The organism is Sphingomonas faeni, assembly GCF_003053745.1.
In the GTDB taxonomy this organism is placed as follows: Bacteria; Pseudomonadota; Alphaproteobacteria; order Sphingomonadales; family Sphingomonadaceae; genus Sphingomonas; species Sphingomonas faeni.
On the sequence record NZ_QAYE01000002.1, the window covers coordinates 1 to 56,738 of the forward strand.

Annotated in this window: 54 protein-coding genes (1 of these 54 running past the window's edge); 20 read left to right on the forward strand and 34 right to left on the reverse strand. The window is 62.3% G+C overall.

Features of this window, described 5'->3' with window-relative positions; translation table 11 throughout:
- Positions 1-511: 511 nt before the first annotated feature.
- The 4 genes from C8J25_RS20640 to C8J25_RS04860 all read right to left on the reverse strand — a co-directional run bounded on the left by C8J25_RS20640 (position 512) and on the right by C8J25_RS04860 (position 4,826).
- Entirely contained in the window at positions 512-1,087 is a 576-nt protein-coding gene (locus C8J25_RS20640) for a GGDEF domain-containing protein (RefSeq protein ID WP_167397659.1), read from the reverse strand.
- Between the two features lie 400 nt (positions 1,088-1,487).
- Positions 1,488-2,297 carry a Crp/Fnr family transcriptional regulator gene (locus tag C8J25_RS04850; protein ID WP_146173294.1) on the reverse strand — a complete coding sequence of 270 codons (810 nt, stop codon included), beginning with the start codon at positions 2,295-2,297 and terminating at the stop codon, positions 1,488-1,490.
- Between the two features lie 189 nt (positions 2,298-2,486).
- On the reverse strand, positions 2,487-2,918 hold the full coding sequence (locus C8J25_RS04855; protein WP_146173295.1) for a hypothetical protein: 432 nt from the start codon (positions 2,916-2,918) through the stop codon (positions 2,487-2,489).
- Between the two features lie 1,005 nt (positions 2,919-3,923).
- Entirely contained in the window at positions 3,924-4,826 is a 903-nt protein-coding gene (locus tag C8J25_RS04860) for an arginase family protein (RefSeq protein ID WP_107952747.1), read from the reverse strand.
- 58 nt (positions 4,827-4,884) lie between these two features.
- Here C8J25_RS04860 and C8J25_RS04865 point away from each other — a divergent pair, with 58 nt between their 5' ends.
- Positions 4,885-5,856: a LysR family transcriptional regulator gene (locus tag C8J25_RS04865; RefSeq protein ID WP_208622513.1), complete on the forward strand. Its 972-nt coding sequence runs from the start codon at positions 4,885-4,887 to the stop codon at positions 5,854-5,856.
- Between the two features lie 218 nt (positions 5,857-6,074).
- Here the strand turns inward: C8J25_RS04865 and C8J25_RS04870 are convergent, their stop codons facing one another.
- The 4 genes from C8J25_RS04870 to C8J25_RS04885 all read right to left on the reverse strand — a co-directional run bounded on the left by C8J25_RS04870 (position 6,075) and on the right by C8J25_RS04885 (position 8,182).
- Entirely contained in the window at positions 6,075-6,512 is a 438-nt protein-coding gene (locus C8J25_RS04870; protein WP_107952749.1) for a copper uptake system-associated protein, read from the reverse strand.
- Complete coding sequence (locus tag C8J25_RS04875) at positions 6,505-7,122, reverse strand: SCO family protein (protein ID WP_208622514.1); 618 nt, start codon at positions 7,120-7,122, stop codon at positions 6,505-6,507. Before C8J25_RS04875 ends, C8J25_RS04870 begins: the two co-directional genes overlap by 8 nt.
- Positions 7,122-7,598, reverse strand: a complete 477-nt coding sequence (locus tag C8J25_RS04880; RefSeq protein WP_107952753.1) for a copper chaperone PCu(A)C — start codon at positions 7,596-7,598, stop codon at positions 7,122-7,124. The genes C8J25_RS04875 and C8J25_RS04880 overlap by 1 nt, the downstream gene beginning before the upstream one ends.
- A 188-nt stretch (positions 7,599-7,786) precedes the next feature.
- Entirely contained in the window at positions 7,787-8,182 is a 396-nt protein-coding gene (locus C8J25_RS04885) for a DUF2946 family protein (protein WP_244186779.1), read from the reverse strand.
- A 270-nt stretch (positions 8,183-8,452) separates the two neighbouring features.
- Here C8J25_RS04885 and C8J25_RS04890 point away from each other — a divergent pair, with 270 nt between their 5' ends.
- The gene (locus C8J25_RS04890; protein ID WP_107952757.1) at positions 8,453-9,589 is read left to right on the forward strand and encodes a DJ-1/PfpI family protein; all 1,137 of its coding nucleotides are present in this window, start codon (positions 8,453-8,455) and stop codon (positions 9,587-9,589) included.
- Between the two features lie 100 nt (positions 9,590-9,689).
- Here C8J25_RS04890 and C8J25_RS04895 read toward each other — a convergent pair whose 3' ends face one another.
- Positions 9,690-10,286, reverse strand: coding sequence for a cytochrome b (locus C8J25_RS04895; RefSeq protein WP_341871518.1), 597 nt, complete (start codon positions 10,284-10,286; stop codon positions 9,690-9,692).
- Between the two features lies 1 nt (position 10,287).
- Positions 10,288-10,623 (reverse strand): hypothetical protein, encoded by a 336-nt coding sequence (locus C8J25_RS04900; RefSeq protein WP_107953337.1) that lies wholly within the window; start codon positions 10,621-10,623, stop codon positions 10,288-10,290.
- Between the two features lie 225 nt (positions 10,624-10,848).
- Between C8J25_RS04900 and C8J25_RS04905 the strand changes: the two genes are divergently transcribed.
- The 6 genes from C8J25_RS04905 (at position 10,849) to C8J25_RS04930 (ending at position 15,788) form a co-directional block, all read left to right on the forward strand.
- Entirely contained in the window at positions 10,849-11,829 is a 981-nt protein-coding gene (locus C8J25_RS04905; RefSeq protein WP_107952762.1) for a GlxA family transcriptional regulator, read from the forward strand.
- Between the two features lie 107 nt (positions 11,830-11,936).
- Positions 11,937-12,455: a LuxR C-terminal-related transcriptional regulator gene (locus C8J25_RS21365; RefSeq protein ID WP_107952765.1), complete on the forward strand. Its 519-nt coding sequence runs from the start codon at positions 11,937-11,939 to the stop codon at positions 12,453-12,455.
- A gap of 772 nt (positions 12,456-13,227) precedes the next feature.
- Positions 13,228-13,437, forward strand: a complete 210-nt coding sequence (locus C8J25_RS04915; RefSeq protein ID WP_107952767.1) for a hypothetical protein — start codon at positions 13,228-13,230, stop codon at positions 13,435-13,437.
- A 170-nt stretch (positions 13,438-13,607) separates the two neighbouring features.
- A complete protein-coding gene (locus tag C8J25_RS04920) occupies positions 13,608-13,922 on the forward strand; it encodes a hypothetical protein (protein ID WP_107952769.1) in 315 nt (104 codons plus the stop codon).
- A 975-nt stretch (positions 13,923-14,897) separates the two neighbouring features.
- Complete coding sequence (locus tag C8J25_RS04925; protein WP_146173296.1) at positions 14,898-15,146, forward strand: hypothetical protein; 249 nt, start codon at positions 14,898-14,900, stop codon at positions 15,144-15,146.
- A 102-nt stretch (positions 15,147-15,248) separates the two neighbouring features.
- Positions 15,249-15,788 carry a hypothetical protein gene (locus C8J25_RS04930; protein WP_107952774.1) on the forward strand — a complete coding sequence of 180 codons (540 nt, stop codon included), beginning with the start codon at positions 15,249-15,251 and terminating at the stop codon, positions 15,786-15,788.
- A gap of 241 nt (positions 15,789-16,029) precedes the next feature.
- On the opposite strand, the gene C8J25_RS04935 is transcribed toward C8J25_RS04930, so the two are convergent.
- Complete coding sequence (locus tag C8J25_RS04935) at positions 16,030-16,665, reverse strand: hypothetical protein (RefSeq protein ID WP_107952776.1); 636 nt, start codon at positions 16,663-16,665, stop codon at positions 16,030-16,032.
- 263 nt (positions 16,666-16,928) lie between these two features.
- Here C8J25_RS04935 and C8J25_RS04940 point away from each other — a divergent pair, with 263 nt between their 5' ends.
- The gene (locus C8J25_RS04940) at positions 16,929-17,207 is read left to right on the forward strand and encodes a hypothetical protein (protein ID WP_107952779.1); all 279 of its coding nucleotides are present in this window, start codon (positions 16,929-16,931) and stop codon (positions 17,205-17,207) included.
- Between the two features lie 168 nt (positions 17,208-17,375).
- Here C8J25_RS04940 and C8J25_RS04945 read toward each other — a convergent pair whose 3' ends face one another.
- The 3 genes from C8J25_RS04945 to C8J25_RS04955 form a co-directional block, all read right to left on the reverse strand.
- Positions 17,376-19,151 carry a recombinase family protein gene (locus tag C8J25_RS04945; protein ID WP_107952781.1) on the reverse strand — a complete coding sequence of 592 codons (1,776 nt, stop codon included), beginning with the start codon at positions 19,149-19,151 and terminating at the stop codon, positions 17,376-17,378.
- Between the two features lie 414 nt (positions 19,152-19,565).
- Positions 19,566-19,877 (reverse strand): 2Fe-2S iron-sulfur cluster-binding protein, encoded by a 312-nt coding sequence (locus C8J25_RS04950; RefSeq protein WP_107952783.1) that lies wholly within the window; start codon positions 19,875-19,877, stop codon positions 19,566-19,568.
- A 197-nt stretch (positions 19,878-20,074) separates the two neighbouring features.
- Complete coding sequence (locus tag C8J25_RS04955) at positions 20,075-22,468, reverse strand: TonB-dependent receptor (RefSeq protein WP_341871520.1); 2,394 nt, start codon at positions 22,466-22,468, stop codon at positions 20,075-20,077.
- A 278-nt stretch (positions 22,469-22,746) separates the two neighbouring features.
- Here C8J25_RS04955 and C8J25_RS04960 point away from each other — a divergent pair, with 278 nt between their 5' ends.
- The 3 genes from C8J25_RS04960 to C8J25_RS04970 all read left to right on the forward strand — a co-directional run bounded on the left by C8J25_RS04960 (position 22,747) and on the right by C8J25_RS04970 (position 24,606).
- Entirely contained in the window at positions 22,747-23,142 is a 396-nt protein-coding gene (locus C8J25_RS04960) for a hypothetical protein (RefSeq protein ID WP_146173297.1), read from the forward strand.
- Between the two features lie 110 nt (positions 23,143-23,252).
- Positions 23,253-23,582 carry a UrcA family protein gene (locus C8J25_RS04965; RefSeq protein WP_208622515.1) on the forward strand — a complete coding sequence of 110 codons (330 nt, stop codon included), beginning with the start codon at positions 23,253-23,255 and terminating at the stop codon, positions 23,580-23,582.
- A 97-nt stretch (positions 23,583-23,679) separates the two neighbouring features.
- Positions 23,680-24,606 carry an MBL fold metallo-hydrolase gene (locus tag C8J25_RS04970; RefSeq protein ID WP_107953341.1) on the forward strand — a complete coding sequence of 309 codons (927 nt, stop codon included), beginning with the start codon at positions 23,680-23,682 and terminating at the stop codon, positions 24,604-24,606.
- Between the two features lie 40 nt (positions 24,607-24,646).
- On the opposite strand, the gene C8J25_RS04975 is transcribed toward C8J25_RS04970, so the two are convergent.
- From C8J25_RS04975 to C8J25_RS05045, 15 genes are all read right to left on the reverse strand, one after another.
- Positions 24,647-25,549 carry a Vgb family protein gene (locus C8J25_RS04975; RefSeq protein WP_107953343.1) on the reverse strand — a complete coding sequence of 301 codons (903 nt, stop codon included), beginning with the start codon at positions 25,547-25,549 and terminating at the stop codon, positions 24,647-24,649.
- Positions 25,550-25,622: 73 nt separating this feature from the next.
- On the reverse strand, positions 25,623-26,507 hold the full coding sequence (locus C8J25_RS04980; protein WP_107953345.1) for a sterol desaturase family protein: 885 nt from the start codon (positions 26,505-26,507) through the stop codon (positions 25,623-25,625).
- A 103-nt stretch (positions 26,508-26,610) separates the two neighbouring features.
- Positions 26,611-28,194, reverse strand: coding sequence for a tetratricopeptide repeat-containing sulfotransferase family protein (locus C8J25_RS04985; protein ID WP_107952790.1), 1,584 nt, complete (start codon positions 28,192-28,194; stop codon positions 26,611-26,613).
- Between the two features lie 11 nt (positions 28,195-28,205).
- On the reverse strand, positions 28,206-29,132 hold the full coding sequence (locus C8J25_RS04990) for a response regulator transcription factor (RefSeq protein ID WP_107952792.1): 927 nt from the start codon (positions 29,130-29,132) through the stop codon (positions 28,206-28,208).
- Entirely contained in the window at positions 29,122-30,546 is a 1,425-nt protein-coding gene (locus tag C8J25_RS04995; protein ID WP_107952794.1) for an ATP-binding response regulator, read from the reverse strand. The genes C8J25_RS04990 and C8J25_RS04995 overlap by 11 nt, the downstream gene beginning before the upstream one ends.
- On the reverse strand, positions 30,543-32,330 hold the full coding sequence (gene atzF, locus C8J25_RS05000; RefSeq protein ID WP_107952797.1) for an allophanate hydrolase: 1,788 nt from the start codon (positions 32,328-32,330) through the stop codon (positions 30,543-30,545). The genes C8J25_RS04995 and atzF overlap by 4 nt, the downstream gene beginning before the upstream one ends.
- The gene (gene uca, locus C8J25_RS05005; RefSeq protein ID WP_107952799.1) at positions 32,330-35,941 is read right to left on the reverse strand and encodes an urea carboxylase; all 3,612 of its coding nucleotides are present in this window, start codon (positions 35,939-35,941) and stop codon (positions 32,330-32,332) included. The genes atzF and uca overlap by 1 nt, the downstream gene beginning before the upstream one ends.
- Positions 35,941-36,564, reverse strand: a complete 624-nt coding sequence (locus C8J25_RS05010) for an urea amidolyase associated protein UAAP2 (protein WP_107952801.1) — start codon at positions 36,562-36,564, stop codon at positions 35,941-35,943. Before C8J25_RS05010 ends, uca begins: the two co-directional genes overlap by 1 nt.
- 9 nt (positions 36,565-36,573) lie before the next feature.
- Entirely contained in the window at positions 36,574-37,383 is an 810-nt protein-coding gene (locus tag C8J25_RS05015; protein ID WP_107952803.1) for an urea amidolyase associated protein UAAP1, read from the reverse strand.
- Positions 37,380-38,186, reverse strand: a complete 807-nt coding sequence (locus tag C8J25_RS05020) for an ABC transporter ATP-binding protein (protein ID WP_107952805.1) — start codon at positions 38,184-38,186, stop codon at positions 37,380-37,382. Before C8J25_RS05020 ends, C8J25_RS05015 begins: the two co-directional genes overlap by 4 nt.
- Positions 38,183-39,001 carry an ABC transporter permease gene (locus C8J25_RS05025; protein ID WP_107952808.1) on the reverse strand — a complete coding sequence of 273 codons (819 nt, stop codon included), beginning with the start codon at positions 38,999-39,001 and terminating at the stop codon, positions 38,183-38,185. Before C8J25_RS05025 ends, C8J25_RS05020 begins: the two co-directional genes overlap by 4 nt.
- Positions 39,002-39,165: 164 nt before the next feature.
- The gene (locus C8J25_RS05030) at positions 39,166-40,260 is read right to left on the reverse strand and encodes a putative urea ABC transporter substrate-binding protein (protein ID WP_107952810.1); all 1,095 of its coding nucleotides are present in this window, start codon (positions 40,258-40,260) and stop codon (positions 39,166-39,168) included.
- Positions 40,261-40,421: 161 nt separating this feature from the next.
- Complete coding sequence (locus tag C8J25_RS05035) at positions 40,422-41,366, reverse strand: LysR family transcriptional regulator (protein ID WP_208622517.1); 945 nt, start codon at positions 41,364-41,366, stop codon at positions 40,422-40,424.
- Positions 41,367-41,469: 103 nt separating this feature from the next.
- Entirely contained in the window at positions 41,470-42,150 is a 681-nt protein-coding gene (locus C8J25_RS05040) for a hypothetical protein (protein WP_244186781.1), read from the reverse strand.
- Entirely contained in the window at positions 42,147-43,151 is a 1,005-nt protein-coding gene (locus C8J25_RS05045; RefSeq protein ID WP_107952815.1) for a sterol desaturase family protein, read from the reverse strand. Before C8J25_RS05045 ends, C8J25_RS05040 begins: the two co-directional genes overlap by 4 nt.
- A gap of 1,238 nt (positions 43,152-44,389) precedes the next feature.
- Between C8J25_RS05045 and C8J25_RS05050 the strand changes: the two genes are divergently transcribed.
- From C8J25_RS05050 to C8J25_RS05060, 3 genes are all read left to right on the forward strand, one after another.
- The gene (locus tag C8J25_RS05050) at positions 44,390-45,238 is read left to right on the forward strand and encodes a MipA/OmpV family protein (RefSeq protein ID WP_107952817.1); all 849 of its coding nucleotides are present in this window, start codon (positions 44,390-44,392) and stop codon (positions 45,236-45,238) included.
- Between the two features lie 186 nt (positions 45,239-45,424).
- Positions 45,425-47,293 carry an efflux transporter outer membrane subunit gene (locus C8J25_RS05055; RefSeq protein WP_167397660.1) on the forward strand — a complete coding sequence of 623 codons (1,869 nt, stop codon included), beginning with the start codon at positions 45,425-45,427 and terminating at the stop codon, positions 47,291-47,293.
- A 44-nt stretch (positions 47,294-47,337) separates the two neighbouring features.
- Positions 47,338-48,489 carry an LLM class flavin-dependent oxidoreductase gene (locus tag C8J25_RS05060; protein ID WP_107952821.1) on the forward strand — a complete coding sequence of 384 codons (1,152 nt, stop codon included), beginning with the start codon at positions 47,338-47,340 and terminating at the stop codon, positions 48,487-48,489.
- Here C8J25_RS05060 and C8J25_RS05065 read toward each other — a convergent pair.
- Together C8J25_RS05065 and C8J25_RS05070 are read right to left on the reverse strand one after the other, a co-directional pair.
- Entirely contained in the window at positions 48,378-49,022 is a 645-nt protein-coding gene (locus C8J25_RS05065; RefSeq protein WP_107952823.1) for a cupin domain-containing protein, read from the reverse strand. The genes C8J25_RS05060 and C8J25_RS05065 overlap by 112 nt on opposite strands.
- 62 nt (positions 49,023-49,084) lie before the next feature.
- Positions 49,085-49,537, reverse strand: coding sequence for a DoxX family protein (locus C8J25_RS05070; protein ID WP_167397661.1), 453 nt, complete (start codon positions 49,535-49,537; stop codon positions 49,085-49,087).
- 297 nt (positions 49,538-49,834) lie between these two features.
- Between C8J25_RS05070 and C8J25_RS05075 the strand changes: the two genes are divergently transcribed.
- Positions 49,835-51,364 (forward strand): bifunctional AfsR/SARP family transcriptional regulator/alpha/beta hydrolase, encoded by a 1,530-nt coding sequence (locus C8J25_RS05075; RefSeq protein ID WP_107952825.1) that lies wholly within the window; start codon positions 49,835-49,837, stop codon positions 51,362-51,364.
- Here C8J25_RS05075 and C8J25_RS20645 read toward each other — a convergent pair.
- Entirely contained in the window at positions 51,361-51,660 is a 300-nt protein-coding gene (locus C8J25_RS20645; RefSeq protein WP_167397662.1) for a hypothetical protein, read from the reverse strand. The two genes, C8J25_RS05075 and C8J25_RS20645, sit on opposite strands and share 4 nt — an antisense overlap.
- Positions 51,661-51,739: 79 nt before the next feature.
- Positions 51,740-52,003, reverse strand: a complete 264-nt coding sequence (locus C8J25_RS20260) for a hypothetical protein (RefSeq protein WP_146173298.1) — start codon at positions 52,001-52,003, stop codon at positions 51,740-51,742.
- Positions 52,004-52,152: 149 nt separating this feature from the next.
- Between C8J25_RS20260 and C8J25_RS05080 the strand changes: the two genes are divergently transcribed.
- Both C8J25_RS05080 and C8J25_RS05085 read left to right on the forward strand, forming a co-directional pair.
- A complete protein-coding gene (locus tag C8J25_RS05080; RefSeq protein WP_107952827.1) occupies positions 52,153-52,374 on the forward strand; it encodes a hypothetical protein in 222 nt (73 codons plus the stop codon).
- A 217-nt stretch (positions 52,375-52,591) separates the two neighbouring features.
- Positions 52,592-53,608: an LLM class flavin-dependent oxidoreductase gene (locus C8J25_RS05085; RefSeq protein ID WP_107952830.1), complete on the forward strand. Its 1,017-nt coding sequence runs from the start codon at positions 52,592-52,594 to the stop codon at positions 53,606-53,608.
- 1,174 nt (positions 53,609-54,782) lie between these two features.
- Here the strand turns inward: C8J25_RS05085 and C8J25_RS05095 are convergent.
- Positions 54,783-56,054, reverse strand: a complete 1,272-nt coding sequence (locus C8J25_RS05095) for a hypothetical protein (RefSeq protein WP_107952834.1) — start codon at positions 56,052-56,054, stop codon at positions 54,783-54,785.
- Between the two features lie 169 nt (positions 56,055-56,223).
- On the opposite strand from C8J25_RS05095, the gene C8J25_RS21270 reads away from it, so the two are divergent.
- Together C8J25_RS21270 and C8J25_RS05105 are read left to right on the forward strand one after the other, a co-directional pair.
- Positions 56,224-56,355, forward strand: coding sequence for a hypothetical protein (locus C8J25_RS21270; protein ID WP_279628724.1), 132 nt, complete (start codon positions 56,224-56,226; stop codon positions 56,353-56,355).
- 225 nt (positions 56,356-56,580) lie between these two features.
- A protein-coding gene (locus C8J25_RS05105; RefSeq protein ID WP_146173299.1) for a retropepsin-like aspartic protease family protein crosses the window boundary here: on the forward strand, positions 56,581-56,738 show its 5' end (the start). 1,246 nt of this gene lie beyond the right edge of the window; only the first 158 of its 1,404 coding nucleotides appear in the window; its start codon is at positions 56,581-56,583; its stop codon lies off the right edge, out of view.

Below are 56,738 nucleotides of genomic sequence, written 5' to 3' on the forward strand. Positions count from 1 at the left end.
CCGACCTCGTGATGCTCGACCGCCGCCCGGACCGACCCATCCGGCCCAAACGCATCGCGCAGGATCGCCAGCTTCTCCTCGACCGTCCAGCGGCGTCGACCCGACACCCGCCCGACAATCTCGATACGACCACTCATACGACCGGTCGTATGACTACTCGCTACATCTGCAGCTGGTTCGATAGTCTCGTCCGACATTACGGCCCCGTTCAAAGAGCTGCCATCAACCCGTTGAACGCTCCGCCTACAAGGCGGCCCTCAGACCGCGCTTACGGCTGATAGGCATCGTCAGTCATAAAGAACTCCGTTTAATCGGCGAGCCAGTATGAGCTTACAATCATTTGCACAAGTAGCCGGATGGAAATGTCATGTCACACGGCGTCCTCGTTAAAAAAGCTGCGGCACATTATCCGCGCTACGATTTCTCATCTGCACCGACAGAGCAACGACATATGTCTGTCAGGAAATGTATGCCGGTAGAACATTACCACTGAGCCAAATTCGTTTGCCTATTAGCGTTCCCGCTTTTCAAGTGGACCAGAGCGCGAGAATATCCAGGCGCTTTTTCCAGCGCGCTTAGCCTCGAACATCATATTGTCAGCCAGATTGAGCGTCTCGTTGAGGGTGCTTCCTGTCGCCGCCCCCAAGCTGCAAGTTGCTCTCCATTCAGACGCTTCTAGCGCAGTAATCAGTTCGCGATGGATCTTCTCGGTTTTCCGCTCTGCCGAGGCATCATCTCGCACAGCGAGACAAAACGCGAATTCGTCGCCACCCAGGCGAGCGGTAACGTCATATGGCCGGACAGCTGCGGCAAGCGCCTCTGCTACAATCCGTAATACATCGTCCCCCGCGGAATGGCCGTGGAGGTCGTTCACCGCTTTGAAGTTGTCGAGATCGATCATGCCGCACAGGAGGATACGACCATCGCGAGGAGCCGACAGCTCCAGGCGCTTGCACTCGCGATTGAACGACCGCCGGTTGCCCAGGCCAGTGAGTGGGTCGATCTGCGCGTTGGCACGCTCGCGATCGAAGGTTCTGCGGAACGCTCCCACGAGGAAGATGATAAAAACCACGGCAAACGTTCTCATGCCCGCGTTCCAGGCCGCGGTCCCCGTTGGAATGGAGGAGGCTTGCGCCGAGAGTCCGTCGCCAAATCCGTTGAGGTATAGCGTCGCAAGAACCGCTACCGCTCCAAGGCCCAACCCCACCAGCCTACCTAGGCACCAAGTCGTAAGACAGAGCGGCAGGAGATAGAGGGCGCTGAGGGAATAGTGCGGTCCCGTCGCGCCATCGAGAGCTATGAGGCCTGCCCATAAGGCCGTGACCCGTTTGGCGGCGGTCCAGGGAGCAATGTCAGCAGATCTGCGCAGCATCGCTTCAAGCGGGCTCCACCTTTCTGCTGGCTTGCGGAATCGGCGCGTTATCAAACGCATGGCACCAGCTCGTCGCCAAAGGAGCAACGCATTTGCGCTAACACCAGGAATTTCGTCAGCCCGGCTCCCCTGATTGGCTCATGTGAAGGTAGCGCGTATTGAAGCCAGCTTCGTCCTTCAGGCGATCCCAATCCGGAAATGTAACCCCACGTCCGCTTTGAGTAATGAGACCGTCATTAGACAGGGATTTCAAGGTACGATTAACATGCACAGCCGTCAGGCCGACAGCGTCGCCTATCTGCTCTTGAGTCATGGGCAAGTTGTAGATTCCTCCATGATTAATACCAAGAGCGTCCGACCGGACGGCAAACTCGCACAGTAGATGGGCAATTCGTGCTCGGGCGTCTCGCCGCCCGTTATTCAGTATCCATTCCCTGTAAATGGATGCTTCCACCATACTGCTTGTAATGAATGCCGCATATATTGGTGGTCTCTCGAATATCAGAGACCGTAAAGCTAATATTGGAATTAGGACTACACTGCATCTGGTAAGCGCTTGCAGGTTGTGATCCATTGCCTCGAGGAAAAGGCTTTGTAGGTTAATAACCTCCCCTGCAAGGTGAATGGATACTATCTGGCGCTTACCATCCTTGCTGATTTTGTGGCGGAAGGCGAAGCCGGAAATAAGAACGATGCATTGCGTCGAATGATCGTTGTCACGGTTCATATAGCTGCCGGGTTCGAACGATCGCACCTTGCTTGGCAGGTTCAACAAGACGGCACGATCATCATCGGTCAGCCTCGAGTGCGTCGCCAGCTTTTGTACCATTCGCGCTAGCGACACCGAATTATCATCTGGCATTAACGCCCCCTGCAAAATGCAGGGCAAAATTGCGCGCACTTCAAAGGATACTGTTTCAAGCACCTACAGCTAAGATATAGTGCGCGCCGATACGATAACAACTATCATAGGATATGGTTTAGTATTACGTTTTATATCAAGCGCTTACAAATATGTCTCTGCATGTGAAATACATAACAGACAACCAAGCGCCTGAAATAAACACTTAATGCCTGTTGAAAAGGTGCGGTTCTCTACATCAGCATACGTGACCTATTTGTCATCGCCAATAATATTGCACGATTCATCAAGAAATGTTCGTAAATTCGTCAGGGCATCATTCGACAGAGCTACAACGTCGTTAGTCTGTCTTGGCTCAATTTGTCCTTCTTCAACTAGATGCGCTATCCATCTACTGCCCGATGCAGTGCTGACCTCAGCGCGGGTCATCAACGTTTGCTCTGAAATTATCTCGTTTTTGACGTAGCCGACGAACAAGATGAGCAGCATGCTCCACGCATGCTCGTCGAATATGTCGCTTGGGAATAGGCGTTTGCGTAGAGCGCGAACCGCCAAAATGTCTTCAGCGGCCAAGCCGCGGTCCTGATCGTTTTTCATGCCGATAGTACCGCATAAAACAACGCGGTTGGACCAAACATATGTTTCCAGATTCAGTGTTTCGTATAGAGCGAGATTGTTGCGCAAGAAAAAGATAGCGCGTCTTTAGCGTAATGGAAAAACCCGAAGATCAAGACGCGCTATCACTCTACGCAGCGATAGCGTGGGCGCTGCATCTGGCAGATGTGCGTGGAGAGAGCCTAATCGGTGCTTTTTTAGCCGACGCTCTTCATCTTGCTCAGCAGATAACTGGAAAATAGCAGGCGGTACCAAGCCCCCGCGGTCCGCGAACAGTCGACCAGCCGCTTTTATGTGAGTAACCTAAATTAGGTTCCGGGTGTCCGATTGGCCAAAACGTAGTATTGTCGAGATAGCGCCAGCGGGCCGCCAGCTCTCCGTGTGCAGAAAAGTTACGGAACGCTCAAGTTAGCGCGAATGCGGCAGCGGTGGTGCCGTTCCGCTGGCGCGGCGGATCAGGAAGCGGCATGCGGATCAGTCATTCCGCAGCCGGTGCAAGCGCTTCCCGACGCATGGAGGCCCCGTCGATCAGACGCTCGATGGAAGGCTCCAATGCCAGTCCCATGTCGCTCAGCGCGTATTTTACCCGCTTCCTCAGGAGCAGGTGGTCCGCATCCTTCCCAGTATCGCCATTCCGCAGTCCGATGTGCGTAAAACCCGGTCGTGATCACAGCTGTACGACAAACAGGTGATTCCGGACGGTAGCCTCTCGAGCGTTGCAAAACGCCGTCGCCAACGCCGATTGGCGACTATCGTGTGTTTTCCGTTGCCCAAGGAGTGTACCCGTCATTCCCACAACTCGGTCGAGACGCCATTTCGGGAAAAACGTTTTGGGAACGGTTTTTGAGAAAGGGGCGTGCAGCGGGAGAAATTACTCCTGGCTTTTGCCCGCCGTTCCCGTGGCGGGTTCCTGTCAGGGAGAGCTTCTAGCTGTGTCAGTTACAATATAATCGGTCGCGATGTAACGTCGCTAAGGCGTTTTCCCCATGAAAGGCGCATTGTATGTGCGCTGCCCCATGCCCCCGCACCATGGCGACGGCCGGTCTGGTCCGACCGTCGCTCTGGCACGTTTCATCAGCCGGGTGTGCCGATCAACGGTAGCTGGGCTAACATCCGGTGTAGTGCCAGGCTGTCCCACGGCAGGTGTTCGGTGATTCCAAGTCCGACGATATCAACGACCCCGCTGACATCCGCCAATAAGCGGACGATCTGCTGCATAGTCATTCGGCCCGATGGGTACGTGTCGACCGACGGCACAGCCGGATCGGGGTTCGAGAAAAGTAATGAGCGGAAGAGCGTCGGATCGAGCGCATCGAGGTCGAAGTGAATCGCGAGGTGCTTGGCCCCGGTGGACTGGAGCCAGTCGAGCACGGGCGCGCTTGTGCTGGCCAACGCTTCGGGCCCAGCAGTCCGCAAGCCGAGACGATCGATTAGTTCGTTCTCTTTGGCCTTGATGGCAGGGAAATCGTCCGACGTCTCTCGGCGACCGGCGAACATGACATTGCCGGGCTTCACGGGGCGGGACACCTCTGCGGTGAACTGCGCATCGCCCTCACCGAGCAAGTTGCCCAGCACCATCGTGTGGCCATGCTCGGCTTCGCTGGGTGTAATCACGTCGGGGTGGGTATCGACCCAGAGGATCGCCAGTTCGCCGTCGTACCGCTCATTTAAATAGGCAAACGGCGCTAGATCGACGAGGCAATCTCCGCCAAGCACAACCAGTCGATCCGGTCGATGCTTGTCGATTAGACGCCGAGCGTTCCGCGCTTGGCTGAGTAGCGCGCTTCGGGCTACGATGCCGTTCTCAGACGATAGCAGCACGTCGTCGGGCCGGGCGACCGGAACGTGCTCCACGGGGCCGGTCGCCGTTGGCGCGAGCCAGTTCAGTAACTCCGAACCGAAATGATAGGCCGGATTATTACCTCCCTGCCATTGCGGAAAAAGCAGGCGCAGGGTTGTCGAAGCGGAGCTGGTCATAGGGGTCCTGTTCAATGATATCGTCTAGTAAGGATCGATATAGTCACATGATTGTCGAATGGGCTTCGACACTGCGGAGACAAACGCTCATATTAGCGCTCCTGTGACGCAAATGGGAAAGCGGCGAGAGGCGAAGATGGCGGGCACGAACCTCAACGAAATCCTGGTGTTCGTCGCGATAGTCGATGCCGGAAGCTTTGTCGGAGGAGGTCTAGCGATGGGGCTGACCCGGTCGGCCGCGGCCAAATCGATCGGACGTTTAGAAGACCGGCTGGGCACCCGCCTTCTGAACCGGACGACACGAACAATCAGCCTGACGGACGAGGGACGCAACTTTTACGATCGGGGACTCGCTGTGTTGCGCGCCGTTGAGGATGCGGAAGCGAGCGTAGGAGGACGTGCTGGAACGCCGCGTGGTCTCCTCCGGCTGACCGTTCCCGACGCTTACGGCCGGCTTGTGATCCTGCCGCTAATTGCACCATATCTCGCTGCGTGGCCCGAGCTTCAAATGGAGGTCAGCTTTACTGATCGACAAGCCGATATCGTGGAGGAAGGCTTCGATCTCGCCATCCGTATTGGCGAGGCGCCGTCCGATACACGGCTCGTGTCACGGGTCGTCGCTCGGTATCGTTGGGCGTTGGTAGCGGCGCCGTCCTACATCGCTGCTCGTGGGGAGCCCAAGGAAGTAGCGGAGATCGCAGACTTTGATCGTCTTGTTTTCAGCAGTCGCGGTAGAAGACAGGGCTGGCGGTTTCGCGCGCCAGATGGTTCGTGGATCATGGCACAGGGACGTAGCCGGCTCAGGTTGGACAGCGGCGAGGCTATTCGCGACGCTGCTGTTGCTGGCCTTGGTCTCGCCTTCCTACCCGAATTCGTCGTTGCCGAAGACTTAGCTGCTGGTCGTCTCGGTCGCGTACTCGCTAACTACGACGGTGGAGACGCGGTGATCACAGCAATATACCCGAGCCGCCGTTTGCTCGAACCGCGGGTTAGAAGGTTCATCGATCTCCTATCAGAGCATCTGGGTTGACGGCGCCTATCAAGCGATGAGCCTTAAGACTGCCTTATATGGCCTCGCATTGTTGACCTTGGCCACTTCATTCCACCTTGGCATTTAACCGGTGTGCGCCGCCAAGCGAACAGCAGGTCTGACGCTTTCGCGCCAGCGCGGCTCCCAGGATTAGTGCTTTGGGCTAGTGCTGGCGAGCCCGCCGCGGCGCCGGCGAGCGCGACAGCAGAATAAGGTTTTCATTTCCCCCCCAGGGTCTTGAGATATCTCTCATGATCCGCGGCCGTCCCAACGAAGCGCTTCATGCGGGCGAGCCGTTCGGGCGGCAGCGTGGCCTCTGCGGCGGCAAGCCGATCGGCGATCCATCCCGCGTTGAAGTCTGGCACTCCGGCCCGCCTCAGGTTCTCGGCTCGACGGATGGAATCGCCGCTGCACAGCACCAGCGACCAGCCGTAGGTGCCGCGCTCGAACAGTGCCCGGCCACCGAAGTCGCCCTGGGTCCAGTCGGCAATCGCGTGATCGCCACTGATGACGATAGGTCCGATCTCGATTGGAAAGCGGGGGCTGCCAAAGTGCGCCTCGGTCACCTCGCGGATACGGCCTTTTTCAACGACGGTGTTCTGAATGCCGCAGCCAGCGAGCGCGATTGCGCCCGCCAGTGCCAGCCACCTATGCATTGATAAGCCGGCTCAGGCGTCTGACTGCCTGATCTTCCGGTTCCTTCGCGTCCATCGTATCTGCGAATTGCCCGTCGCGATCGAAGAGCAGAATGCGGGCTGTATGATCGATCGTGTAATCGCCATTGGGTAGCGGCACACGTTCGACATAGATCTTGAAGCTTTTCTCCATACGCTTCAGCTCTGCCGGATCGCCCGTGAGGCCGATGACCGGCGCATCGAACATGGACAGGAAGCTCGCAATGTCCTCGCGCTTGTCGTGCTCGGGATCGACTGAGACAAAAACGACGTTCATCTTGCCTGCTTGCGTGCCAAGCTTCTTATGGAGCAACGCCATGCGTGCCATCGTGGTGGGGCATACGTCGGGGCAGCGGGTAAAGCCGAAAAAGATCGCATACGGCTTTCCCTTCAGCGTCTGATCGGTGACGGTCTGGCCCTTAGTATCAACGAGCTTGAAGCCCCCCCCGGGGCCGGCGTGCTCTGCCGCTGAGGTCCGATTGTTGGTATCTGGACTTGCAGAACAGCCGGCGATGCCGACTGCCAGTCCGGATGCCAGCAAAGCCCTGATTGCTACTCCACGCGGCTGCGTGCGTGCGTTGGATACGCTCATCATTGGCGCCCCCCCTGGCGAACGCCAGCGACGGTCGAGCCTGCACCGACGACCTTGAAAGCGATCCTAACATCTCCGGCGCGCGCGAAGCGCAGCGTTGCAGGAATGCGTTCTCCCGCCTTGAGCGGTGACTTAAGCCCGATTAGCATGATGTGATTACCACCGGGTGCAAGCGATGCCTCGCCACCCGCCGGTATCTCAAGGCCATTGGGAAGGGGTCTCATTCGCATGATGCTGTCGTCGAGCGACATGGTGTGGATCTCGACCTTCGCAGCACGAGGTGATGTGGCGGAGACGAGCTGATCCGGCTGCGTGCTTGTGTTCCGTACCGTCACATAGCCCGCACCGATGTTTGCGCGGGGCGACGTGGCACGAGACCAGGGATCAGCAGCGGTGATCGAACCTTTACGTGCGATCTGCGCAGACAAAGGCGAAGCAAGCGCGGCGATAAGCGCCAACGCGATACGAGGTGTCATGGGAATTCCTAGAGCGACACGGCGCACCCCCTCGATCGAAATCCATTATCGCAAGGAGGGGCGGGCGCCCGAAAGGCTGCACTGCACGCTCGACGAAGTCAGGATGCGACTGCGAGGCACGTCGGAAGACGGGCTTTGCCCGTCGGGAGAACATACCTGAGTTGGTTCAGGCAGTCGGCGTACTCGGATCAGACGCCCTGAGGTGGTCCGCGTAGGTGTGGGCGCAGGTAGGACGCCGAGCGGATGATCGTTGGAGACAAACCGTACAGCGCGAGCGCGGCGACAAAGGCGAGCGCTGCAACGAGTAGAGATGGGTCGACGGCACTTAGCGCCTGGGCAGACAGGCTGGAGAACGCACACGGTATCTCTGCCTTGCCATGCTCCTTCGATTTCTCATGCTCCGGCATGGTGTGATCCATGCCGGCCATGTCCATCGCCATCGATGGCTGCTGTTGTTCAACGCCGGAGCACAGGGTCACGGCGATCCGTCCATGATTGACGGAGATCATGTACCCGGTGGGAATCAGAATGCGCAGCGCCAACACAGCGACGCAAATCAGCGCGGCTAATAGGGTATGAGCCAAGACGAGACGGCGGATTGCTTGCACGCAATGGCACTACGTAGGACGCTCCACACTGTCACTGGGGCATTTCGTCTCACGTCCCTTCATCGATCAAGCCATTAGCCGCGGATTCCTGGGACCAACTCAGTCGCGCAGAGACACATTGTTGGCGATGGCAAAATTATGCCTGCCAGCGGCAATTGGTATGGCCGAAAGCCAGTGATCCACGTCCTTTACGCCATGATGCTACTCTCAGACAGGTGTCCAACACATCAAGACACAGGGGTGCCAATGCGTACTATCAATCGAAGGACGGCCATCGTCTCTGCAGCAGTAACCCTTGGCGGAGCGGCATTAGGTAGCAGAGCTATCGCCGGGCAGGCCGAGACGGTCTCCGGGGTCTTTGACGCATCCAAGAACGCCAGCGTGGAGAAGATCGCGCCTTACCAGGCACGCTATGGCCGCACCAAGCCTCTCGTTGCTATCGTCGGCCTGAATGAGGGCACGATTATCAGTGACTTCTGCATCCCGTTCGGTGTGATGGCACGCTCCGGCGTCGCCGATGTCATGGCGGTTTCGATCAAGCCCGGTCCTGTGAAGATGCAGCCGCTCACCTTCCAGCTCCAAGCCACGGTCGACGAGTTTGACAAGCGACATCCAGAAGGTGCCGACTACATCTTCGTGCCAGCGGTCGAAAACGATAGCGATCCTGAACTGCTAGGCTGGATCAAGGCGCAGGCCGCCAAGGGCTGCACCGTAATCAGCATCTGCTACGGCGCAATGGCTGTTGCCAATACGGGCTTGTTCGATGGCCACCGGGCCACATCCCACTACAGCAATGAAGGGTTCCGGGCTAAGCGGTTCCCCAAGGTCAAGTGGCAGAAGAACATACGCTACGTCGCTGACGGTAAAGTCGCTTCCAGCGCCGGGGTCAGTGCATCAATGCCGACGTCGATCGCATTGGTCGAAGCGATCGCAGGTCCGGCAAAAGCCGCTCAGGTTGCTCGCGACGTGGGCATCGATAACTGGAGCTCGAGGCACAACAGCGATGCATTCCAGTCTGACCCTGGCAATGCAAACATGCCTGCCCGCGATGCCCGGCCGGACGTCACGCTGGGCATCCCAGTGAAAGCCGGCGACGATGAGATCGCACTCGCGCTGACGGCAGAGGCTTACAGCCGGACGGGTAATACGTTTGGCTATGCCGTTGCATCGAGCAAGGCACCGGTGCGGCTGGCTCACGGCCTTATCGTGCTGCCTGACATGGTTGCCGGCAGCGCGAAGGTCAGCCGCATGCTAGCCCCGCTCGAGGCGCGTGAGGCGACATTCGCCCTGGATATCGCGCTGACTGACATCGCAAAAACGTATGGCCCGAAAGCCGCACGCAACGTTGCCCTGTTCATGGAGTATCCGGGCAAGATTGGGTAATTGCGGTAGCGATCTGCCCCTGGCCCACACCAGAGCCTGGCCAGTAATCGGCGGTACACGCGAGAGCGCTGACAAATCAGCGCTCTCAAGGCGTGCGTGCCTACAGCATTCGCGGCAGAACGTCGCTACCGGGGCGCTTGTCGAAATACCGGTGCTTCACCACGCCAGCGACGTGAAGGACGATCATCGCCAATAAGGTGTAGGCCATGATTTTGTGAAGGAGCTGGAATGCCGCGAAACGCGCGTCATCCTTGGGAAGGAGTTCGGCAACGGGGAAGCCGAAAAAGGTAACCCCATCGCTGTGGCTGTAGCTGCTCGACATCGCATACCCCATCAGCGGCACCGCCACGAGCAACATGTACATGGCTGCGTGGACCAGCTTCGACAGCCGCGCTTCCCATACACCCATGCCGGGGGCGGAAGGCGGAAGCGTCGCTCGCAACCGGATCACGATCTGGATCACAACCAGTCCGAAAATCAGTAGCCCAAACGATTTGTGAGTTGGATAAAGCGTGCCGTACTTCCACGGTGTCGCGTCATCGAGGCTCGTCATCAACGACCCCGCCGCAATCATCCTGATGACTAGCACGGCACGAGTCCAGTGTAGCATTCGCAAGGAAAGCGGATAGCGCAGGCCGTCCCACCCAGTCACCGGAAGCGCTGAGGGTTGCTGTTGTGCAGGCGGGACGGTGGCCACCTTACTTGCTCACCGAGAAGCCGCCATGGATAGGCGTGCTTTTCAGCGGCGTGCCCCGCAACATGCGCGCGAGTGCCTGCCCAGGCGTCAGGCGTCCTTTGGTCAATGCGGTCTTGATGGTTCGGGTAGGTCGGCTCCTTACCTGATCCAGATCGATAGACACCGGACAGCGCGTGATGCTGGTGAACTTTGCGAGAGCCTTGTCGAGCTCCATTGGCGCGATCGCGATTCGAATGCGATCATTTTGACAGTCGTAAAAGCTGGCATCTTGCGCGGTGGCGGGATGTGGCAGGAGGGCAGCGATGGAAAAGGTAGCTGAGAGCAGGAACGTGCGCATGAAATCTCCGTGTTTGGGGGGCGGCTGGTGCGGCTTAGAATGGTTCGGGTGGACGGCCGAGGATATCATCAGCCGTACTGAACGATCGCTCGGCCGATCTACGCCGCCCCCGGCACTTGGCTGTAGGGCATTAATCCCTCGATTTCGGCCATAGGCTGCTTTTGCCGATGCGTCCGGAAGCAACTTGCTTAGGAGGTGGTTTGGCTTGGTTCATTAGGAGGTACGATGTCAGCGCCGTTCGCTTTCTACCTTTGCGAAGGCTTTCAACTTCTGGATCTGGCCGGGCCAACGGCCGCTTTGACTGCGGCAAACCGTCTGCTTGGCGCAGAGTATTACCGAATCGAACTCATCTCCAAAGACGGCGATACTGTGTTGGGTGATGCGGGGCTGAGCCTGACGGCACGCCTTGCGGGGGCGTCCCCCGCCGAGACGGTTGTGGTGGTGGGCGGCATGATCGAACCGATGCTGGAACCTGACAACATTGCAGGTATCCAGCGTGCATCTGCCGAAGCCTCGAGCATCGCAAGCATTTGCACCGGTGCGTTCCTGCTTGCCGCTGCGGGCTATCTGGACGGCAAACGAGCGACAACCCACTGGCAGTTCGCACAAAGACTGCAGGATCGATATCCTAGAGTGACGGTCGATGCAGACCGGATTTTCATCAACGATGGTGCGATCTGGACGTCAGCGGGCATGACCGCTGGTATTGACCTGATGCTGGCACGAATTGAAGTTGATCATGGCGCAGAAATGGCCAAATCGGTATCACGCGAGCTCGTCGTGTATCACCGGCGACCAGGTGGACAATCGCAGTACGCGGCAATCTCACAGATGGAGCCGCGGACCGACCGCATCCGCAAGGCGCTAACCTACGCACGCGACCACCTCTCAGAACCGTTATCAATCGATCGGCTTGCTGAGGCTGCCTGCCTGAGCGTTCGTCAATTCACTCGCCTGTTTCGGAAGGAAACGGGTGAAACGCCAGCACGTGCGATCGAACGTCTGCGCTGCGAAGCCGCACGCATCCGCCTCCGCGACGGGAATGAACCTGTCGGGACGGTCGCGCTGCTTGTCGGGTTCGCAGATGCAGAGCGCATGCGGTGTGCGTTCCTGCGCAGCTTTGGTCATCCCCCACAGACCCAGCGTCGGCTCGATCAGCCGCTTTCAGTAAACACTAGCGGCCTTTCCTGCTGGCCTCCGGGGTAACGGCGCCGACGCACCGGATCCGGAAATTCTTCCCAATCGGGAATGGCGATAGATGATGCAGCGCCGTACTGATCCGTCACCATTAATCCGGACCTGATAGGATCGTCGTGTCAGAAGCGCCGTTCGGTTTGAGCGAAAAAGAGCGTGAGGTACTGCGGCTGCTAACTCAGGGGCACGACGCGAAAAGTGTAGCCACCTCCTTGGGCCTGGCAGTTCATACCGTTAACGAGCGCCTTCGGGAGGCTCGCGCTAAAACGCAATCGAGCAGCAGCAGAGGAGCTGCACGCCTCTTGGCTGAGATCGAAAAGGCCAAAAATCTTGGACCCATAAAAACTGTGGTTTCGCCAACGCCCGCCGCCCCGCAACAGTCGGGGCCGCCCCACGTCGGGGCAACGGAGAGCTCGCCATTTTCGAGCCGCTGGAGATTCCTCACCATGCTGACAGCATTCGTAGCCGCAGCCGCGATCGGGGGCATTCACCTCATTTCAGGTGAGGCGCCCAAGCCCGCGGCCCCGAAGGTAATCTCCACCTTTCCGACGCAAGGCGCTACCGTAGAACCCGGCCCAACAGACCTAAGCGTCACGTTTGACCGACCTATGCGGCCAAGGAGCTATTCCTTCGTTTAAAGAAGTGCTGAGACTTACCCCAATTGCGGTACGAACCAGCCAACGCAATCGGCCGATGGGAGAACCTTCACGCTAACATGCGAGGCCGAACCTGATCGCCGCTACGAAGTCTGGTTCAACAATCCGCCGTACACGAACTTCACTGATCAGAATGGCGCGCCCGCAGTTCCGTTCAGACTGAATTTCCAAACAAAGCCAAATGCGAACCCCGCCCAATAGCGAGCACTGGCGCTACGGCCGCCTCAACCCATGCGGGGCCGGGAGCGGCCACTTGCCACACATACGGTCGTTAGCGATCGGTTCCGAGTTTCCCATTTCACCATCCAGACTGTGAGAAAACTCGCTGGGCACGCCGCACCTGGCGTTTTCCTCCTGGAGGGGGGATGAGGGCGCTAAATCCGGGTTTGCTTCTGTACCGGCGGTGGAATGGCTCGATGAGAGCATGTCTGACGCTGTGCCGGCGTAGTTGGCGGCGCGGATCAGGCCCTCACCGCCCGTATCATGCCCGGGATGCCGATGACGGTGTTGGCTCGCGTAACATTATAGGCGAGCGCGGTTAGGCTGAACTCGGCGCCCGCATTCTCCAATCGGGCAGCGAGTTTTCGAACAGTCTGCCATCTTTTTTCGGAAAGGCCGCAGCGTCGGGCGACGGCCGCCAACGCTATCCGCCTTCCCGATAGCGGACGGTCCGCATTCCTTCCCATTTAGGCCATTCCGCTTCCGCTCAATGGCGAACATAGCGATTGCGCCGCCATAAAGTAGGAAGTGCACCATGACCGATGACGAACGTCAGCTGCTGACCGCACTTGCTTGGATGTGCGAGCAGTATCTCGGCAGTGGGAAGGCCGATTGGCTGGATCACGAGGCTATGGGAGCCGGTGAAGACGCCGTTGCTCTCCTTGCGAAGTATGGGCTTGTTTCACCATCCGGACGAGGTGGTGCTTGGACTGATGCCGGCAAAGCGGTGTTGACGGCGGCTTAGCGAACGGCAGCTAACCAACTTCCTCGTCGCAAAGCAGCCAGTCCGCTTTCCTTCCCATCCCGGCCATTCGTGATGCAAAAACCAAAAGTTTTGCATCAAAATCAGTAGGGCAAAACCGCCGTGGGCTGACCCCACTTGCAAGCATTCAATAGCCCTTGCATGACGAGCAAATGCTGATTTTACCGCTCGTCATCGTTGGCATCATTTTGGGTGTTGCCCTGATTGCGGGCGCAGTAGCCGCTGTTTGCCGTCTGCTCACCAAGAGCAATGCGTTGTCCCTGACATTAGGGACTCTCAGTATGCCAGTTCTAATCGGCGCTTCATTTGTTGATTGGATAATGACGATGGAAGCGGACGACACCGCGCCCGGTAATGTCATAATCGGGAGCTTGGTCGCGCTTGTGGTAGTCACGCCTATCGCGCTGCTTGCCAGTCGCCTCACAATCAGATTCCTGTCTAAACGCGCTTCGCGGAACGGCAGCTAACCACTCGCTCTCCCGCAGGCGTGATGCAAAACTCACAAGTTTTGCATCAATTTAAAAATGGCGAGAATTCAAGCACTTCCGGTGCATAAATCCAATGCGCAATCCGCGCATGATTTACGGCTATGCACCCGCCTCACCCAATCAAGCGACGATATTGCGGCTGCATCGGAGTATGATTGAATAGCTGGGTTGGATGTAAAATCAGACGAAAGGCTTTGGGCGTAGGAATGCCTTTAGGGGCACTATCTCGGCGTAAGAACGAAATCATATGGCCCACTGTAATCCGCCCCCCACATGGAAATACGATTGGGCCGTTCCCGCCTGGCGTCATAAGCATTTGTTATATTTGTTCGATACGGATAACGCCAAAAGCTAAGACGGTTTCTCTGAGCTTTAGGAAGAACCTCGACCTGATGATCCACCGTAATAACCGGATCGCCATCAACATCAGCGTCTAAGTCAGTCTTTATTACATAAAGGCGATAACTGGCAGATTTCCTGTTAAACATCATATGACCGTCCTGTAGCATAACACTGCCACAGCAAATGCTTATGTATAATACATTTGCCAACGATGATGAAATGGGAGGCGTAGGTTTTAAAAGACCTACTATAGCCAAAATAAATATTGCGAGACCCAGCGCGGCTGAGATCCACCTTGCCCTTGCGAAAAAATCTTCTACGCCTTCCATAATCTCTATTTCCAACGCTAGGGTCCGTGTCGCATCGTTTGCAAAGGAGACGACTTGCCACCGGAGGTTTCTGCGAATGATACGATACGCATCGGATCTGTGCATCAAGAAAACCTGAGAACTCCGCCGTTCTCAGCCTGATCTAAAATTTGTGAGTTTTTCATCGCGTCGGGGCTGAGGGCTAAATCGTTACGTAGGGGTATTTGTCAGCAGTCCAGGTGGATACTCGACGGATTGGCAACGGGGAGACGCGGTGATGATGGCAACGATAATCACGTTCGGAATGACCCTGATCGCATCCTTGCAGACACAGAATATGTCAAAGGCGAATTCATCGTTTCAACATGCAGCGCCTGCCGTGCCCGAGAGCAAAAAGCCTGTTTTTCCATATCCTATGTACGTGTTGCCCGTTCAACAAAGGGACGATCGCACGCCGAAGCAGCGTTGCTGGGATAATGAAACCGCTAGGATTGGGGAAACCCTCAGCGACCTCGATCGGCGTGCGATCGATCTAAAATGCAGCCAGCGCTAACGATCAAGCTTCATGCAAAACTCGTGAGTTTTGCATCAGGAGCGTGGAAATGTGATCCGAAGCGGATATTGACGAGCAGTTGAACCGCGATACCCTGCAACGATGCGGATGTTGGCACTTCTCACGATGTTCTTTGCTGCCGCAGCGTGCGGTGTCGCAACCCAGCCGGTCAGCAACGAAACTGTTGCTGCCTTCGAGGTCCCGCTCCCGCAGGCCAAGGATCGCGCAGAATTTCTAGCTATCCTACGTGATACGGCGCGGACGGAAGGAGCGCACGTCGATGCTGCGAGCGACGACGATTTACGGGACACCGGGACTGCAATGCCGCAAGCCAAAATGAGTATCCACGCTGCGGTATGGCGAGGATCGGACGACAAAGAATCTTGGGCCACCATTATGGATCAGGCTGATCATCTTGGTCAGGTCTGGATCATGTTCGCGCGAGGTGAGGACGAGAAACTAGCCCTTCGTTTTCAAGAAAAAGCGATGCGCGAAGTCAAAGCACGATGGCCCGGTACATTATCACTATCGATCGTCAATCGCTCGACCATCCCCCTACATAGCGATCTTGTGAGGACGCCCGATGGCTATCGCATCGATCCATCCGCTGCTTCGAAATACAGTAGCAGGCCAGCGACGTGAGGTCAGGTCGGCTCGTGGGTTAGTTGATGCAAAACTTTTGATTTTTGCATCAGGATGGCCGGAATGGGAAGGAAAGCGGCCCGTCCGCTATTGGGAAGGCAGATGGGGTTAGCGGACGTTGGCTGATGCCGCGGCCTTTTCTCAAAAAGGGATGCTATTTTGAGAAACAGCCGCCCCCCGATCTGTCTGATCCGAAAACAAATTGCCATCTGTACGCGGTGTCACACCCTTCGGTCTGACCTTAGCTGGGAACGCAAGCTTCTACCGGGATAACGTTAGGCGCGGCACCCGAAGGGCGAAAAACGCGAACGGCGCTTCCGACCTGCTGACGTTGTAGGTTGAGACAGTAACGGGACGAGTGGGCCGTGGCCTCCAGCAATTGATAGTCGGCTAGTGAGATCGGGATCGGGCGTTCCTCCCCCTGCCTGTCGATCAAAACAACAGGCTGCGATTTGCGCATACGATATGAGACGATCGGAAAGTGCGCCCAGGTAATCGGGGAGCTACTATCCGCAAAGGCTCGCATGTTGGCTGCACGCCACGCGACATGGTCGAAAATGACCGCGTAGAACGTCCCGAACGTAACAAGCACCAGCGAGGCCATGATAACCTTTCGTCGGAATGACGCCTCCGCTCGCGTTCGCGTAGAGTAGCGGACGACGAACCAGCCGAGCATGACTCCAAGGAACGCGCCAAGCCAAGTCACCCCGCCAAGGAAGCGCCCGTTGATCGGCGTGACCAGAGCAGTATCAGCCGCATTGATGTCGAACACCCACAGACAGAATACCGCTGCATAGAGCCCGAACACGATGCGTTCGGTTAGTGTAAGACGCTGGCGGCTCGGCAACCCGACACCGGGGAGGTTGGTGGGTGACATGATCCCGATTTAGTGCCGAATGCTAAATGAGCCGTAAGCGCTTAGGCGCTGTACCGTCTCCTTCATTCGCAAATCCGAGGCCGCCCTGACAGACTGCCTTTTCCATTTGGAACGGCAATCGAGAAGGCCGTCGCGTTCTCGATTAAGATCCCTCGCGAGAACGCCGGCTCGGGCATGAACGCCCAATTGTTGCCGTTCGAAGTGCAGGTAGCGCGTCCCGAAAGCCGACGTTACGGTTGGCCCTAAATCGAGATAGGAGCAGCATGAAAGCGGCATTTTGGCGTTTTGCACACCAGCACTATCAAAATAGGACGCCGCTGCTCATCGTTGATGCTGCGGCATTTACATGGTTCGGGTTCTTTGTGCTGATCTATGCAGCGGCTCTGCTGGCTGGCTGGTTACCGAATTTCATAGAGGCGCTGGTCGGTCTGATGCTAGTAGGCGGTCCGTTGATGGTGGGGGTGCTTCATCGCCGTATCAGGATCGAAGCGGCTAAGGCCCCGGACGCGCTGTATAGGAAGCGGTTGCTCACAAATCGGTAATCCACGGTGTAAACTTCCCGGCGCATCGGCCCGAAAGCCGCAGATCCGCTTTCCTCACCATTCCCGAAATTCGATCCTATTTCGAGAATTGAAGCTGCCAAGGGCTGCGTCGTAAAAGGGGTCGCTTAATGTGATGATGGTGTACAGTATACGTGCGTCAAAAGGGCGTCAGCAACGACAGTGGGTCAACAAATCAAAGTGGCTGCACGTCCCCGCAACCAAACTCACTTGCAACACCTCCAAGGGCTCACCCGCGGAGGGTTTTCGCGTTTCTGGCTCAGCGCACAGCGACAGCATCGATGCCAGTTCGCCGTACCGCTCGAACGCGAGATCGCCGCCTTCCGGCGTCCGCACCACAGCCTCAATAAGCGCGCGCAACCGTTCGAACGCCTGCGCCTTCAGCGCTTCGTCCTTGAAGGCCGCGGTCAACTGTTCGACCTTCTCGCGATAAGCGCGGCTCAGTTCCGGGGTAAACAGCCCGGGCTCCGGGAAGCTGTCTGTGGTTTCCTGTTCGGTAAGTTCCTGTTTGGCGAGCAGGACCATGCGCCGCTCTGTCCAGATTTTCATCTCCTCTACGAACACCATCGCATCCACGCCTTCGAGGATGGCCGCCTTGGCGCGCGAGAGCTGCTGATCGGGATTGGCCAGTTCGGCTTCGCGCTCGGGGCGGGCGCTAACTGTTTCCGCCGTCAAGCGCCGGGTCTCTGCCTCGTATTCTAGAAGGAACGCTGCAACGACATCGTCACGCAGCATCTCACCCGACAAGCCTGCCAGCACGCGTATGTCGAGTTCGTCCTGGCGGATCGTCAGCCGGTCGCACCAAGTGGGTCCTTTCTTGGCGGCGGCCTGGCAGCCGAACCGGGTCTTGCCCGATTTCGTATAGCTCCCGCCGCAGCTGCCGCAGATCATCGTGCCGCTCAGCAGATATTTCGGGCGCTGCTGAGCGAAGAACGGCAGCGTGCCTATCTCGGTGCGCGGTTTCGCTGCACGCGGCAGCGTAGCTTGACGGGATTTGACCCGTTCCCAGAGTTCGAGCGTGACGATGCTGAGCGCCGGTGACTTGACGTCATCGGATATCTTCTCTTCCGGATTGATGAAGGCATGGCGCTTTCTCGTTTCCGGGTTCTTGCGATAGGTCTGCTTGCCGTACAGTCGTCGGCCCACACACAGCGGGTTGTCGAGGATGCCGGTGCCGCGCGCGGCATTGCCGGTCAGCGTGTTCGGCGTCCATGCCGCGGCCTTAGCGAGCGGATGTCTGCTGGCTTTGCCGTTGCGCGGCGAGGGCACACCGTCGGCATTGATGCGCCGCGTGAAGGCGATGGGCGACAGGCCGGCCGGATAGTCCTCGAAGGTCCGGACCACCACCGCGGCCTCGGTGGGCACGATCTGCTGCAGGCCGCGGATGCGTTCGCCATTGCCGTCGTGCTCGATGCGTTTTTCGTAGCCGTAGGCAGAGCCGCCGGGGTTCTGCCCCATCGCGTGACGACGCACGAGCGCATCGCGCGTCTTGTCGCTGGTGGCGCTCAACTGCTCGGCGTTGATCGTACCGATCATGCCGATGTGCAGCGGCGTGACTATGCCTTCCTTGCGCGTCGCTAGGACGATGCCGCGAAACCGGAGACGGTCGAACAATGTCGCGATATCGGCCTGACTGCACGACAGCCGGTCCATGGCGTCGGCGTAGACGATGTCGACGCCGCCTGCGGCAACCGCCGCCAGCAGCGCCTTCATACCGGGGCGGTGCATCGTAGCCGCCGACTCCGCTGCGTCTGTGAAGCACAGCACCTCCTGCCAGCCCTGGCGTATGACCTCGCGCCGGCACATCATCAGCTGCGCCTCGATCGACTGCACGTCATGTTTGTCCGTTGAATACCGCGCATATATCGCACACCGCTTCATCTTTCCTCCATTCGTGCTTCCTGTAATCGCAACGAGGGTCGTCATGATGGTCGCCTACCCCGTTTTCGGGGCGACCTGATTCTGCTGGGATATCTGCTGCCGCGCCAGGTCGCGCGCCAGCAGACGCGCGAGGTCCTGCGCGAGATCATGGAGCGGGGAGCTGCGAGGCAAATGACATCGACACAGGCTTGCTAGGCCGAACCCCTCGTGGACCACCAACGCTCAGGTCAAGTGGATGAACCGCACCAGTAAGGAGGTGGCCGTCAAACGCTGCGTTACGAGGCCCACGAGCAGTCGAGGGTGTGCCTCACAGGCGTAATGGCAGCATATTTTTCCTGTTAACCGTTATGTCCCGTTGCCTCACGTCTTACGAATACATCTCCAAAAAAACTGGACGTCAGAGCCGTTTAGGTTCATCATTAATCTTATCCAAAAGATACCGGTACTATACAACTGTCTTCAAATTGGAACTGTCACACGGAGCCCGTTCAGTGTTTCGCGGAAGGGTATCTGGCAGGACAATCGGGAAGTTGCTGTGCGACCATCTAGCTCGTCCAGAAGAGTTTCTTCATCATCAGTGACCTGGGGCAATTGCCCTATCTGTGCCGGATCGACGATGACGTGACAGGTGCCACAGGACAAGCTGCCGCCGCAGAGCGCAAGCAGTTCGTCAACGCCGCCCTCGCGAATAACTTCCATTACCGATAGTCCGGCGGTGGCCGCCAACGTTCGGGTCTGTCCTTCACGTGTGGTTACAATCAGATCGGCCATGTCTTATTCCAAGGGTAAGCGTACTGCGCCGCGAGCCGGGAGCCAGCGGGACAGATACGGTTGTCGAAAAAACGTTCGTGGCCAGCGTTCGTGGTCCAATCGAGGGAGTTCAGCGACCGCGCGCTTATCGGACGATGCGCAAACGGTCGCTGGATCGAACCCTAGGTCACACAAAACGGGGCGTGCCTCGGTGGTGATCAATAGTGGAACCTGAACTCCACGCCGACCCGGCGGGGCGTCAGGACACCGCGGGAATAATAGCGTTCGACCACGTCGCTGCGGACCTGGTTATAGGACGATATGTCGTTGCTGATCGCCGTCACCGCATATTTGTCGAAGATGTTGTCCGCGAACAGCCCGACTTCGAATGGCTTGGTGACGTAAGTCAGCGAGGCGCTGTGCGTCACATAGCCCGGGATCGCCTCGCCATTGCCGCGCAGGCCTACGCGCGAATAGATCTCGCCGCGGTAGATCGTTGCCCAGTTTGCCTCGATCTTCCTGCCGTCGCCGAGCGGATAGCTGTAGAGGAGCTGTGCGCTGCCCGAGTTCTTGGCAGATCCCGGCAGCCGATCGCCCGAAAGGGCATCGTCGCGAACGCCTTGGCTGGCCACCAGCCCGACGACACCCTGCGTCAGATGCGCGTCGACATAGGAATAGGTGCCCGTCAGCGCGAGGTTCGGGGTAATCTTGACCGTGCCCTGGAAATCGAATCCTTGCGACACCGCCTCGGCACCGTTGACGGTGATCCCGATTGCGCCGTTGAGCGTCTGGCTGGGCACCTGCACGCCCGACCATTTGACGTGATAGCCGTCGAGGGTCAGCAACAGCCGCTTGTCGAACAGGCTGGCGCGGACGCCCAGTTCTGCGTTGCGCGTGCGATCGGGGCCGTAGCCCACCTCGTTGGGCAGTGCGCACAGTACCTGCCCACCCGCCGCGGCTCTGGCCAGATCCTCGGGGGTGCAGGCGATGACCTGGTTGACGCCGCCGACGCGATAGCCCGTCGAATAGGTGGCATAGGCCAGCAGGTTCTCACTGAACTTGTACGAGGTGTTGGCCTTCCAGACGATGCCGTCCTTGCCGGTCGAGCCAGGCTTGAACCGGCTCGCATTGATCGTCGTGGACGGAAACGCGCCGATGCCCACGCCGATCAGCGGCAGCGCCGATCCGCCGACGATCGTCGCGTCGTACTTGAAGTAGCGGATGCCGCCAGTGACCTGCCACGCGTCGGTCAGGTGGAGCGACGCCTCGCCATAGACCGCCTTTTCGACGTTCTTGCTGTTGAGTTTCGAGACATATTCTAGGTCGTCGGGCCGCCCGGCGCCGGCAAAGTCCGAGAAGCCCGGCGTGTATTCATGCCGGTCGCTCGCATATTTCAGACGGTTGTAGAAGCCGCCGATCACCCAGCTCAGCGGGCCGCCATGCGTGGACACGAGGCGCACCTCCTGGTTGAGCTGCTTATAGCGACGTTCGTTGTTGGCGTAGGACGAGAAGGCGGGGAACGCCTCGTAGCCATAGTCTAGGTCGAGCAGCAGATCGGTGTTGTCGTCGACGCTGCTGATATGCTGCTTGGTATAAGCGGTGGTGCTCACCAGCTGGGCGATGCTGCCCAGGTTGATGTTGAATTCGGCGGAGAAGAGGTCGGCGCTGCGATCGACGGGCTCCAGATAGCGGAACGGCGCTTCGTAGTTGCCCGTGCCCAACACGCCGGCGCCATTCGCCTGGCGCCCGCCGGTCTTGGTCGTCTGGTGCGCGTAGGTCAGGTACGCCTTAATGTTGGGGTTGTACTCGAGCAGCAGCTGGTTGCGCGTGGTGAAGGTGTGCTCGTAGTTCACATCCTCCTTGCGCTTGAAATTCGCGGAATAGTCGGCGGTGGTGCCGAGGGAGCCGGTCGAGGTGGCCGTCGCGCGACCCGGCTGCGGGTTGGATACGCCCGGCTGCTGCAGCAGGTAGTTGTAATCCATGAAGCCGGCATTGTCGTAATAGCCGGTCGACGTGCGGAATGCGATGTGGTCCCGGACGATCGGCAGGTTGATCGCGACGTCGCCGACTCCGCCGAACTCATCCGAATGTGACTGCGCATAGCCGCGGCCATGGACGTCGATCGAGAAGCGGTCGGTTTCCGGGCGATTCGGGATGTAGCGTACGGCGCCGGCCAGCGTCCCGAGGCCATAGAGCGTACCCTGCGGCCCTTGCAGGACCTCGACCCGGTTGACGTCGATCAGCTTGAAATCGAGATAGAGCGGGACTTCGCCGAGATACACCCCGACCGAATTCCCGGCGTTGGCGCCGAGCACGCTGGTATCGCCTGACGCGATTCCGCGCAGGATGATGCCGCCGGTTGATGCCGGCCCGGTATCCGCGACGGTGACGCCGGGGACGAAGGCGGCAAGCGAACGAACATCGTCGAGCCGCAGCGATTGGATCGCCTCGGCGGACACGGCGCTGATGTTGATCGGCGCGTCCTGCAGTGTGGTTCGACGGCGGCTGCCGGTCACGATGATCTCGTTGGAGCCGGACTCGACGGCTGTTTCAGAGGCAGGCGGTGCGGGGGCATTTTGCTGTTCCTGTGCCATCGCGGGTGCTGCGGTCACGCTAACCAGCGCGGTCGCGCACAATAAACCTGCGCGCGAGAATCGTCCTGCCATTTAAGCCCCCTTGGTACGTAAAACGCTATCGCCTCTCCATGTTCTTCCTGTCGGCGTCGGCGCCTCGCTCGGGGCCAATCGCTTATGAGCAGAGTGTGGATATTATCGGCGGACCAACATGGGGCGTTTGACGTAAGCCGGCCGCGCATCCGGGGCGGGGTGCTGCAAAGACCTACGTCAAACGGCGCATGCCCGGCGGAGACGCGGCGCGATATCCAGTCGCCATGGTTCGTTACGCCACCTCGCGCGCGATACGCATGGCGCTCAGCCTGTTCTGCGCGCTGACCATGATCGCGCCGGCGCACGCGGAGCGACAGACGCGGGCTCGACTGGTAGCTTGCGGTGAGGGCAGTTGCCTCCGGCTGTCAGGATATCGGGCGCGGGCGGCCATGATCGTCAGGATCGGAGAGCATGACCTTTCGGTCGAGGGTGACCGTGCATGGCAGGCGACGGTCCCGCTGAATATCGCGCGCGCGTGGCCGATCGCCCGCAATTACGCGCTGCGCGTGGCCTTCGTTGATTTAGACGTTGGGACGGAGAGGGTTGAAACGGTCATGCTGCCGCCGGGGTCGCTTGGCGCTCGCACCCAAATCGCCTCGCTCATCGTCAGCGCGCGCTGACGCCGGCAAGCCCGTCCTTCGTCGCGCGCTTGTGATCGCACCCGGTCGGCCCTACGTTATCGTCACCTGATCGCCGGAGAGCGATGGGCCCGCGAACGCAGGAGATGATGATGAAGATTGGCCTGGCGGCATGTGCCGCACTCGTGATGGCGACCCCTGCCATTGCCGCACCCGGTGGAAATCCCTTCTCGGCCGACAGCGCCGTCCTCAACCTCAGCGGGATCGACCTCGCGAGCGTCGACGGACAGCAACGTCTCGCGATCCGGATGGACAACGTTGCGAACACGGTCTGTGGCGAGGGGCTGAGCTCGATCCACCTAGCGCTCGGCGCACAGGCGCGGGGGTGTCGTGCGGATGTGATCGCCGACATGCGGACGCGGATCGCTGCGGCAACTGCGTCGCGTGATCCCGCACGTGGCATGCAGTTGGCGTCGCGCTGACCGTTTGACCGGGGTGCGGCCGGATCGGTTCGCACCCCGGTTGCTGCTTCGTTAAATGGCGTATGGCCGCTGCAATGTCGGCGGCTACGGTTGGCGCATGAAGCGAGCGATCCTACTACGTGCAAATCTGAGTGCTGGCCTGCGTGCCGGTGCGCTTACTGCCTTTGCGCTACTATTGGCCGGCGCAGCGCCGCTCGGCACGGCGCCGCGGTTCGCGCATTGGATCGATGGCACGGCATCGGCCGAGCCCGAGGCCCAGGTACAGCAGATCGACGATGATACTTTCGTTATTCGCCAGTCGGTAAAGACCAATTTCGAGGCGCCCTTCCTCTATCTCCTGTTCGGCACCGATCGCGTGCTGCTGATCGACAGCGGCGCGGGCGGACTGAAGATTCGGCCGACGGTGGACCGGGTGATCGCGGATTGGCGCGCAAGTCACCAGCAGCGGCCAGTCCAACTGATCGTCGCGCATTCGCACTCGCATGGTGATCATCACGGTGGCGACGACGAGTTTCGCGATCGGTCGAATACCGAACTGGTCGGGCTTCAGCCGCAGCAGGTTGCGGCCTTTTTCGGCATCCGCGACTGGCCGAACGCGATTGGCCGGTACGACCTGGGGCATCGCATGCTCGATATCGTGCCGACCCCGGGACACGAGCCCGCGCACATCATGATCTATGACGCGCGGACGCGACTGATGTTCTCGGGCGACATGTTGTATCCCGGCAGGCTGTATGTGCCGCGCGATCGGTTCGACGTGTTTCGCGCAAGCGCGGTTCGGCTGGCGGGCTTTGCCAAAACCCATCCGGTGCGTGCGCTGCTCGGCGCGCATATCGAGATGACCACGACGCCCGGGAAGGATTACCCGATGGAAGCTCCCGCCCATCCGTCCGAGCACGGCCTAGCGCTGCCACCGTCGGCGTTCAACGAACTGAAGAAGGCTACCGCCAAGGCGAAGTCACCGGCGGAGATTGATCGCCACGCCGTCTTCATTGTCTATCCGGTAGAGCCAAAGCCCGCCTGAATACGGGAACCCGCATCGTAGCGGGCGACCGGGCGGTAGATCAGTTTCCGATCGTCTTGGGTTTGCGCCACCACGACATCGTGTGGGCGTCGTGCGCCGTGGTCCAAACGCCCGAGCGGGTATAGCGCAGCGCGCCGCTACCGGCGGGCGCGCCCATCCGCGTGGTGATCGCAAGCGACGAGGGATCGATCACCACGAAGGTCTGCCCGGCGGTCGTCCGCAGCCACACCTTGCCGCCGCCCGTGTCGATGTCGCCGTATTTCAACGTCTCGTCCACCTTGACACGGCCCGTTACCGCAGCGGTCGCCGGATCGATCCGCGCGACAGTGCCGTCCCCCTGTTCCTGGACCCATATCGACCCTTCGCCTGCCGCCAGGAAGCCGGGTTCGCGACCCAACGGCGTCGTGGCGACGACGTTATTGGTAGTTGGGTCGATCTTCTGCAGGCTTTGCTGCGTGCCGCTCACTGCCCAGAGCGATCCCATGCCGAAGGTCAAATAATAGCTGTCGGGGTTGGTCGGGATCGATGCGACGACGGCATTGGTGGCGGGATCGACGCGCGCGATCACACCCTTGGCGTCGCTTGCCACCCAGATCGATCCGGCGCCCGCGACGACGTTCAGTTCGCCTTTCGGATTGGCGATCCCGGTCACGATGACGGCGGTGATCTTTGCGGTCTTGAGGTCGATCCGGTTGAGCGTGAAATTCTTGCAGTCCGCGACCCATAGCGACTTGAACGCAATCGTCATGGCGCCGCAGGGATGGGCCATCGGGACTTCGGCGCGCTTGCCCTTGCGCGACCAGCGCTCGACCCGGCCGCTGTTGGTCGCCCAAATCGTCTTGCCATCGACCGCGAGAAAGTCCGCGAAGCCGGGCACGGGGATGACCTGTTCGCGCGGTTCGGCGGCCAATGCGGGCGTTGCGGCCGTGGCGATGCCGAACATCGCGGCGGCCCATGTCGTTGCGACTGTCTTATTCACTCTTTGTCTTGCCCCCGTATGTAGTCAGTATCATCGATCACGCAGGGACCTCTGTATCGGTATCGGACTGCCGCGCCTTGATCCGGTCGATCAGCGGTCGTGCCGGAAACAGGAACTGCTCCGGGATAGTCAACCGTCGGCGCTCATCCTGACCCACCAGTTCGGCTTCGCCGCTGCGGTACGTGCCGAAGATGCGATCGAGCAGGATCAGCGAATTGCCGTAATTGCAGCGCGTGTCCTCATAGGCCACCGAGTGGTGGAGGCTGTGGTTCTGGATCGTGGTGAAGACGAACGCGTACCATCGCGGCGGATCGAACCGCGTGTTGGCATGCGCGAAGGTCGACACCACCGCGAGGATGTTGAGCGCACAGAAGATCGCGGCCTGGGAAAGGTCGAGAAGCGCAACCACGCTGAGGCTGATCAGGAACAGCTCGATCGGATTGCCGACCGCACCCTTCATCGCGTTGAGCTGCGTCAGGTGATGATGCGGCGCATGCGTCGACCAGAAGAACGACTGGTTGTGCATCAGGCGGTGCAGCCAATATTGCCCGAACTCGATCAGGACGACGACCAGTGCGACCTGCAGCACGAACGGCAGGTGCATCGCCCACGGCGTTGCGATGCCGAGCGCCTGCTTGGCGGCCATCATCGGCTCGTCGGCGAAGGTCTTCGTCGCCCAGGCGATCACGGTGTAGCTGAGCACGACGTAGAAGACGTCCGTGAAGAACTCCCGCTTGGTCAGGCGCCAGCTCGAATGCCGCTCCTTGACCCATTCGAGCGCCTGGATCAGCGCGGTCGTCGTCAGGGTCGCGACCACGATGGACCAGGGGTTGTCGATCCAGCCCGCCGGGCCGAACGCCCAGAACAGGATGATGGCCGCGACCATCACGGGCTGCACGTAACTCAGAAGCAGTTTCTGCATCATAGGCACCTGATTGGGTCGGCGGTGAATGCGACCGCGCTGCGCCGTGACGTTAGGATGGGACGGCTCGCGTCGCAGGTGTGCGAATGACGTACGCCGGCGACTAGTCGACGGTGATTCCGTGACGCTCGAGGAAGTCGCGCGCGGGCCCCAGCGCGTCGGCGTGGAGACGCCAGCGATCGATCGAGTCCCGATAGAGCGGCCGGCGGACCTGCGCGGCGCTCGGCGTCGAAACCGGCGCGGCGTTGGTATGGAAATCGAGGCAGGCATCCGACCAGTCGAGTCCGCAATGCGCGAGCAGGCGGGCGGTCTCCTCCCGCTGGTTGTCGACCAGCGTCTCGTAATTGAGTTCCAGCACGCGGCCGGGCAGCACCTCGCGCCACAGCGCCATCATGCGGTCGAAGCGTTGGTAATAGGCGGCGATGTCGAGCAGGTCGTAGCTATAGTCGTAATAGCGCGATCCGACTGCGAACAGGTTGCGGAAGTTGGCGAGGATCGTGTCCATCCGGTTGCGGCGGAGGCAGACGATCGTCGCGTTGGGCAGGGTGCGGGCGATGATGCCGACATACAGGAAATTGCCCGGGAATTTGTCGATGATACGCGGTTTCGTACCGGAGGCGTGGGACGCAGCGCGCGCCAGATAGTCACGACCGATCTCGCTAAGGTCTACGCTGGCGGCGGCGTGGATCGTCTCGGGATCGAGCACGGTTCGGCTGCGCGTTCCCGCCGCGGCTTTTACCGCGAGCGGCATCGCCTGGAGTTCGCCGGCGCTCTCGACTTCGGGGTGCGACGACAGGATGCGGTCGACCAGCGTCGTGCCCGTGCGCGGCATGCCGACGATGAAGATCGGCGATGCGGGTGATGGGTTCGCGACCCAAGCCTTCGCGATCGTCGGCCAGCACGCCTCGACCGCATCGAAATTGGCGGCATCGTCGGCGAAGCGATAGGGCAGCGTGGCGCGGTGTTCGGCATTGGTTTCGGCTAGGATGGTGAACGCGGCGTGGGGATCGGCGAGGTCGTCGATCTCCTTGGCGAGCGCGTAACCGAGCAGCAAGCGATCCCGCGGTGTCCGCGTAGCCTCTCGTACGGTCGAGAGCCGGTCGACATGGTTGCGGTCTGGCGTCTGGCGGCGCAATCCTGCCAGCAGATGATGTGCGCGGGCGTCCTCCGGGCCCAAGGCGAGCAGGTCTTCGAGCGCCTGTTCCGCTTCGTCCTGTCGCCCGAGGAAGCTCAGAGCAGCCGCCTGGTTGTAGCGGAACGCGGTGTTCGTGGGCGCACGTCGCACGGCTTCGGCGAAGTGGGAAAGCGAGGCGGCATGATCGCCCAGCCGCGCATAAACGCAGCCCATCGTGTCGCGTCCGAGCGCGTCGGTCGGCGGTGACAGCTCGGCGGCGGCGAGCGCCGATGCGGCGTCCGCATCCCGCCGGACGAGCGTGTAGAGGCGGGCGAGTTGCGCCTGATATTCGCCGCACCCGTCAAGCGTGACGGCCGTTTCGATCAGGTCTATCGCGATGCGCACCTTGCCGAGCGCGGCCGTGCCGATCCCGGCGAGAAAATGCGCCTCGGCTGCGTCCGGCGCTTCCGTGCGCCAGCGGGTCGCGGCGGCAAGCGCGCCCTCGTTGTCGCCACGGGCGAGCGCCGCTCGGATAGCGGTGGCGCGGGTGGCCGTGTCTGCGGTTCGATCCATGCGGCCTCGACCTAGCGCGTCAGCGTGGTGACGGCGATCGCGGTCGCCGACGCGCGGTTCTCCACGCCCATCTTCTCGAAAATCTGCTCGAGATGCTTGTTCACGGTGCGCGGACTGATCTCGAGGATTTCGCTGACCTCACGGTTCTGCTTGCCGCGGCTGATCCAGAGCAGGACTTCGGCCTCGCGCGAGGTGAGCCCGTGCTGGGCGGCGAGCATCGCCTGCTCCTCGCCTTCGTGGCGTTCGGTCAGGCGGAACACCCACTGGTCCGCGGCGGTGTTGCGCAGCAGGCCGGCTTCCAGCGTGCGATCGCCGGCTGCCACGGTGACGCGCGCTCCCGGCATCGGGGGGCTAGCCTGCAACGCGCGCAGCGCCGCCAGGAAAGGCATCGGCAGCCCGCCGGATGCGCAGGACCAGCCGGGGAACAGCCGTTCGAGCATCGCGCTCGCGGCCGGGGTCAGCCATTGCGGCTCCCCGGCACCATCGACCGCGAGCGCTGGCCGGCCGCTCATGTCGAGTGCAAGCTGGCTGCCATGCGCGACGCGTGCGGTGGCCAGGTGCACCCGGATGCGGGCCAGCAGCTCTTCGATCACGATCGGCTTGCTGACGAAGTCGATGCCGCCGGCGTTGAGCCCGCGGACGACATGCTCCGTCTCGGTCAGCCCGGTCATGAAGATGATCGGCAGATGCTGGAACGCCGGAATGGCCTTGATGCGCAGGGTCGTCTCGAACCCGTCGAGATTGGGCATCACCGCGTCCATCAGGATCAGGTCGGGCGTGATATTCTTCAACAGCGCGAGCGCGGCGAGACCGTCGATCGCGATCAGGACGGTCATCCCGGCGCTCTCGATCGTCGTGGTCAGGAACCGCAACGCCTCGGGCGTGTCGTCGACGACCAGGATGACCGGCCGTGCCGCCTCTGCGGGTTCAACGCGCATCGTCGAGCGTCTTCTGGAGCGAGGCGAGATCGAGGTCGAGTAGCTGGCGCCTCAGTACGGCAACAAAGGGGGCGGCGGTCGGTATCGTCTGCTCGAACATATCGAGCGCGTTTTCCAACCCGCGGAGGTGACCGATCCTCGCGAGGTCGCGTAGGCGATCGAGGAAGGGCAGGGCCGCTGCGGGCAGGGGGGCCAATACTGCGGGGGTCTCGGGTATGTCGGGTGCCGCCGCTTCGTCCCAGCGCAGATCGAGCTGCGTGCCGATCAGCGAGATCAGCGCGTCGAGTTCGACCGGCTTCGTCACGAACGCATCGTGGTTGCGGCGGTCCTCCCCACCGTTGTTGAGTTCATGCACGTCGGCGGACACCATCACGATCCGCAGCGCTGTGCCGTGCGTGGCGCGCAGCCGGGCAGCAACGTCCCATCCGCTCATCCCGGGCATCTGGATGTCGAGCAAGACGATATCGGCGGGCGTGCGTTCGGCCAGCAGGAGCCCCTCCGTTCCATTCGCTGCGGTATGCACTGCGAAACCCAGCGCGGCGAGCAGCGACTGGAGGATGGCACGCTGCGCAGGATCGTCGTCGATCACGAGCACGGTCCGTGGCGGTCCCCCATAGCCCGTGATCCTTGCACCCTGCACGGGCGGGCGCGAGGCGACCATCGGCGCGGGCAGCATGATGCGGAAGCGGAAACTGCTCCCGACTCCCGGCTCGCTTTCCACCGCAATGTCGCCGCCCAGCACGCTGGCAAGCACGCGGGTGATGGCGAGGCCCAGGCCGATGCCCGGCTGACTTTGCGCCTCTGCCGAGTTGCCGCGTTCGAACGGTTCGAACACGCGGTCGAGGTCGCCCGCGGCGATGCCGATGCCGGTGTCGCGGACCTCGATATCGGCGACCTGGCTGCGGTAGCGGACCTTGACGGCGACGCTGCCCGATTGCGTGTATTTGATCGCGTTGGAGACGAGGTTGATGAGGATCTGGCGCAGGCGCTTCTCGTCCGCCTTCACCTGCGCGGGCAGCCTATCGTCGACGTCGAGCGTCAGCGTCAGGCCCTTGGCGGCGGCCTGCATCCGGAACATGTCGACGATGTGGTCGAGCAGCCCGCGGATGTCGATCAGGTCCGATCGGATCGTCAGGACGCCGCTCTCGATCCGCGAGATTTCGAGCAGCCCCTCGACCAAATTAGTGACGTGTTCGGCGGAGCGGCGGATGATCGTCCCGACTTCCGCACCGGACAGCGTGTCGTCGCGTTCCAGCAGCTGCGCATAGCCGTAGATGACGTTGAGGGGCGAACGGATCTCATGGCTGACCGCGACGAGGTAGCGGGTCTTCGCCTCGTTGGCGGCCTCGGCCGAGACCTTGGCGCGCTCAAGCTCGGCCAGGGTCGCCGCATGGGATGCGTTCGCCGCGGTCATGACCCGCCTGGACGCGGCAGCGTGGCGATATAGGCGCGCCACCCACCGAGCGCGGTGATGTCCTCGGCGCCGACGATCGCACGCGGCTCGGCGACGAAGCCCTTGACGGTCGATCCGTCGGCGAGCGTCACCGAGCCGATCGCAAGCGGCGCCGGGACCTCGACGACGAAGCTGCCGAATGCGGCGACGTCGAGTTCGTAGACTTCCACTGCGATCGCGGCGCCGTCGTCTTCGCCGACATGGATCAGCGCGGGCTTGGGCGGTGTGGAATTGGCCATCGCGTACAGTCGATAGGTTGACGCGGTGGTGGTGGCACTGACCAGCCTCGCCTCGCGGGATGTCAGCTGCCAGTGGAGCGGCATGCTTTCGAGATGCGCGCCGACGACGGCGAGTTTCACGGTTTCCATACTATCCTCAATGTTCAGGGGCGGGGGGGGGGGAAGCGCAGCGGCGGCGAGATAGGCCTCGCCGGCGTCGAGCAGGCCCTGGTCGGTCCAGGCGGGTGCGATCAGCGTAATGCCGAAGCCGGTGCCGTTGTCACGCCAGCCGGCGGGCACAGCGAGCGCGGCCATGTCGAGCAGGTTGACGAAATTGGTGTAGAGACCGAGGTTGCTGTTGAGCGCGATCGGTGCCGCGCGCATCTCGGCGATCCGGTAGATCGTCGGCGTCGTCGGCAGCGCGAGCAGGTCGATATCCTGCCACATCGCGTCGGCGATCCGCTGAAGCGCGGCGAGCCGATACTGGCCCTCGAAGACGTCTACGCCGCTGACGGAACGTCCGGATTCCATGATCGCGCGCACGGTCGGATCGATCGCCTCTGGGTGCGTATCGAGCAGCGGCAAGGCGGCAGCCGTGCGTTCCGCCACCCAAGGGCCGCCGTATAGCAGCATCGCCGCCTCGCGCAGGGGCGCCATGTCCACCTCCACCAGTTCTGCGCCGTCCGCGGCCAATGTCGCCAGTGCCTGTTCGTACAGGCGCGCGGCGGTGGAATCGCCAAGGAAGATACGCTGGTCGGGCGCTGGTACGCCGATTCGGCGTGTGGCGACGGGACGGTCCTCGCGTGGGCGGGAATAGGCGTCGGTGCGGTCGAAGCCGGCGACTACCTCGTCGATCGCGCGCGCGTCGGCGATGGTGTGAGCCAGCACGGTGATGCAGTCGAGCGTGCGGCATGCGGGCACCAGCCCGGTGGTGCTCCAGCGGCCTTTGGTGGGCTTCATGCCGATCAGGCCGTTGAACGCGGCGGGGACGCGACCCGATCCGGCGGTGTCGGTGCCGAGCGCGAACGCTACCAGTCCGGCCGCGACCGCCACTGCCGAGCCGGAACTCGATCCGCCACTGACATAGGCACGGTTGAATACGCATGCGGGTGCGCCGTAGGGGCTGCGGGTGCCGTTGAGGCCCGTCGCGAACTGGTCGAGGTTGGTCTTGCCCATCGGGATCGCGCCGGCCGTGATTAGGCGTTCGACCACCTCGGCAGAGATGGTCGGCGTGTAAGCAAAGTCTGGGCACGCGGCGGTGGTTGGTACGCCCGCCAGGTCGATATTGTCCTTGGTCGCGAACGGCACCCCGGCAAGCGGCAGTACCTCTCCTGCGGCGATCCGTGCGTCGACGCGGCGTGCGTACGCCAGGACATCGGCATCGGCGATGCGCGTGATCCACACCGCGGGCTGGATCGCCGCATAGGCGTCGATACGTGCCAGCGCGGCTCGGGCGACGCTGACCGCATCGGTACGCCCAGACGTAACCGCGGCGGCGATGTCACCGACGTGGAAGGCGACGTCCATCACGCGACTTCCACCGCGAGCATCGCGCCGCCGGGCGAGAGCGGTTGTCGCTCCTGGACGTAGATGCGGCGTATCGTACCCGTGACGGGGCTGATCACGGGCGATTCCATCTTCATCGCCTCGATGATGCCGATCGTGTCGCCCTCCGTCACTTCCGCCCCCACGGCGACCAGCAGCTTCCACAAGCTGCCGCCGAACGGTGCCTCCACCAGTTCGCAGCCTTCGGGCACGTCGATCTCGGCAGTCGCTGCGCCAGCGTCCGCTTCCTCGGTCAATGCCGCGACCCGGTCGAACTCGCCGTTGCGCTCCCAGTCCGCACGCTCATCGTCGAACGCCGCCTGGCGTTGTACCTGGAATGCGGTGATCGACGGCGCGTTGTCGGCAAGAAAGGCGCGGTATTCCGAGAGGCGGAACACTTCCTCCTCGATCCGGATGGCGCGCCGGCCGAGCGGGAAGTCGCGACGCCACTCGGTCAGTTCGTCGTGGCTGACCGGAAAGAAGCGGATGCGGTCGAAGAAGCGCAGCAGCCACGGCTTGCCGTCGCGGAACGCGTCGGTCTGGCGCCAGGCGTTCCACACCTGGATGGTGCGGCCGAACAACTGGTATCCGCCGGGGCCTTCCATGCCGTAGATGCACATGTACGCGCCGCCGATGCCGACCACGTTGGGCGGCGTCCAGGTGCGCGCGGGGTTGTATTTGGTGGTGACGAGGCGGTGGCGCGGGTCGATCGGGGTAGCTACCGGCGCGCCGAGATAGACGTCGCCGAGGCCCATTACGAGATACTCGGCGTCGAACACGATGCGCTGGACGTCGTCGATGCTGTCGAGCCCGTTCACGCGGCGGATGAACTCGATATTGTCGGGGCACCACGGCGCGTCGTCGCGCACTGATTCCATGTATTTGTCGATTGTCTGGTAGATCGCCGGGTCTTTCCACGACAGCGGCAGGTAGATCACGCGCGACGGGATTTCGAAATCGTCGAGGCCTCCGAGCCTTTCCTCGGCTGCGGCTAGCGCATCGAGCAGCGATGCCTGCGAAAGCTGCCGGCTGTCGTAGTGGATCTGCAGCGAGCGGATGCCCGGGGTCACGTCGATGATGCCGGCAAGCGCGGCCTTCTCGACTTCGAGCATCAGTGCGTGGACGCGGAGCCGGAGTTCGAGATCGAGCATGATCGGGCCGTATTCGACCAGCAGGTTGCGATCGCCCTGCTGACGATAGGTGACGGCGGGGCGTACGCCTTGTGCCTCGATCGCGCGCAAGATCGGCGAACCGAGCGCGTTGTCGGACTCCGCTGGTTCAGCCGTCGAAGCCGATAGCGTAGCGACGAGTTGGTCCTGCGCCTGCTCGGCCGCGACCGCTGTCGCATTGTCGATCGGTGCGAAGCGGACACTGTCGCCCGGGGCGAGCTGCCCGACCTTCCATAGATCCGCCTGCGCGACCACGAACGGACAGACGAAGCCGCCGAGCGAAGGACCGTCGGGACCGAGGATGATCGGCATGTCGCCGGTGAAGTCGACCGCGCCGATCGCATAGGCATTGTCGTGGATGTTCGACGGGTGAAGCCCTGCCTCGCCGCCGTCCTTGCGTGCCCAGTGCGGCTTGGGCCCGAGCAGGCGGACGCCGGTGCGGTTGGAATTGTAGTGCACCTTCCACGCCGTGCTGCGCAGCATCGCGATGTCGTCGGAGGTGAAGAAATCGGGGGCGCCGTGCGGGCCGTAGAGGACGGAAAGCGTCCATTCGCGGGTGATCGCCGGTCGGTCGGCGAGCGCGAGCGTTGCGGCGCGCACGCTGGGCGGATCGGTTCGGGCCAGATGCAGCGTGTCGCCGGTCATCACCGCGCGCCCGGCATGGCCACCGAACTCGCCAAGCGTGAAGGCGCTGCGGCTGCCGAGGAACAGCGGCACGTCGAGCCCGCCGGCGATCGCGATATAGCCGCGCATGCCGCCAGCCGCGACGCGCCCGATCTTGAGGATCTGGCCGGCCGCAATGTCGATCGGCTCGTAGGAGGACACTGGCGTACCATCCACGACTGCACCGAAATCGGCGCCGGTCAGGCAGATCCGGGTGGCGACGTTGAAGAGCAACGTCGGCCCGGCGGCGGTGATCTCGAGCCCTGCCGTGTCTTCCGCGTTGCCGAGCAGCCGGTTGCCAAGGCGAAACGCGAGTGCGTCCATCGGCCCAGAGGGCGGTACGCCCACATCCCACAGGCCTAGCCGGCCGGGGTAATCCTGGACCGTGGTGGACGCGCCGCCCGCCAGCACGCGGATCGACCGCGGCGTATAGGCGATGTCAGCAAGCGCGCGGGTCGAGACCTCTCCGCTAGTGAACACCGGCGAGCGGACGACGGTACGCAGCCAGTCGAGATTGGTCTCGATCCCTGCAATCGACGTATGGTCGAGCGCGTCTTGCATCGCCTTGACCGCGGCGTCGCGCGTGGGTGCGGTGACGATCAGCTTGGCGAGCATCGGATCGTACCAGCTCGATACCTCGGTGCCGGCGGCGATCCAGCTGTCGACGCGCGGGCCTTCGGGAAACGAGACGCCGACCAGCCGGCCCGAACTCGGTCGGTAATCCTGCGCAGGGTCTTCGGCATAGAGGCGGACCTGGATCGACGCGCCGACTGGCTTCGCCTCGAAACCGTCGAGGAAGGCAAAGTCGCCAGCCCCGCCGCGCACCATCCATTCGACGAGATCGACACCGGTGACCTGTTCGGTGATGCCGTGTTCCACCTGGAGCCTGGTGTTGACCTCAAGGAAGAAGAAGTCGTCGCGTTCGGCGTCGTAGAGGAACTCTACCGTTCCCGCGGACCGGTAATCGGCGGCGGCGGTGAGCCGGACGGCGGCGTCGATCAGCGCCTGACGCGTGGCAGCGGGGAGCAGGGGGGCGGGAGTTTCCTCGACGACCTTCTGGTTGCGCCGCTGAAGCGAGCAATCGCGTTCGCCGAGCGCGACGACACTACCGGCGCCGTCGCCGAACACCTGAACCTCGATATGCCGCGCGCGCGCGACGTAGCGTTCGAGGAACACGCCGCCGTCGCCGAAATTGCCTGCGCCGAGGCGGGCTACGGTGGCGAAGCCCTCGCGGATATCGGCTTCGTCGGCACAGACCTTCATGCCGATGCCGCCGCCGCCCGCGGTCGCCTTGAGGATGACCGGGTAGCCGATCCCCGCCGCCGCCTCGACCGCAGCGGCTTCGTCCTGGAGCAGGTCGGTGCCGGGTGCGAGCGGCACGCCCTGCGCGGCGGCGAGATCGCGTGCGGTATGCTTCAGGCCGAAGGCGCGAATGTTGTCGGGGGTCGGACCGATGAACGCGATGCCGCGCGCGGCGCATGCCTCGGCGAAGGCGGTGTTCTCGGACAGGAAGCCATAACCGGGATGGATCGCCTCGGCGCCGGTCGCCTCGGCCGCGGCGAGGATCGCTTCTACATTGAGGTAGCTCTCTGCCGCTGGCGGTGGACCGATCCGGACCGCCTCGTCGGCCTGGGCAACGTGCGCGGACCCGGCGTCGGCGTCGCTGAACACCGCGACCGAACCGACGCCCATCGTCTTCAGCGTGCGGATGATGCGGCAGGCGATCGCGCCGCGATTGGCGATCAGGACCTTTTTGAACATCACGCCGAAACCTGCATGCGCACAGGCGTCGGGTTGAAGCCGTTGCAGGGATTGTTGACCTGGGGGCAGTTGGACACGACCACGATGACGTCCATGTCGGCGCGCAGATCGACGGTCAGTCCGGGCGCGGAGATGCCGTCGACGATGCCAAGCGTGCCGTCCGCCTCGACCGGCACGTTCATGAAAAAGTTGATGTTCGACACCATGTCCCGCTTGCCGCGTCCCGCACGGACGTTCGCGTCGAGGAAGTTGTCGACGCAGCTATGCTGGGCCTTCGTATGGTGGCCGTAGCGCAAGGTGTTGGACTCGCACGAGCAGGCGCCGCCGATCGTGTCGTGATAGGCGACGCTGGTGCCGGTGATCGTCATCATCGGCCGACCTTCGTTCGACAACAGCACCGCGCCCTCGCGCAGGAACAGGTTGCGCTGTGCCGCTATCGTGTCCTGTGCGCTGTACCGTTCGGAATCGTCGGCTGCGGCGTACATCAGGAAATCGACCGCCTGATTGCCTTCGAGATCGACAATGCGCAGCGTTTCACCAGCGGCGATGCGGTGCATCCACGGTGCGCGGGCAGGGACGATCTCGTCGTGGCGGATGGTACCGGGGTGGGGGGAAGTGGTCATGTCGGTCCTTCAGCGCGCGTACAAATCTTCGGTGTTGAGAAAGGCGCGGAGCCCCTCGGGCGTCGCGGAGCGTACAGGGTCGTCCTCAGCGGCCGGTTCGCCACGCCACGCCGTCGCGCGCAGCGGCGTCACCGTGAAATCGGCGCGGGTGTCGAGCACGTGAGGGCAGTTCGCGAGCACGACGATCAGGTCCATTTCCGCGCGCAGGACGAGCGTCCGGCCAGGCGGGAAGGGGCCGATCTCGGGCAGGGTGGCGCCGTCCTCGGCGATCCGGACGCCCTTGAACCAGTTGATGCAGGGGTGGACGTCCTTGCGACCGAGCCCGTGCCTCGCGACACCCAGCATGAAGCGGTCGCGCGCGTTCGGATGCGCGCCGTAATTCTTGCCGTCCCCGTAAGCGCGCGCGTTGGATGCTTCGTTCGATGCGCCGCAAAACGCGTCGTGCGTGCCGGCGTCGTCTGCGAGGATGGTCATCATCACGCGGCCCATGTCCGACAGCAGCAGCCGACCCGCACCCAGATAGCCGTTCCACTGCACCTTGAGCGTGTCGGCGACGTTCAGCCGTTCGGTCGGCGTCTCGGCGTTGAAGACCAGCATCGAGGCGCAGGCGTCGCCGGCGACGTCGATCAGCCGCAGGCGTGTGCCGCGCGCGATCCGGCGCGACGTGTAGCCCGCAGGGGCGACGGTCTCTTCCCAGACGGTTTCGCCGGGGGCGTCGGCGGCAACGGCGGGGAGAGTGGGCATCGCCTCTACCCGGGTGCCCGTCATCGCGCGGGCGTGATCGCGGGCGCCGTACGGATCGGCGGTGGTCGTCGTCATGCGAAGGGTCTCCGTGGAAGATCGGGCCGTGGAAGATCGCCAACACCGATCGCGTCGACGAGCGCCTGCGGTGGCAGGGTCTTGCGATCGAGCGGCAGGTCGTAGGTGGTGGTGGCGCCGAAGCGGTGCGGCGCGTGCGGATCGTGGCGGCGCTTGTCGAAGGCGAGCACGCGCGTACCAAGCTTGAACGCCTCGCCGATGTCGTGCGTCACCATCACAATGGTCAGCCCGCGCTCCTGCCAGAGCCTGGTGATGAGCGCGTGCATGTCGAGGCGGATGCCCGGATCGAGCGCGCCGAACGGCTCGTCGAGCAGGAGGATGCGGGGATGCTTGACCAGCGCCTGCGCAATCGCGAGCCGCTGCTGCATGCCGCCCGACATCTGTGCCGGATAGACGTCGAGGCTGTGATCGAGGCCGACCGCGGCGAGCATCTCGACCGCGGTGTCGCGCGCTGCACGCCGCTGCGCCCCGAACAGTCGCGCGGCAAAGGGCGCCTGCGCACATTCGAGCCCGAACATCACGTTGCGCAGCGCGGTGAGGTGCGGGAACACCGAATAGCGCTGGAACACGACGCCGCGATCGGGGCCGCATTTGGCGCGCATCGACTTGCCATCGAGCAGCACTGCGCCGCGGGTCGGCGCTTCCTGGCCGAGGATGAGGCGGAGGAACGTGCTCTTGCCGGCACCCGACGGGCCGACCACCGCGACGAAGCTGCGCTCGGCGATCTTGAGCGAGACGCGTTCGAGCACGATCTTGTCGCCATATTCGACCCAGATGTTGCGGAGTTCCAGAAGCGGGGTCACCGGCCGCCCCCATGTGCCCAAGGGAAGCCGCGGCGGCTGACGAACAGCAACAGTGCATCGGCAGCGATCGCGAGCAGCGAGATCCAGGCGACGTAGGGCAGGATGATGTCCATCGCGAAATAGCGCCGGACCAGGAAGATGCGGTAGCCGAGCCCGACATCGGAGGCGACGGCCTCGGACGCGATCAGGAACACCCAGGCCGGGCCCATCGACAGCCGTAGCGCCTCGATCAGGCGCGGCATCAACTGCGGCAGGGCAACGCGGATCGCCAATTGCCAGCTGTTGGCGCCGAGGGTCTGCGCCTTGACGGTCTGCTCGACGGGCAGGTTGGCGACGAAGCTCGTCAGGTCGCGCGTCATGAACGGTGCGATGCCGATTGCAATCAGCGCGATCTTCGAGGCTTCGTCGAGCCCGAGCACGATGAACAGGATCGGCAGCACCGCGACCGGCGGGATGACCGCGATCACCGCGACCGTCGGGCCGAGCACGGCGCGCGCGAGCGGCATGACGCCGAGCAGCAGGCCGAGGACCAGCGCGCTCGCAGTCGCAATGGCGAGGCCGATGGCGAGGCGATAGAGGCTGGCCAGCGTATCGGCGACGAGGATGACGCGATCGGTCGAGGGATCGCGATCGGTGGTGAACCCGCGAATGGCCTGCGCCATCGCCTCGAAGGTCGGCAGCACCTTGTCGGCAGGGTTCTCAAGGTGGCGCGCTTCGGAGGCGAGCAGGTAGACGAACAGCAGCGCCACGATCGGCAGCGCGCCCAGCAGAAGCTGCGCTCCGCGGCCGAGGCGGATATCGACAAGCCGCGTCAACGCCGATGCCTTGCGTCGGTGCGGTTGCGCCGGTCGGTCGTCTTGCTGGAATGTTGTGGCAGTATGCTCATCTCATCCCCGGATTTCATGCATGCCGACGGCACGGCGTGAGATCCGTCGGAACGGCTGTCCCGACGTCACTCTTCTGTTCAGTCGACGCGAGGCTACAGCTTGCCGTCCGCCGCCAGCTTCATGTAGCTCGGGTCGAACCGCAGCTTCACGTTCTTGGTATCGCCGAGCGTCTTGCCGCCGGCGAAGGTGATGCCGATCGTGTCGACGGACTTCGCGCTCGGCCCGAACAGGCCGTGGGCGAAGCTGAACTGACGGACCCTGTCGGTCACCGTGATCAGGTCCGGGTTCTCCGCATAGGCGACCGCGTCCTGCGGCTTCGCGTACAGGTGCGTCGTCTTGAGCTGTTCGTCGAAACTCGCCTCGGTCGTGCCGGCAGCCTTCGCCATGGTCGCGCGCGCGGCACGGCCCGCGGCGTCGTTGCGGGTCATGATCGCCATCGTCTCGTACCAGATGCCGGCGAGCGCCTTGCCGAGGTTCGGGTTGGCCTTGAGCGTCGCGGTGCTGACGTTGAGCGTGTCGAGGATCTCGTTGGGGATCTTCGAGCTGTCGAACACCTGCGTGGCGCCTGGCGTCGCGCGGATCGTCGACAGCTGCGGGTTCCAGGTCACGACCGCGTTCACGGTCGGGGAGGCGAATGCCCCGACGATGTCGGCGTCGCCGGTATTCACCGTCTTCACGTCGGCGAGCTTCATGCCGCTCAGTTCCAGCCCGCGCGCGAGCAGGAAATGCGAGACCGACAGTTCGACCAGCTTGACCGAGCGACCCTTGATGTCGGCCATCGTCCGGCCGTTCTTGAGCACCACGCCGTCATTGCCGTCGGAATAATCGCCGATCAGCAGCACGGTGGTATCCTTGCCCCCCGCGGCCGGAATGGTCAGCGCATCCATCGTCGTGCAGACCACGCCGTCGAGCTTGCCGGCGGCGTATTGGTTGACCGATTCGACATAGTCGTTGACCTGCACCATCCGGATCTCGATGCCGTATTTGTCGGCCCATTTCTTCACGATGCCGGACTGTTGCGCGTAGGCCCAGGGCATCCACCCAGTGTAGATCGACCAGCCGATCGTGAAGTCCTTTTTCACGACGCCTGCGCCAGTCGCGGATCCCGACGGCTTGCTGCCGCAACCGCCTAGCGCGAGCAGTACAGCGACGGCTGCGACGCCATTCAGCCACGGTCGAGACACCATCAAGCACACCCCTTAGCCATCCGATGATGCCAGCGCGCCGTTGTCCTTCGGTATGACCGGGAACAAGCACGGCGTATGCCGGCATCACCTCTTTGGCGACGTTGGCCTGCCGGAGATCATCGATGAAGAGGCAAAATAATGATGAAAGGCATAGACGAAATCTATCCCCTGCGTTGCGCCCTATGCCTTCGGGTGACTTCGTCCAAAAACAACTGTGTGGCAGTATCGCGTGATGGCTCGGCCCGCGCGAGTAGGAAGATGTCGTAGGCGGGCTCCGCATCGGCGTACAGCAGCGGCCATAAGCGTCCCTTCGCGACCGCGTCCGCAGCGGCGAGCACTGGCAGGAATCCGATGCCGACGCCAAGGCTGATCAGTCGGGCCGCCTCGTTGATGTCCTCCGCATGACCGTTCGCCTTCGTGCCAAGACGGTAGCGACGGCGAAGGCGGGTGATGGTGTCGAGTTCGTCCTCGCCGGTCAGGACGAAGCCCTCGTCCTTCAGTTCGCCCAGCCGCTCGACGCGGTGCCCGAACAGGGGGTGGCTGCGCGCGCAGTAGAGTTGCTGGCGTTCGACGAACAGCGGTTCGTAGACCAGGCTGCTCCGCGCGTTGCTGTCGTAACCGACGCCGATCTCTGCCTCGCCATGCTCCAGCGCGTCGAGCACCGCGCGCCAGGGCGAGACGCGAATCTCGATATGGATGTTGGGATTGCGGCGGTGGAAGCTGGCGATCGCTTCGTCGAACTCGGTGGAGGTGACCGCGGAAATCAGCTGGATGCGGACGATGCCCTCGACCCGCTTGGTTGCCTGCGCGACCTGATGCGGCACCATCCTTGCCGCCTCGAGCATCTCTTCGCAGATGCCGAGCAGGGCGGTGCCGGCGGCCGTCATCTCGACCCCGGACGAGGAGCGGTTCAGCAGCTGTTCGCCGACCTGTTCTTCCAGCCGTTTCAGCGCGGCGCTGATGCTCGGCTGCTGCTTGTTCAGTTTTCGGGCGGCCGCGCCGATACCGCCGGCGCGAACGATCTCGACGAAGGTCCGCAGCAGGTTCCAGTCGACCCGACTGGCGAACGTCTTGTCAGGCAGGAACGGGCTATCGACCAAACACATGGCTCCAGGATCTTGGAGCGCATCTTTAGCCGCGCGACGTTCATACGCAACGTGCGCCCGGAATTCATGAGGGAGCATGGGGAACCGGGTCGATCGTCGCTAGCTATGCGCCCAGCAGGCGTCGTCGGAACAGCGCCTTGATCCGCCGATCTTCCAGAACCCGCCCGACGGCATAGAGTGCTGCGAACATGCCCGCAAAAACATAGGCAGGCGTCGGCGACGGCTTCTTGTCGTCCTCGTCCTTCTTGCTCTTCTTCTTGGGTGGGTCGGGCTCGGGAGCGCCCAGAGCCTTGTCGATCGGGTTCAGCACCACGGGCGGTTTCTTGACCTCGGGTTTCTTGCCCTTGGCCTCGGTCCTCGCCTGCTCGAACTTGCCGAGGACGATCGTCGCCTGCGCGAACGCAAGAAACAGCAGCGGCGCGAGGAAGCAGAACAGCAACGCACGACTGGCCAGCCGGTATCGCAACACCAGCCCGGCGGCACCCGGTTCGATCCGCAGGACGCCGCCGTCGAATACCGCCATCTTGTCCTGTGCAGGCTGCCCTTGCTTGCGAAACGTCAGCGAGTTGCCTGCCCGGTCGCGCGTTGTACCGGTCTGCTGGAACAGCGGGTCGAGCCGGTCGAAGGCGTCGTCAGCAGAGTCTCCCGGCACGAGCGCGAGACTCCCCTCGACGTGCCAGATCCCGTCGATGAAGCGCCGATAGACGGAGTATCCCAGCGATGCGCGTGGGGACGTTGAGTCGAGCGCCGTGGCTCGGTCTGCGGTGGTTGCGGCTGCGGTCATTCTGCGGGGACCATCGGGGCCGGCGCCATCGCGCCCATCGACCGCCGACCGAACCGTTCCTTGGCCGACTTCCACCCTTCCGTGAACGTGTAGGTCATCGTCTCGCGGACCGACATCGGGCGACCGCCTTCCATCCCGAGCAGTTCTGCCTCGCCGTCGACGCACGTCCCGAACACGCGGTCGATGATCACCCATGTGTTGGAATAATTGCTGCGGCTCGCCTCATAGTCCTGCGAGTGATGCACGCTGTGATGCTCGGTGGTGTTGAACAGGAAGCGCCACCAGCGCGGCGAATTGAAGCGGACATTGATGTGCTGGTAGGTGCCGACCGCCAGGCCGAAGGCCCCTGCGAGTAAGGCGGCGCGCGGCACGAAATCGAAGAACCCGCCGATGCCGAGCCCGATCAGGAACAGCTCGACCGGATTGCCGACCGCGCCCTTGTTGACGTTGAGCTGCGTGATGTAGTGATGCGGCGCGTGCGCGAGCCACAGCGGATGCCAGTTGTGCATCCCGCGGTGCATCCAATACTGCCCGAAATCGAAGACGATCGAGATCATCAGCGCCTGCACCAGCAGCGGCAGGCCGGTGAACCAGGCGAACTTTTCCCAGTCGAACGAATGCTGGATCGCTTCGATCATCGCACCGTCGCCGATATAGCTGTCGATCATGCGGACGACGGTGAAGCCGATCCCGACATAGAAGAGATCGGTGGTCAGTTCCTTCCAGGTCAGCCGCCAGCTTTCATGGCGCGGAGCCAGCCATTCGAGGCCGAGCAGAAGGACCTTGAAGCCGATGCCGATACCGATCGCGGTCGAAGCCTTGGCGATCGAATTGGGCGCGTAGAACCAGAAGGCTATCAGCGCGAACAGCATCGTGGGCTGGAACCAGGTGAAGAAGATTTGCTTCACCGGGCCGCCTTCGACCTTGGGGATATTTTCCCAGCCCACGATGACGGGTGCCTGTGCCCCGATCACTCTCTTGCCGACGCGAACTCCGCTCATACTATCCCCGCGATGCTCAGTTTCTACGTGGGAGATGCCTGAAAACGGGGGACGGCGTCATACGTCATCGAACGTATGTCGCCTCCATTTTGTGGAGGCGAAAAGGGAGCGAGGGTTGCTCCCGGATCGCCCACTGATGAATAGCGGAAAGCGGGTTGTTGATTTAGGCCCGGGGCTATTCCGTCGTTCATATGGCTAGTTCGGGGCCTGAACGTATGCCGTTTGGTGGAAAACGGACCGGCCGCTTTGGGGCGGCCGCCGGCCGGATCCGACTTTCCGTTCATGCGGGGGGGAGGGCAGGGTGTCTGGACGATTATCGGCGGTGGAAAGCCCAACGGCGACTTATGACGTCGTAGGGGCGTTGCCGGTCGTCCGTTCATAGAATTGATCTCGTCTTTAGGGACTTTCAATAAGCTCTCATTCTTCATTCACCGCTGGCGATGGCAAGGGCGAGGTCCATACGATCGGCGCCTCATTGGCTTTTCGTGAGAAAACGGCCGCCGATCTACGAGATTTCACCGACCGCTGTGTTTAGATGTTTGTATCGGCCTTGAAGCAGCGCGGCACCTTGGCGCCGGACGAGGTCGAGCGAGGTTGCATCGACTAGTCGGTGGCGGTGAAGCATTCAGCGATGCAACAGTGGGCGGTAACGGCGGCGAAGCATGCTGTGACTGGCTTCGCCCGCTTATTTGCTACGCGATGTGGGCCACCTCCTGAAGCAGAGGTTTCCGTGGATGCGGTTCATCGGCAGCGGCGGCTCGCGCGGATCTTCGCCGTAGCTCCTTGGCTAGCGAAGGGCGCCCCGTGCAAAGCAAGGATAAGTTCGAGGATAACCTATACGCCACCGACGCGTTTTGCCGTGAAACGCTTTTCCAGTCTCATAGCGTTCTAACGACAGAGCCGTCTTCTAAAATTCCTTAATGCGGGTTTGCAATCCGTTCGGCGTCTCATGGGGGAATGGAGACATCGACATGCCACCTTGCTTCACGCAGCTTGATCTTTGCAGTTTGATCTTGACGCACAGCAATTCAATATCTCGCAACTACTGAGCTGCGCGGCGATAAGCAGTGCTGCGACGCATCCGTCATGTTGGATCGTCGGACAGCGGCAGGTCGCTCTTTGATGCGGGCTATGCCCATCCGATCCAGACGAAGAAAATATCTGGTCGACAGCTTTTCCGTATCTAGCCGCCCACGCCGGAAACCGCACAAAACCGCAATTTTTGAGGAAAAAATGACATGCGTCGGAAACTTGGCTTTTTTAATCGCGCTGTTGTTTCAGCAAGCGTCCTTTTCTGGGCCAATTGCGCGGTAGCGCAGAGGTTAACGAGTATCGAGGCGCCTCCCACAGCTTCTGAGCCAGTGTCGATCTCTTCTGGAGAAGTCGGTGAACACGACGGTGGCCGTGAAGGAGATCACGTCACGATCGGCGTCGGCGGTCTGTATCAGCCCGCCTATATGGGCTCGAGAAAATATCAGTTTCAGCCGATCCCGGCGATCGACATCAAGCACGGGAAGTTCTTCGTCAATTTCCAGAACGGAATTGGCGTAGCGCCGGTGGACAACGATTTTTTCACGGCCGGTGTCGGTGTCGTCTTCTTATTTGATAACTATGAACGGAAGGATGTTCCTAACCGGTTCAACAAGATCGATATGGGAGCGGGCGCCCGTGGCTTCGTCAGCGTTCGACAGTTTGGCCTAGAGGCCACGGCCGGCCTTACCAAGATCCTCGTCGGCAGCACGAAAGGCGTAATCGCCGATTTCAGCCTATCGCGCCCGATCATGGTAAGCGAGCGGCTGTTCCTCACGCCCTCGATCGGGACGCGATGGGCGAACGCGAAACACAATGACCGCTTCTACGGCGTGAATGCGGGTCAGGCGCAGGAATCGGGTCTTCGGCAGTTTCGCGCAGGATCGGGTTTGCTCGATGCGAAGGCGGAGCTCGGGCTTCAGTATCAGCTGACGAACCATATCGGTTTCGGTGCGACGGGCGGTGTCACGACGCTGCTCGGCAAAGTGAAGGATAGCCCGATCGTCAGGAAGAAGACCGCCCCCTTCGGCCTGGGTTTCCTGACCTACACCTTCTGAGCTGCCACAACCGATGGAATTGTCATCGTCCGGGCGGGAGCATTCGTTGGGTCGCAAAGGGCGCCGGGGGCGAAACCGACTTCCTGCGCCCGGATACCAGCAGTCGATCCCAATGCGTCAGTGGCAGCGATGACCTGTGCTGATGGTGGACACCATATTCCTATGTCGACTCTCCTTCGCGCTGGCATGGTTTTGCCTGCCATTTTGCTTGGCGCATGCGCGCTGCAACCCGATTATCGTCGGCCAGGGCTGGACGCGCCAGGATCCTGGACCAATGGCCCTAGTGGATCGCCTCCATTGTCGGCGACGGTTGTCGTCAACCCGGAAAACTGGTGGTCGCAGCTGGGCGATCCCGTCATCGATCAGCTCGTTTCGGCGGGTCTGAACTATAATCCGACATTGGCCGAGGCGGCGGCGCGGGTCGATCAGGCGCGTGCCTTCGTCGCGGTGCGCAACGCTGGAAAAGTGCCGGCCGCCGGTATCGAGGGCAGCGCCACGCGAACGCGCGATCGCTTCGATTCCTCGGGCAGCCCCAGCCAGCAGACGTCGGCTGCCCTTGGCCCCCGACTCTTCTGGGAACTCGATCTGTGGAGGCGGGTGCGGGAAGGGGCAAATGCCGCGCGTCATCGCGTCGGCGCACGAACGGCGGACGCGAGAAGTGCGCGGCTGTCGATCATAGGCGACATCGCCGACACTGTGATCGCGCTGCGTGCCTGCATCCTGACACGGGAGTCGCGCGACCGCGATATCGCCTCGCGGGAAACCGAGTTGACGATCGGTCGCGTCCGGCTCGCGCTGGGTAGTATCGCGCCGGTGGCACTGGCGACGGCCCAGAGCAACCTCGCTTCGGCCCGCACCGATCGGATTGCACAGGAAGAAAACTGTCTGCGGCTGATCGATGCCCTGGTGGCACTGAGCGGTGTGGAAGCAACGAAGGTCCGCGATCTTGTCGCCCTGCACCCGCACGGCACCGCCACGCGCGATACTGGCGAGGTGACGAACGAGCCGTGGCTGCCTGTGCCACCGTCCTCCGGCCTCGCGCTTCCCGCGACCGTCTTACTGGAAAATCCCGGCGTGATGGCGGCCGAAAACGAGGCAGCCGCCCGCTGGTCGGAGGTCGCCGTCGCGCGCGCCGAGCGGCTGCCGCGGGTCGATCTGGCGGCGGTGCTGACCGGGCAGTGGATACGCGCTCTCGGCTCGGATACTTCCTTTATGACCAACTCCCTCGGAGCCACGCTTTCCGGGCCGCTCTTCGACGGTGGCGCAGGAGCGGGCAACGTCCGCAGGGCGCAAGCTGCCTACCGCGAGGCGGTTGCGCAACTCTCCCTGACCGTTCGCATCACCATCCGCGACATCGAGGATGCCCTGGCCGCCCGGCAGTCGGCAGCGCTGCGCATCGTGACCACCCAGGAAAATCTGGATGCCGCACGCTTTGCGCTCGACGCCAACGCTGCGCGCTGGCGCGCCGGCGCGATCTCACAGTTCGAGCTCGAGGACAGCCGACGACAATTCAACCGCGCGCAGCAAGGCGTGATCGCTGCAGCGGCGGATCATCGCCTTTCACGGATCGGCGAGCGGGCCGGTACGCCGGCGGACGCGCTCCACTATCTCGAGAGCTTCCTGCTGGGTGCGGTGGATACGTCGCTCGCGGCGCAAAGCGCGGTCGTCGCGCTGGAGTCGATCGGGCTAGGCACCTGCTATATCGGTGGGATCCGCAACAAGCCCGCCGAGGTGGCGGCCGAGCTCGGCCTGCCGCCGCAGTCCTTTGCGCTGTTCGGGCTTACGATTGGCGTTCCCGATCCCGCCGCCCCGGCGTCGGTAAAGCCGCGCCTCCCGCAGGACGCCGTGCTGTTCCGCGAAACCTACGGCCAGGCGGCCGCGCCGAGTGCGCTTGCGGCCTATGATCGTCGCCTGCGCGATTTCCAGCGCGAGCAGGCCATGACCGAGCGCGACTGGACGGATCAGGCCTCGCAGCGCGTGCGGGGCGCGGAGTCTCTCGCCGGACGCGATGTGCTGCGGGACGTCCTGCACGGCCTCGGCTTCCGGTTGAAATAGCGCAGTCCGACCCGGTTCTTGCGAAACAGCGATACGGAGTTCTCATGTCAAATTCGTCCGAATTCCTCTGGTACATCCCCAATCAGGTCGAGGGCGGCCATCGTGGGGACATCAGTCAAGTCGGCTCCTCGAGCCTCGACACGCTGACGAGCCATGCGGAGGCGCTGGAGCAGCATGGCTGGGGCGGCGCGCTGATCGGCGCCGGTTGGGGCCGGCCCGACACGTTCACGGTGGCGGCCGCCCTGGTGGCGCGCACGAAGACGTTTGAGCCGCTTATTGCGATCCGGCCCGGTTACTGGCGACCGGCCAATTTCGCCTCCGCCGCCGCTACGTTGGACGAGCTGTCGGGAGGACGGGTGCGCGTCAACATCGTCTCGGGCCAAGACAATCTGGCGGCCTACGGCGACAACGAGGGCGATCAGGCGCATCGCTACAGCCGGACGAAGGAGTTCATGCGCCTAGTACGGCGGCTCTGGACCGAAGAAAACGTGACGTTCGAGGGCGAGCATTTCCAGGTAGCGGGATCGACCCTCGAACCACGGATCACGCCGCGGGGTGACCGGCTGCATCCGCGCCTCTATTTCGGTGGTGCCTCAGAAGCGGCCGAACGCGTGGCGGCGACCGAGGCCGACGTACAGCTCTTCTGGGGCGAACCGCTCGATGGCGTGGGTGACCGGATCGCACGATTGAAGCGCCTAAGCCGTGACCTCGACCGCGATCTGCCGCCTCTCCAATTCGGGCTGCGCATCACCACGCTCGTCCGCGACACGACCGAACAGGCCTGGGCCGATGCCGAGGCCAAGGTCGAAGAGATGGTGAAGCAGCAGGGTCAGTTGAACCAGCATCGGCAAGCGCCAGCGGTCGGTCAGCAACGCCTGCTCAATCTCCACGCGCGCGGCGATGTGCTGGACGGCAACCTGTATACCGCGCCGGGCCGTTACGGCGGCGGCGGTGCGGGAACGACGTGGCTGGTTGGATCGGCCGCCGACGTCGCAAGCTCGCTGCGGAAATATCGCGATCTGGGCATCACACACTTCGTCCTGTCCGATACGCCGTATCTCTCCGAAATTCGGCGACAGGGCGATCAACTGCTTGGCCATAATCCCGCGACGGCACCGAACACCGCCAGCGACTGGTTGCGCGCCGGCTGCGCTACGGCGTCGGCGGCGACGCCGGGGTTACCGAAGCCGGGGTAGCGCGGCAGGGCGATGGCGGCTTCGTCGGGCGACAGGATCTGCATCCCGTGCGCGGCGGCCACTGCGACGGCATGTGCCGGATCCTCCATCTGGTAGGTGACCGGGTCTGCCGGCAGCGCCATGCTGGTGGCGGGGCTGCTCATCTGCATGAAATAGGCATCGAGCGCGACGGACTGCTTGCCGACCGACTGGACGATCGCCAGCGCGCGGAATTGCGCCGAGCGGATATAGAAGGCGTGCGGCTGACCGCATGGAATGAACGCCATCTCGCCGGGGTGGAGCAGCATGACCGCATCGCCGCAATACATCTCCATGATGCCGTCCAGCACGTAGACGATCTCGTTTTCCCAGAGATGGATGTGCGGCGGTGGCTCGTTACCAGGCGTGCCCTGATATTCCACCAACGCCAGGCCGCCGCCCGTCTCGGTGCCGGTGGTCAGGAAGCTAATCAGGCTGCCCATGTAGGATCGCGTCGTGTCGAGCGTCGCGGCGCGGGCGAACGGGGCGGGGGGCGTGTGCATCGAAATGGTCATGTCGGGTCCTTCGCCGGCACCCGAAGTGCTGGCGTAATTGAATGGCTGGAAGGGAGGGAGAGTCAGGCGCGGAGGGGGAGAAGCGTGCGCAACCTGGGCTCGCGCAGGTAAAGCCCGCCCCACGTCATGATGCCGAGTACCAGCGAGATGATCTGTGGCGGCGAACCGATCTCGCCGAGCCGCAGGTGCAGGCAGATCGCGCCCCCGAGAAATCCGGTCAGCAGGATCGCACCGAGCAGGGCGGTCCTCGCATTGGCGTAGAGGATGACGCAGGTCATCGTGATGGTCCCGAGCACCGGCGACAACGCGAACGGAAAGCCGGTCGCCTCGACGTCGGCGCGCAGCATCGGCAGCGATACGAGCTGCGCGACCGCATCGGCGAACAGCAGCACGACGACGATCCCGGTCAGGACACGACCGGTCCACGTCGCGGTGGAAAGCGCCGGGCGCTCCCGCGCGGGAAACTGGTTGTCCGACCGTGCTGCGACGCCGCCAAGATCGAGCCAGAACGTCACAGCGACACCGATTGCGAACAGGCGGAACTTGCAGGAGATCGTCGCCGGGCATTCGAATTCGGGTATGGATAGTCGGTAGTCATGAGCGCGCGATCCAATTCACTGCGGCGCGACTCCATGCCGCGCTATCTGATCGTGCACTCGCCCTCCGGCGTGGAGACCGGCGATTGAGCCTGCGTGGACATTGACGAGGGGAGCGTGGTAAATGGTTTTTCACGTCGAGAGGCCGTATCGATCGATCATTTACCTAGTCTGGTCGTCAACATATTGGGTTCTCTGGCGATAACGTCCGAATCTATGGCGATTGACCTGCCCGCGTCGCGCAAGACGCGGGCGCTGTTCGCGTATCTACTGCTGGCGGACCGTCCGCAGCGTCGTGAACACTTATGCGACCTGCTGTGGGACGAGGGCCCCGACGATCCGCGTGGCGCGCTGCGTTGGTCGCTGAGCAAACTGCGACCGGTCGTCGATCACGGCCGCCGTCGCCTGATCGCCGATCGGGAGGCGGTCGCGATCGACCGCGAGGGAATTGTCGTCGACCTCCAGCGTGCTCATCAGGCGCTCGATGCGGAGCCGCCGGTGGCGAGCGATCTGCTGGCCGCTCTGGTGGCGCTCCGCGATCCGCTGCTGGCGGGTCTCGACATGCCGCGGCATGAGCGGTTCGCGATCTGGCTCGCCGCAGAGCGCGCCGCGGCCGAGCGCTTGCGTCGATCGCTGCTCCACCGCTTCGTCGTGTCGATCGCGCTGTCGCCCGAGGATCGGCTGCCTTGGGCACGCGAGTGGCTCGACGCCGATCCATTCAATGCCGATGCGGCGCTGCAGCTGCAGGAGACGCTGCAACAGCTCGGGCGGCAAGACGATGCGAAGGTCGCCAAGCGCAGCTTTGCCGACGCGGTTAGCGAAGCCGGCCTATCACCGCCCCCGGCGGAATCGCGCGAACCGTCGATCTCCGCGCTTCCATCGCACGACATGCTACAGCGGCAGAAGATCCAGTTCTGCAAGGCGCGGGACGGTGTTCGGCTGGCCTATGCCTGCGTCGGTGACGGGCCGCCGCTGGTCAAGGCGGCGAACTGGCTCAACCATCTCGAACTGGATTGGGATGCGCCGATCTGGGCGCCGCTGTTCCAGGAACTCGCGCGCGACCACATGTTCGTGCGCTACGACGAGCGCGGCAACGGCATGTCGGAAGCGCGCGTGACGGACATCAATTTCGAGGCGTTCGTCTGCGATCTGGAAGCGGTGGTCGATGCCGCCGGGATCGATCGTTTCCCGTTATTGGGACTGTCGCAAGGTTGCGCGGTCGCGATCGCCTACGCCGTGCGCCACCCCGAACGAGTCAGCCACCTGATCCTGTGGGGCGGGTATGCCGCGGGCTGGCGGATCGATGCCACGCCCGACGTGGTCGAGGAACGCGAGGCGATCATCACGCTCGTCCGGCAAGGCTGGGGGCGTACCGATGCCGCGTACCGTCAGGTCGTGACGGCGACCTTCATGCCGAGCGCGACCGCTGAGGAACTCGACTGGTTCAATATTTTCCAGCGCCAGACCGTCAACGCCGAGAATGCCGCGCGCTATCTTGAAGTGTTCGCCGATATCGACGTGCGTGCGATCCTGAAGGATGTGCAGGCGCCGACGCTGGTCATGCACGCGCGCGGCGATCGGCGTATTCCGCTGGCGACCGGTGGCGAGCTGGCCGCCGAGATACCGGGCGCAGAGTTCGTCACGCTCGACAGCGACAACCACCTGCTGCTCGGGCGAGAACCCGCGTCGCTGGCGTTCGTGGCGCATGTCCGGCAGTTTTTGTCGGCACCGGTGCCGCTCGGCTAGGCCAGTGCGCTCGGGCGGATGTGCGGGCTGCTCAAGGTCGTGTGGGCGAGGCGATCGTAAACGGGACCGACGACCGCCAGCAGGCACAACGTCGAACTGAAGGCGGTCGCGGCGGTGACGATCATCGTCTGGGCAACGCTCAATTTCGAGGGGAGGGGCATATTGTATCTTTCCAGATCATGGCAGGAGCGCTGGCACGCAATCCTAACGGGTTTGATGCCGGACACGCCCGGCACCCCCATCACTGAAACGACGCCGTAGGTACGCACGTTGATTGCCGCGTGGAAACGAAGCATCCGTGCGTGGTATTAGGGTGTGGGAGACAGACGCGCCGAACTGAATCAACACCGTCTGCCAATACGCCAGCCGAGATACTCACGAAATCGTCGCGTATCTGTCGCTTGCGCGCTTTGAACGGCTTGCTTGCCTGAGCTTTTTTCGACGAACGTTCGGGTGTCCGGGAACAGCGGAAAAACATTCGCGGGCTCCCCAAACATCTGCGGCGAGCGCTCCTAGAGCTTGCACAGGCGAAGTCCCGGGTGCCTCCGATCTGATGGCCTCGAAGGCGAGATCGTGCCCTTCCTGTTCGGGGTCGAAGAACATGCCTTCCTTGCGGGGGAAATGGTTCAATACCGTCATGCCTTCGACGCCGGCGCGGCTTGCCGAGACACAGCGGTCGCGCTGTCTGGCTCGCGCAATGTTCCGTCTGCCGCGTATCGGGTGGCCGGCCATGTCGGTGAAGCCCGCGAGGCCTACATCGGGCCCAAGTCCAATGGAGGTGCCTCAGCATGTCGCGATCGACCAGCCCCTTGTTCGTGGATGCCGTGATCGATTGCATGGGCGAGGGGAGGGCGCCCACGCATGAAGAGATGATGATCGTCGCGCAGCACATCTGGTCCGATGGCGCGGCATCCCGCTCCGCGTTCGCGTGGAACAGCTTGTTGATGTCCTCGCCCGATCGTCTCTGTTCGATGCGGGCGGCCGGTCTGGCCTTGCACGGCTCGCGGTAACCTGCCGATGGCGGCGCGCGCGTATCTGCCGTGATGGACCCCGCGTACGGCAAATGAGCGGGGATGGTCTTGCGGCATGGTCGCTCGTCGCCGCCAAACCAGAATAGCTTCGTTTCTCGCCGTTGCCGCGACGCGGCGTCATCGACATCCTATCTAGACGATACGAAGCCAGCTCGCCGCTACCAGCCTTGACGGCGATGAACATCAGGATTGCGCCATGAAGAAGATCGGGTTTCTTTCGTTCGGTCATTGGTCATCATCGGCCCAATCCGCAACGCGGTCCGCCTCGGACGTGTTGCTGCAGTCGATCGACCTAGCCGTCGCTGCCGAGGAATTGGGCGCCGACGGCGCGTACTTCCGCGTGCATCATTTTGCTCAGCAACTCGCATCGCCCTTCCCGCTGCTGGCCGCGGTCGGCGCCAGGACTAGCCGGATCGAGATCGGCACCGGCGTGATCGACATGCGCTACGAGAACCCGTTCTACATGGCCGAGGATGCGGGGTCGGCCGACCTGATCAGCGGTGGCCGCTTGCAGCTGGGTATCAGCCGCGGCTCGCCCGAACAGGTGGTCGAAGGGTGGCGTCACTTCGGCTACGCACCCGCGGAGGGCGAGACCGACGCCGATATGGGCCGCCGGCATGCCGAGGTGCTGCTTGATCTGCTTAAGGGCGACGGCTTCGCGCAGCCGAGGCCAAACCCGATGTTTCCCAATCCACCAGGGTTGTTGCGTCTCGAACCGCATGCGCCAGGCTTGCGGCGACGCATCTGGTGGGGCTCATCGTCGAACGCCACCGCGGTCTGGGCCGCGCAGAACGGCATGAACTTGCAAAGCTCGACCCTGAAGGCGGACGAGAGCGGTGAACCGCTTCACGTCCAGCAAGCCAAGCAGATCCGGCTTTATCGTCAGGCCTGGAAGGACGCGGGGCATGATTGGGAGCCGCGCGTGTCGGTGTCGCGCTCGATATTCGCACTGATGAACGATCGCGACCGTGCCTATTTCGGGCGCGGCGAAAGCAGCGACCAGATCGGCGTGATCGACAACATGCGTGCCGTGTTCGGCCGGTCCTATGCAGCTGAACCTGAGCAGTTGATCGAACAGCTCCGCGCCGACGAGGGGATCGCTGAAGCCGATACGGTGTTGCTTACGGTGCCGAACCAGCTCGGCGTCGACTACAACGCGCATGTACTGGAGTCCGTCCTGACCCACGTCGCGCCAGCGCTTGGGTGGCGTTGAGGCGGCGCGGGCTACGGCTTCGCTTGGTTGCACGTTTGACAGTAAACTTCAGATGGCAATTGAAGGTTAACGATGACGATGAAAACGGACTGTGAATGAGTGTTTGAAGTTGGGAAGTGGGAAGGGCGCCCGAATGTCAAGGTATGGGTCGCCGTTACTATGCTCTCGCCGACAACAGCTTGTTTGAAAACTAGTCGCTAATTGAGATCGGTCAAATAGGATGTCTATATCCGAACTGTTTTGAATGATAGTTATCGGAACTGTAGAAGTATACGCACAACCGCGCAGATGAACGAGTGCCTGACGCTTCTTGCCGCTCATCCGCAATCACGGCTGCTCCTGGCGTCCGCTGGCTTCGCCAAACATCGCTCGCCACTGGGAAGCATAGGCAGGCGAGTAGACGGTAGACGCGTGATAGGGATTGTTGCCTGCCCGGCCGGGGGCAGAGCGCCATCGAACACGAACTGGTGATCTCGAGGGATACGGAGCGGGGCATAGGCATGCGCGAGCAGTTCGGTGGTATTTTCGCGCGCGTGGCGTTCGGCCCACCAACGCCCCGGCGGTGTTGCCGATCGTTCGAACAGCCACGGCGCGGGTTGCCGCCGGGGACCAAACTCATCCTACGGGCTTGAGAACAACACGACGCGGTTCACGGGAAACCTCTTGGCGATGAACGCCGCCATGCCGGCGCCCTGCGACAGTCCGGACACCACGATCCTCGGCCATAACGGTCTGTCGCCCGGGGTCAGATGCCCCGCCCATCCAAGTTTGGGATGCCTGCGGTCGAGGTAACGTATCACGGCGGTCAGACGCGACACGGCGCTTTCGGCGAGCGGATTCGACACCGGTCCCGTCTCACCGAACGCACGTGCGGTTCGGAACCGCGCGGAATCCTGGTCCAAGACTGGCGCTCGTTCGCCGTGAAGAACAGTCCATCCAAAACGTCCACCGCATCACGGGTTGGGCAGACGTCCGTCGCTCCCTCCAGTTCGTCCATCGTGCATGCCGCCCATCCAATCCGAAGGGGTGAGGGCGGGGACTAGCGCGTCAATCGCCCCAACACGCCGAGAGGGGGTCAGCAGTAGCCGTTGTCGACGCAACGAACGGCAAGTGGGCCGTGGCGGCCGTGTCGATTTGGATGACGAAGCTAGGGAAAGGATCGATGCTCCTGAAATCACTCGTGTACGGCCGCATGAGGCGCATCACCGACCGTCGGGTGCCATGCATACCTCAGGCCGCTGTCCTTCACATTCGGTCCAGTGTTCGCCACCATGGCGAGATGCGGACCGAAGGCGCCGGATACCGGCCTGACGATTTCACCACCCAGCACTGTCCGATCGAATAGTGCGACTTCGTGTTCGCCTCGCTCCGCACGCAACCACGCTTTCCACGTGACCAGGGTAATAGGCTCGCCTTTCAGACGCTTTTCGAACAGGGGGCGCAAGGCCGTCAGCAGTGTACGCCGGCCGTTCGAGTTCGTCCTTATCGCGTGATCCAGGTTGGCGAAATACATCATGCCCCGGCCATAAGGAACGCGCCGGACGCTCTCACGCGAGAAGGGGGCGGAATCAATACGCGATTGCGTCCAGTTCCGCGCCTCGCTGCCGTAATACTCGGCGGCCCGTCTGTTGATCTCCTCGGCGCACTCCGACCACGGGCGCAACCGCGTCTCGCATGGTAGGGTCGCAGAGATGTAGACGGTCAATCCCTCTACGAACCACGGTGCGGCGCTGTCGCCGAAATATCCTACCCAGTTGTGCGTCATCTCGTGCGCGATTGTGGTGCGAAGCCCGCTCTCGCTCTGACCGGGCAGGAAAGTCGGCGAGCCGACGGTGATCAGGCTGGCGCCATTCGCGACGGAAGCAGTGCCGGTCGCATAGGACGGTGCGTCGAGTGTCCGGATCAGCAGCAGGTATTGCGGAACACCGAGATACCCGAACGATCGCGACAGGACGCGATACGTCTGACCGGCCCACGTCATCATCGGACGTGCGTCAAAGGGGGGATGGCCGACCGTATAGGCGTTGAAGTCGTGCCCATAGGTCGACTGACCTGCCGTCAACGGTCCCGCCAGCAGCCAGCGATCGAGCAGCGCGTCTGGCGGCCCCTGTATCGTGATCGTACCGAGCCCACCGGCCATCACACCGCGCGAACCCTTCACCATTTCCGACAGATCCCACCTCAGCGCGGTTTGACGAACTCCGGGTAATTCCGGCAGCATGAGCAGACTGCCGGTGTTGCCGCCCAAGCCGTAGCCCGCCGCCTTGACACCGAACGGCGGTCCGCCCTGTCCAAACGGCGTCACCGTCATTCGGTAGCGCACCGTCACCGGGCCGGATACCGTGCGTGCTGTCGTCCAGCGACGACCAGGACTTTGGTCCGGCATGATCCAATCGGCCGTCTGCACGGCGACGGGCCCCCTTTGATCGGTGATCGTAAGATCCATGACAGCCCCCGCGACAGGAACCATACCAGCGAAGCGCAATGGCGCGACCAGCGACAGAGGGGCTGGCGATCCGCGCTGCGTTATGCGCTGCTCAACCTCCACACCGATTACTTTGCGAGTGGGATCAGTCTTGGGTCGAAATGTTACCGCCAATGAGGATGATTGTGTTGTGGCAGTGTTCGATACGGGCCTGTGGATGGGCGAAGCGGATGCTGGCCATGCCGCCGGTGCTAATACCAGGGCAAGGCTCAGCCTCGCAGCGATCGAGATCGACGAATGCATCCTTGTCATTCCTGTCTAAAAACTGGGGGAGGGCGATCTCTTGGAGGCCACTGCAGCCGTCCGCGCTGGTTGCGCAATCGTCACCAACAGACACCAGCCGACGACCCAGGTGACGTGCATCGATTGCCAGCGCTGAAGCCTAAAAATCATGGTTTAAGAACGTCGTAGTCCGTACGAGAGGTGTCGACTAAAGCATGTGCTCGCGTTATATGATATAGCATACCTTCCACTGGAGGGCTTGAAAGTGAAATTCGAGAGCTGGTCCCGCTTTACCTTCTGCTGCGAGGGGAGCGCAGTCGCGGCAATCCTGCTCGGCGGATCTATTCCCGCCCAGTCGCCGCGTCGCTCGACCGTGGAGGTTGCAGCGCTCATCGAAGACGCTGCCGCAGGTGACCCCGCACC

Excerpts from the sequence above, each read along its gene's own strand:
- C8J25_RS20640 (WP_167397659.1), bottom strand. The coding sequence starts at position 1,087 with ATGAGAACGTTTGCCGTGGTTTTTATCATCTTCCTCGTGGGAGCGTTC.
- C8J25_RS04860 (WP_107952747.1), bottom strand. The coding sequence starts at position 4,826 with ATGACCAGCTCCGCTTCGACAACCCTGCGCCTGCTTTTTCCGCAATGG.
- C8J25_RS04865 (WP_208622513.1), top strand. The coding sequence starts at position 4,885 with ATGGGCTTCGACACTGCGGAGACAAACGCTCATATTAGCGCTCCTGTG.
- C8J25_RS04870 (WP_107952749.1), bottom strand. The coding sequence starts at position 6,512 with ATGCATAGGTGGCTGGCACTGGCGGGCGCAATCGCGCTCGCTGGCTGC.
- C8J25_RS04875 (WP_208622514.1), bottom strand. The coding sequence starts at position 7,122 with ATGAGCGTATCCAACGCACGCACGCAGCCGCGTGGAGTAGCAATCAGG.
- C8J25_RS04880 (WP_107952753.1), bottom strand. The coding sequence starts at position 7,598 with ATGACACCTCGTATCGCGTTGGCGCTTATCGCCGCGCTTGCTTCGCCT.
- C8J25_RS04890 (WP_107952757.1), top strand. The coding sequence starts at position 8,453 with ATGCGTACTATCAATCGAAGGACGGCCATCGTCTCTGCAGCAGTAACC.
- C8J25_RS04900 (WP_107953337.1), bottom strand. The coding sequence starts at position 10,623 with ATGCGCACGTTCCTGCTCTCAGCTACCTTTTCCATCGCTGCCCTCCTG.
- C8J25_RS04905 (WP_107952762.1), top strand. The coding sequence starts at position 10,849 with ATGTCAGCGCCGTTCGCTTTCTACCTTTGCGAAGGCTTTCAACTTCTG.
- C8J25_RS04915 (WP_107952767.1), top strand. The coding sequence starts at position 13,228 with ATGACCGATGACGAACGTCAGCTGCTGACCGCACTTGCTTGGATGTGC.
- C8J25_RS04920 (WP_107952769.1), top strand. The coding sequence starts at position 13,608 with ATGCTGATTTTACCGCTCGTCATCGTTGGCATCATTTTGGGTGTTGCC.
- C8J25_RS04925 (WP_146173296.1), top strand. The coding sequence starts at position 14,898 with ATGACCCTGATCGCATCCTTGCAGACACAGAATATGTCAAAGGCGAAT.
- C8J25_RS04930 (WP_107952774.1), top strand. The coding sequence starts at position 15,249 with ATGCGGATGTTGGCACTTCTCACGATGTTCTTTGCTGCCGCAGCGTGC.
- C8J25_RS04935 (WP_107952776.1), bottom strand. The coding sequence starts at position 16,665 with ATGTCACCCACCAACCTCCCCGGTGTCGGGTTGCCGAGCCGCCAGCGT.
- C8J25_RS04940 (WP_107952779.1), top strand. The coding sequence starts at position 16,929 with ATGAAAGCGGCATTTTGGCGTTTTGCACACCAGCACTATCAAAATAGG.
- C8J25_RS04945 (WP_107952781.1), bottom strand. The coding sequence starts at position 19,151 with ATGACGACCCTCGTTGCGATTACAGGAAGCACGAATGGAGGAAAGATG.
- C8J25_RS04950 (WP_107952783.1), bottom strand. The coding sequence starts at position 19,877 with ATGGCCGATCTGATTGTAACCACACGTGAAGGACAGACCCGAACGTTG.
- C8J25_RS04960 (WP_146173297.1), top strand. The coding sequence starts at position 22,747 with ATGGTTCGTTACGCCACCTCGCGCGCGATACGCATGGCGCTCAGCCTG.
- C8J25_RS04965 (WP_208622515.1), top strand. The coding sequence starts at position 23,253 with ATGAAGATTGGCCTGGCGGCATGTGCCGCACTCGTGATGGCGACCCCT.
- C8J25_RS04970 (WP_107953341.1), top strand. The coding sequence starts at position 23,680 with ATGAAGCGAGCGATCCTACTACGTGCAAATCTGAGTGCTGGCCTGCGT.
- C8J25_RS04975 (WP_107953343.1), bottom strand. The coding sequence starts at position 25,549 with ATGTTCGGCATCGCCACGGCCGCAACGCCCGCATTGGCCGCCGAACCG.
- C8J25_RS04980 (WP_107953345.1), bottom strand. The coding sequence starts at position 26,507 with ATGCAGAAACTGCTTCTGAGTTACGTGCAGCCCGTGATGGTCGCGGCC.
- C8J25_RS04985 (WP_107952790.1), bottom strand. The coding sequence starts at position 28,194 with ATGGATCGAACCGCAGACACGGCCACCCGCGCCACCGCTATCCGAGCG.
- C8J25_RS04990 (WP_107952792.1), bottom strand. The coding sequence starts at position 29,132 with ATGCGCGTTGAACCCGCAGAGGCGGCACGGCCGGTCATCCTGGTCGTC.
- C8J25_RS04995 (WP_107952794.1), bottom strand. The coding sequence starts at position 30,546 with ATGACCGCGGCGAACGCATCCCATGCGGCGACCCTGGCCGAGCTTGAG.
- atzF (WP_107952797.1), bottom strand. The coding sequence starts at position 32,330 with ATGGACGTCGCCTTCCACGTCGGTGACATCGCCGCCGCGGTTACGTCT.
- uca (WP_107952799.1), bottom strand. The coding sequence starts at position 35,941 with ATGTTCAAAAAGGTCCTGATCGCCAATCGCGGCGCGATCGCCTGCCGC.
- C8J25_RS05010 (WP_107952801.1), bottom strand. The coding sequence starts at position 36,564 with ATGACCACTTCCCCCCACCCCGGTACCATCCGCCACGACGAGATCGTC.
- C8J25_RS05015 (WP_107952803.1), bottom strand. The coding sequence starts at position 37,383 with ATGACGACGACCACCGCCGATCCGTACGGCGCCCGCGATCACGCCCGC.
- C8J25_RS05030 (WP_107952810.1), bottom strand. The coding sequence starts at position 40,260 with ATGGTGTCTCGACCGTGGCTGAATGGCGTCGCAGCCGTCGCTGTACTG.
- C8J25_RS05035 (WP_208622517.1), bottom strand. The coding sequence starts at position 41,366 with ATGTGTTTGGTCGATAGCCCGTTCCTGCCTGACAAGACGTTCGCCAGT.
- C8J25_RS05040 (WP_244186781.1), bottom strand. The coding sequence starts at position 42,150 with ATGACCGCAGCCGCAACCACCGCAGACCGAGCCACGGCGCTCGACTCA.
- C8J25_RS05045 (WP_107952815.1), bottom strand. The coding sequence starts at position 43,151 with ATGAGCGGAGTTCGCGTCGGCAAGAGAGTGATCGGGGCACAGGCACCC.
- C8J25_RS05050 (WP_107952817.1), top strand. The coding sequence starts at position 44,390 with ATGCGTCGGAAACTTGGCTTTTTTAATCGCGCTGTTGTTTCAGCAAGC.
- C8J25_RS05055 (WP_167397660.1), top strand. The coding sequence starts at position 45,425 with ATGGTTTTGCCTGCCATTTTGCTTGGCGCATGCGCGCTGCAACCCGAT.
- C8J25_RS05060 (WP_107952821.1), top strand. The coding sequence starts at position 47,338 with ATGTCAAATTCGTCCGAATTCCTCTGGTACATCCCCAATCAGGTCGAG.
- C8J25_RS05065 (WP_107952823.1), bottom strand. The coding sequence starts at position 49,022 with ATGACCATTTCGATGCACACGCCCCCCGCCCCGTTCGCCCGCGCCGCG.
- C8J25_RS05075 (WP_107952825.1), top strand. The coding sequence starts at position 49,835 with ATGGCGATTGACCTGCCCGCGTCGCGCAAGACGCGGGCGCTGTTCGCG.
- C8J25_RS20645 (WP_167397662.1), bottom strand. The coding sequence starts at position 51,660 with ATGCTTCGTTTCCACGCGGCAATCAACGTGCGTACCTACGGCGTCGTT.
- C8J25_RS20260 (WP_146173298.1), bottom strand. The coding sequence starts at position 52,003 with ATGACGGTATTGAACCATTTCCCCCGCAAGGAAGGCATGTTCTTCGAC.
- C8J25_RS05080 (WP_107952827.1), top strand. The coding sequence starts at position 52,153 with ATGTCGCGATCGACCAGCCCCTTGTTCGTGGATGCCGTGATCGATTGC.
- C8J25_RS05085 (WP_107952830.1), top strand. The coding sequence starts at position 52,592 with ATGAAGAAGATCGGGTTTCTTTCGTTCGGTCATTGGTCATCATCGGCC.
- C8J25_RS05095 (WP_107952834.1), bottom strand. The coding sequence starts at position 56,054 with ATGGATCTTACGATCACCGATCAAAGGGGGCCCGTCGCCGTGCAGACG.